Genomic DNA, 54,954 nt, shown 5'->3' with positions numbered 1-54,954 from the left:
TATAAGATAAATCTCCGTGTCTCTCCATCTGTGCGTCCCCGCGTCACCATCTGTTACTTTCTTTCGGAGAATTGGTATAATCCCTTCCCCAGTTCACGTGAAATTACAAATTAATACGAGTTTTCACTTACGTATATACAAAATAGAATAAAAGTTGAATATAAGTAATAATTATTTAAAAAATTAAAATATCTAATGATTGCCAAAATGGCAACATGTCATCCTGGGATTTCGGTATTTTTAATAATGTCAAAATCTTGAATATTTCATCAAAAAGTTCCATCAAGCGTGATTTCCCGTAAATAACTGAAGCAGAAAAAGTACGTATTTATACTGATAAATATTAAGATAATATGAAAGAAAAGCGCTATCAGGTATGACCGTATGTTAATTCTGGTAGTTGAATGAATCACTCCCAAGGGTGATGTAAAAAATGGAGTTAATACTGTAGTATTCCTTTTGTGAAGAAAAATAACAATCTTCACAATTTACTAAGTGAGATTACCGTTTTCGTAACTATTGCGGAAGCGTCTCGAAATCAGTAGCCAATTGAGAAAAAGACCAAAATTTGATCCAATTCTCAACTTGCAAACACTCTTTTAGTAGAGCTAATTAATAAACCAGTTAAGACAAATGAGCCATAAAACAAGGGGTGCTACCGAGCTTATGGTTATGAGTTTAAGAATGACAATTGCAATTATCTTTTTTATGGGCGCACATTTTCTCTTGCCCCGGATTGCAGATGCCTCAAAATCTGACCATGCAGCAACAAGTAATTCCACTACCACTAAGATAAATTACCAAATTTGGCAGCTAGCTCCACTACAGTCTCAATTTCACAACGAGTTCCAACCACCCAATTATGGTGGTCCTGATAGCGAATACGGAAGCGGCACAAGGTAGCTATGGCAATGATCCGTAATATCTTGCGGCGGAGACAAAAATTACTCTTAATTATCAGTGATTTATAATTACCCCTCCATAGAGGATTTAAACCAAATATTGTTTTCCACTAATGTGTGTGCTTCCCATTCCCTCACTGGTTCAGGAAAATCAAGTCGAAAATGTCCACCTCTACTTTCCGTTCTGAAGGCAGCACTTTTGAGAATTAGATAGGCGATATCTAGAAGGTTTTGAGTTTCTGCCCATAATCGCAAATATTTTTCCACATTAGACATCTGACTAGACTCTGGAAAAGTCGCAGAATCTCCTGGAAGCAGGGCATTTATAAACTGGGTAATTGGTAATGCCGCAAATTCATGCCGCCAAGTAACTGTCTGCGCGATCGCATCTTCCATAATTTGCTGTTCTCGACAAATACCTGCACTTTGCCACATCAGTCGGGGAATATTGATACGCAAGTCTTCAAGATATGTTTGCATTTTCAGATATTCAGTCGGGGAAATATCAAAAGTTGATATTTGAGCAGAGGATTTAAGTGCGATTACCTCTTCACGCATCGCCAATACTTCCGGCTCGATATTTGCCATTTGCGCGCCAAAGACAATACATTCCAACAAAGAATTACTCGCTAGTCGATTAGCTCCATGTACCCCCGTGCTAGCTGTTTCCCCGACTGCATAAAGTCCAGGAATATTAGTGCTGTTGTTCAAATCGGTGACAATCCCTCCCATCCAGTAATGGGCTGCGGGAGCGACAGGAATCGGCTCGGAAAACACATCTATCCCCCAACGCTGGCAAACCTTGACAATATTCGGAAAGCGGTGGCGGATTTTGTCAGCAGGGATAGGACGCATATCCAACCAAACATTCGCCGTTGCCAGGTCTGGGGCTGTTTTTTGGAGGTGATTGAAAATAGCTCGACTGACGACATCACGAGGTGCTAATTCGCCAGCTTCATGGTAGTCAAACGCGAAACGTCTCCCCGCATCGTCAACTAAATATGCGCCTTCACCCCGTACAGCTTCGCTAATTAGAAAACGGTCTGCACCAGGTTTAGTCAGGGCAGTCGGATGGAATTGGACAAACTCTAAATCGCGTAAAATTCCTCCATGTCGCCAAGCGATCGCCACTCCATCCCCCGTACTTACCGCAGGGTTAGTTGTTTGCGCGAATACCTGACCGCCGCCTCCAGTTGCCAGGACAATGGCTGCTGCTTTTACCCAAATGATGCGACCTTGGTAAAATAGGCTAATTCCCTGACAGCGTCCTGTGGTTGGGTGCAACCATAATGACAGAGCCAGTGCTTGTTGAATAACTTGAATATTGGGGCGTTTGAGAACTTGCGTGGTTAGGGTTGTTGTGACTTCACGCCCAGTTGTGTCGGCAGCATGAAGTACACGATGGCGCGAATGAGCCGCTTCCAGAGTTAGGGCTAAATTTTGACCACTACGGTCAAAAGCGACACCAAGATTGACCAAAGATTGCACGCAAGCGGGGGCATGTTCAGCGAGAAATTCGACAGCTTGGCGATCGCATAAACCAGCACCAGCCAGTAAAGTATCTTCAATATGTAATTGTGGTGAATCTTCGGGAGAAACGGCGGCAGCGATGCCACCCTGTGCCCAATCACTAGCAGACAGTGACACAGTTTCTTTGGTGATTAAGCCAACTCGCAGGCTTGGGGGTAAGCACAGTGCGGTATAGAGTCCAGCCGCACCCGCACCAACTACTAAAACATCAAATTGATCGGGAATATTTTGTTCAGACAAGGTGAGCAATCGGGGATGGGGCAATGGGTACTCATTCAATGGGCAGTGGGCAATGGAGAGGGTGGCAGTAACATTGGTAAGAAGTGATTTATATCACTACAATTTTCCAATCCTATCGCTCGATTCCCGGTTCCTAATGCCCTATGCCTTAAAATTTATCGGTAAATACCGTTGTTATAACGATCATCTCCTTCAGTGAAGACACTTTTAACTTCTGTAACGGTAAAGTTATCGAAGTTATTTTGCAAAATTTGCTTTTGTCGTTCGCTCAATCCTTTGATGTTCAAAATGTCATCTACTTTATCGTAGGGAGCATTTTGGACAATTTTGCTGGCAAGGGTTGGATAAAGTCCAGGAAAGCGCTGAAAAGAAGCAATATTGGTATTATTTAAATCGATTTTTTTACCATAAACTTCCGCCAACGCATCATCTGCCCGATTTCGCAACTCTTTGACTTCCTCAACTGCGAGAACAGGTACAGATTGCCAAGAAAAATGGTCAAATGTGCTAGCTTGAGCGGGTTGAGCGGTTCCCAACCAACCCAAAGATGCTACCAACAAACTCAGCATTGATAATAAACGCGCCAATCGTTTCACGATGTTTCCACCTCTTTCCATCGAACAAAGAACAAATAACGAGTGACAAACTTCTATAGTTCAATCAAAAACACAGCAGTTATCAGAAACTAATATACAGCGAATTAACACCCAAAACACTTACAGGTTACGGGTTTGACTATATTTGTGACAAAAAATTAACTAAATCTCACAATTTAGCCGTGTTTTATGGCATTTGTGTCCAATTATGGAGTTATGAAAATAACTATAATTTTAAGCAAAAATAGCAGCTATTAGAAATAGCGCATCAACCAAAATCGTACTTAAAACAGCACCACCAAAAGCATACCAATGATTTTCCTGTCGAGCCAAAGGTAAAATTCCGACTGATAACAGCAAAACTCCCAAAATTAGTGCCCATAATTGTCCTAAAGGTGTCTGCACCTGTACCAGAGCCGCTTGTAAAATTGATGGTACAACTTCTACCTCGACGTTCATGATTTGCCGCCAATAGGGCATTAAGTTTGTTAAATAAAAGTAAATATCAGTTAAGACTGTACCAAATAGCGAACCTAAATAGAACCAATTACCAACTTTGCCCCAGTTTCGCCACAAACACCACAGGGCAAATGGCAATCCCATCGATTCTACAGGCAAATGCCATAGGGGTTCCCAACGCAACCAACCCCAATAAATCGAACCCGTTAACCAACTCCAGCTAAAACCAAAGAGTAAATCCCCCCAAACATATGTTTTGTTACGGGACATTAAGAATAAACTCAGCCAAAGCCAAAATCCAGTCAAGCCAACACTTACCCAAGGCATAGCTCTGACTAAAGGTGCTTCGATAAAAACTGGCACCGTCACTAAAAACACGGAAACACTGAAAATGAAAAGAGATAAAGGGGGTGTTAAAGAAGTAGGAGGGAAGAGGGGAGCAAGGGAAGGAGACAAAGGGATGAATGCAAGTTCTGTCTCACATTCTTGTATATCTTCCTTAGCTGTTTCGATGATTGGGGTAGAAGTTGTGTATGGAGACAAGGATGTATTCACCAAAGTGGTATCTAGTAAAATTTTTAATTTTAATATTTGTTACTTAACTTTATCTTATTTAAGATACCACTATCACAGAATCCCCTCCTGGGGCATTTTTATTGTACGTGATATTCAGGTTGGCTGGAATATTTGGGAGACGAAGTTAGGAATTTACTTCCTAGGCAAAGACATAGCGATTTTTACCCATGTGCTTGGCACGATACATGGCAGAATCAGCTTGTTTAATTAATGTTTCCGAGTCTTGGCTATTAAAAGGGTAAATACTGATACCAATACTTGCCGAGACTCTAGCGATATTATTTTCTAAAACAATGGGTTCTGTGACAGTTAACAGGATTTTTTCCGCAACTTTAGCAGCCACTTCTTCCTTGGGTATTGCACGGAGAATGATGGTAAATTCGTCACCACCAAGGCGAGCAACGGTGTCGCTAACACGGAGGATATTATTTAGTCGGGCGGCAATTGTGACTAATAAGCGATCGCCCATTTCATGTCCCAAGGTATCATTGACTTGTTTAAACCCATCTAAGTCAATAAATAAGAGGGCTACCATCAAATCATTGCTTTTTGCCCAAACTAGGGATTCACCAAGTTGTTCGGCGAATAATTTGCGGTTGGGTAAACCGGTGAGGGGGTCATGATAAGCTAAATAACGCAGGCGGTCTTCTTGTTGTTTAAGTTCGTTATTGGAACGGAATAATTCCGCCGCCGCACGTTTTAGTTCTTCTTCTATTTGCTTACGTTTGGTAATATCGCGAATTATCCCCACCAAAAAATAATTGCCCGCAGCATCTTTGTGAAGTGACCTTTTTGTGGCAATTGAGTAAGTATTACCTCTAGCATCGGTAAACTCTTCTTCAACTTCATGGGGTTGTTTGGTTTGCAAAACTCGCTCATCGGAAGCCCGAAAAGTATCCGCTTGATGTTTTGGGAAAAAATTATAATCTGATTTTTCTAATAAAACTTCTTTGGGATAACCAATAAAATCACAATAAGCTTCGTTTAAGACAATCCACTCATGTTTATTATTCTTGACAAAAACAGGGTCAGGAATTGTGTTAATAACTTGATGTAAAAATTCCTTTGAGCGTTTAAATTCATCTTGGATGTAAGCTATTTGACAAGTTGCTGTAATTGTCGAACCCAAAATCGCCATTAGTCCCGGTATGATTGGTATCCACCAACCATCGAGAAAAACAATAAAGGCACAAACAGTAAACAAGCCACATAAAATTATAATTGTGGTAAAACTGGTAGTAATGCTTTTGATTCGCCATCTTGCAATTGCACCCAAATAGGCACACACAATAATCCACAAATATTCTAGGGAATTTGACCAAACTTTGATTAACGGTCTACCATCGATCGCAGCAGTAATTAACTCATTCGTAAAATGTGCCTGTAACTCTACGCCCGCCATTACCCTGGCTGTACCTATCAAGGGACTGGAAAAGGGAGTCTGGACATAGTCCCGTAGGGAAGGCGCAGTCGAACCAATCAAAATAATGCGATCGCGAATCCAATTTTCCGGTATCCTGTCTGCTAAGACATCACGTAATGAAACTTTACGGAAACCCCAAGGTTCAGGTTTACAAGTTTCGCAAGCAGCTTTGGAAAAATTCGAGACAATTTGATAGCCTTTATTATCAGCATCGATATAGGAACCGTCAGATGGCTGAAAGCGTTGAAATACTGCTTTTCCTAATTGTAAAGATTTTAAATTTTGAGCAGCAGCCTGGGGAGTAATATTATAGAACCGGAGATATTCCTTGGCTACTTTTAATGAAAAACTTTCGTAAAGTTGATTATCTATGTGCCAATAAAGCAAATTTCGCCTGATTTTACCATCTGCATCCAGGACTACATTATTAAAACCAACCCGATTTTTATCTAAATCTTCAGGTGGTGACACTCGCTTTTCTTCATTCTGCGATAAGCTCTCAATGCCGATGACATTAGTTTTTTGGAAAGCAGCAGCTAAATCTTCTTTGCCATTGCCAACTTTTAAGTCCCGATAAATATCTAAGCCAATGACGCGAGGTTGGTACTGATCTAATTTTGTTAATAAATTAGCCAGTTTCTCATCCGGTAGAGGCCAAGTACCAACTGACCTCAGAGAGGGTTCGTCAATCTCTACAATTGTAATCCTTTCAGATGCTGGTTCCACAGGACGCATTTGAAAAAACCGATCTAAAGCAGCCCACTCAAAAGATTGTAATAAACCCAGCCACCTCAATCCCAGAATGCAGCCGGCAACGCCAACAGATGCAAGCAACTCCCTTTTTCCTTTTATCAGAGGTGGCTTTATACCTGAAAGTATGTTCCTCAGTTGCTTATCCAGGTGTTTACTCATTTTCATCGCCTATTTCTATCACCTAGTCGGGAGATTGCGTATCATCCCTCGATTATTTATTACCGCGAAATCGGCGCAGCAATAACTACAGGTGTATTGGCATCTTTGGGGTTTTGTCAACATCACGATTCAAGCAGACCGCCGCATCTCATCTTCTCACATTGGTGCAAACCCAAATGAAAATAATTTTAATTATTAGTAACCACGTAATAATATTTAATATCTTAAGCTTCTTAAGCTAAAAGTTGCAAATCATGAATTGAAAATAATTGATCAAGTCCAGCTAATTAGTTATCAGATGCACAGCAGGATGGTTTCCACGGGAACCAAAAAAAGCTACATATTTTCAGAGAATAACTTAATAGCAGCAAGTAGAAAAAAATCACTTGACCTTTATGAACTAATCGAATAACGTAGGCGATTAGGTTTAGTTTCTTCAGAAAAAATATGAATAAGAAATTCATTCTCTCTCTGCTTTCGAGTTCGACTATTTTCACCTCATTTATGTCAACTTTAGCTATTATTAATCCTGCCTATGCAATGGAACAGAAATTAATCCACACGCAAGATAATAGCACCTGTATTACTAATCCCCATGGTGGTCATAATTTTATCTGTATTCGCGATACGGACAGAAGTTCAAATGCCAAACCGATAACTTCTACAATCGTTGCTGAAGGTAAATCGGATATCAATGTAGCATTGCTAGATTTTACAGAAGAAGAAAGCGATGCCGCAATTCAATTATTTGGTTGTGATTGTCCTTTTTGTCTCAATTCCTTACGTCAATTGCGCGGTACTGGGAATTTAGTTTACTAGTGAATTTTATATCTCCAACTAACTAAATATAAAAAATAGAGACGTTAGATACAACGTCTCTACATTAATGAAGTAAATGAACAAAAATATCTAAAAATTATAACTTTGTCCCGCACTCAGGACAAAAATTATTACTTGGTTGATTCTTGGCGCTGCAATTACTGCAATAAACAACTTCCACATCAACTTTTGGTGTTTGTTTCGGCAAACCAATCATTTGGGCATTACTCTTGCCTGGTGCAACCATTGGATAACAGTTTTCATCCTTGGTGACGCGAATATCCATGACAACGGGACCATCATGCGCTAACATTTCTGCGATCGCATCTGCTAATTCTTCCCGCTTCTCGACTACCATACCCTTGATACCATATGCCTGACACAGCAATTTAATATCTGGCATTCCTACTTCCATGTTGGATGAAGAATAACGTTCACCGTAAAATGCTTGCTGCCACTGCCTTACCATCCCTTGCCAGCCGTTGTTTAAAATCATTGTCTTGACTTTTAAACCATACTGTGCAAGAGTTCCTAATTCCTGTAGGCACATTTGGAAACTAGCATCACCACTAATACAAACCACATCTTCCTCAGGGAATGCAGCCTGTGCGCCGATGGCGGCGGGGACACCAAAACCCATTGTTCCCAAGCCAGCACTGGAAATCCAGCGACGGGGACCATTTTTGAGGAATTGGGCTGCCCACATTTGATGCTGTCCAACATCAGTAGTGTAGAAAGCATTGGGTGCTTGATGAGCGACTTCAACAATTGCTTCCTGGGGAGAAATACTGTCGGGATAATGGGATGGAACGAGAGGATATTCTTCCTTCCAACGGTTAATTAAATGTAACCATTCCTCTGTTTGTTTGGCAGATTCCTTAACCCCATCTTCCTTACATCGCTTCAGCATGTCTTTTAAAACTTTGCGGACATCGCCAACGATGGGAACCTCAGGAACCCGATTTTTTCCAACTTCTGCGGGGTCAATATCTATATGTATGACCTTAGCACGGGAAGCGAATTCATCCAGTTTACCCGTAACGCGGTCATCAAATCTGGCTCCCACACAAATTAATAAATCGCAGTCGGTGACAGCAAAATTGGCGTAAGCCGTACCATGCATTCCCAACATACCCAGAGCAAGAGGATGATGTTCGTCAAAAGCACCAATACCCATCAAAGTGGTGGTGACGGGAATATTGAATAATTCAGCTAAGTGTTTAATTTCCTCATGTGCCGCAGATGCGATCGCGCCTCCACCAACATACAATAATGGGCGACGACTTTCTCTAATTAAGCTAATTGCGGCATTGATTTGCCGGGGATTTCCCTTCACTGTGGGACGATATCCAGGTAACTTCACCTTACCGGGTTCTACAGGAATATAATCAAATTCTTCCAGTGCTACGTCCTTGGGTACATCAATTAATACAGGACCCGGTCTACCTGTACTAGCAATGTAAAATGCTTCGGCAACAATCCGGGCAATATCTGCGGTATCACGGATGATGTAGGAATGCTTGACTATTGGTAAGGTAATCCCGTAGATATCGGTTTCTTGAAACGCATCAGTACCAATTGCCGGTCGAGGTACTTGTCCTGTGACAATCACCATTGGAATCGAATCCATATAGGCGGTGGCAATACCCGTTACCAAATTTGTCGCCCCTGGTCCCGAAGTACCAAAACACACACCAACTTTACCAGTTGCACGGGCATAACCATCGGCTGCATGGGCTGCACCTTGCTCGTGTCTAACAAGAATGTGCTTCATCGGACTTCCTGATGATTCGACTTTGTACAAATCATCATAAATAGGTAGAATTGCACCGCCGGGATAGCCGAAAATATATTCAACACCGTGACGTTGCAGACTATCAAGTAATGCAAAACCGCCGGATGCACGTTGCGGTTTGGTGACAGCCTTAGAAATCGAAACAATACTCGACTGAGATAACTCTTGGGTTGGGACAGGACTCATGGGGGAACGCGAGCGCACAGTTAAACCTCACGCAATAGCTAAACTAACTCTGATTTTTTGTATATTAGACTTCACTCTAATACTTTTTGTGTGCTATTTGCCAATTTTTGAAACAACAATTTAATCGCCTTAGCCGCTACTGGCGATCGCATTAGTCGAAGGTAAACCAGATGGTACAGCTGTGTGGCGTTGGTAAAGTTAGCAATTTTCTTGCTACTATATTTTAAATCATACAAAATTGATTATCATTATATTGCATGTCTGTAGCAAACATTATTGTCGTTGCTGGTTCATCTGGGGCTGGAAAAACTACCTGGGTTTGTCAACAGATACGAGATATCGCCGATGTTGACAAAATAATTTATTACAACCCTGGTACTGGGACTGTTCCCGTTGACCAAACCCGTATAGCATCTGAATTTCCTGATTTACAGGTCTTTGGCGATGCTCAACAAGTTGAATTTCTGAACCAAATACCTAAAGCAGATGCGGTTTTCATTGAATGGGGGTTTTATCTAGAGTTGGGAGCTGTAGCACAACTATTAGAAAATCTTACTTACCGTACCATAGCAGTCTTACCACTCGACCTCAAAGACTCCGAATACCATACTTGGGCGAAGGAGATTGTACGCGGCGCACCAATCCAAACCAACACTATTGAAAATTTATGGCGTGCGGCAAGCAACGGTCAAGTCATTGACGAAAACAGCTTAGAGGAATTTTGGTACGAAATCACCCACAGAGCTTATGGTATTATCACCCGTGCTAAAGGAATTTTTGACGTGAACGATGGTAGGTCACTTTATTGTGATTTTGTCGCTGGCGTTCCCCAAACGGATTTTCTGGAATTAGGCTTACCGCGCTACTTGGAAGGTAGACCTCAGCGTTTCAGTGGACTAGAAGTGGTGGGACAAAACTTGGATGAGGCAGCTTTAAAGCAAACATTATCAGATTGCTGTTTATCTGACGCGGCGATTTTGCAATACCAACAACAAGTAAAAGAGATTTTATTAGAGGGGGAACCAGTATGAAAATAGCCGTCATATCATGTATTCATGGCAATTACGAAGCCTTAGATGCTGTATTACTAGATATCGACCAGCACTCATGCGAAAAAATCTTTTGTGTTGGTGATTTGGTAGGATATGGACCGCATCCCAATGCAGTTGTTGCTCAAATTCGTTCTTTAGATATTCCCACCTGCCTCGGCTGTTGGGATGAAGATATTGTGGAAGGTTTGAATGCTTGCGATTGCAGTTATCCCTCCTTATTGGCAGAAAAAAGAGGAATACAGGCTCATGAGTGGACTAATAAGGAAATTTACCCAGAAAACCGTGAATTTTTAGCCAATTTACCCCATAGTCTCAAAGAGGAAAATTTGGCTTTTGTTCATGGTAGTCCTCATAGCAACCATGAATATTTGTTACCTGAACTCGACGCTTTTGTAGCATTAGAGCGAGTAATTTCCACAGATTCAGATGTGCTTTTTTGTGGTCATACTCATGTGCCTTACGCCCGGACTCTGGATGCTGGTCAGTTACATGTTAGTGTTGGCAGGGGAGAAAAAGCACAGGAAATCACTTTTGCATCTCCTCTCAAACGGATTGTGAATGTGGGTTCAGTGGGAGAACCCCGACATGGGCGACCGAATGCTACCTATGTGATTTACGACACAGATATCCAAGAAGTCAAACTGCGGGAAGTGGCTTATGACTATCAGAAAACCTGTGCGGCGATTATTGAAAAAGGTTTACCTGCAATTTTTGCTTGGCGTTTAGCGCATGGGTTGGAATATGCAGAACGGGCGGATGACCCAACTCATGTTTGTACAAGGTAATCTCTCTCCCCTCTGCGTTAAAAAAAAGATATGAATAAATGGGCAATTTTGAGTGGAATTGAAGCTAACTTAGCAGCTTACGAAGCTGTAATAGCTGACATTAAGCGTCAGGGTAATCAGGTAGAAGCTTTGTATATCTTAGGCGACTTAGTAGGGCCAAGACCAGAAGCCGAGAAATTAGTAGAACGAGTCTTAAACCCACGTCAGGGAGAATTAGAACCCCTGATTTGTAGGGGATGGTGGGAAGAGCAGTGTTTGATTTTGCATGGTCTGGGTCCGACTGGGGATACTCCTGAACTTATAGCAAAATATGGGGGTGATACAGTAAAATTACTATGGGATAGTGTATCGTGTAAGACTATTCAATGGTTGAGAAACCTTGACTTTGGTTTTTTTGAATTAGATTGTTTGTTAATCCACGGCTCAACGGTAAGTGTGGATGACGAACTGACTCCAGAAACTCCCCCAATTCAAATGCTTGATAGACTCTCAAGGATGCAAGCAAATAATCTGTTTTGTGGACGTTCTGGTTTAACTTTTCAGTATCAATTGCAAACTGGTTCTATTACTAGTGGACTCACAACTCTTGATAGCCAACGATCTCCCCAAACGCTTTTTGTGAATCCGCGTCAAGTAATTGGAGTGGGGAATGTGGGACGGACACCAGGTCAAGCAACTTATACTCTCTATAACCCCGGAACGAATCAGGTGGAATTCAAGACTCTGAACTACGGAAGTAGTAAGGGATTCCAAAGCCAGCACAAGGTTACAAAATCGAAATCTGGGGTTTAATTTACTTCTGCTAAACTTTTAAATAAAGGCACGAGGAAAGGTTCCATGAATACTGTTGTGCTTAATCTAGAACCGATCGCTCATTTAAGCGATGAGCAATTTTATCAGTTGTGTATTGCCAATAGGGATTTAAGCCTGGAAATGAGTGCAGCCGGAGAATTAATTATTATGCCACCAGTAGGAGGAGAAAGTGGAAATCAGGAAGCTGGACTAATCACCGACTTAGAAATCTGGAATCGTCAAGCTAAGTTAGGAAAAGTTTTTAGTTCTTCAACTATCTTTATCCTGCCAAATGGTGCAAAACGCTCCCCTGATGCTGCTTGGGTAAAGTTGGAGAGGTGGGAAGCTTTAACGCCAGAACAGCGAAAAAAGTTTCCCCCACTTGTACCTGATTTTGTAATTGAACTGCGTTCCGAAACAGACAGGCTTGCACCTATTCAAAGGAAAATGCAGGAATATATAGAAAATGGTTTGCGTTTGGGTTGGCTAATTAATCCTCAAGATCAGCAAGTGGAAATTTACCGACTCGAACAAGCTGTAGAAGTTATGCAAATACCAGCGATTCTTTCTGGAGAAGATATATTACCTGGATTTGAATTACAAATATAGGTAGACTTGCTTTGTTTTTTGAGATTTTAACTGGCTCAATAATCTCGCTCTTTGATGTGACAAAGATAGAAAATCCATCACCCCATCTCCCTATCTCCCCATCACCGCACTAAAGCCACTCACCTTGGAGTGTAAAAGCAGCCCAATAAAAGGGACTGCGAAATTCTGGATTTAACCACAGTTTGCGTTGTGCCTCCCGCAAGGCGGCAGTTGGTGTTTTATTTTGCTGCAACATCTCTTGATAAAATTCCTGCATCAATACCGACGTGCCTTCATCATTCACATTCCACAGGGAAACTACCACTCGCGCCGCCCCAGCATACATTAAGCCGCGTGTCAACCCCACTAAGCCTTCGCCATTGACATCTTTACCAAGTCCGGTTTCGCAGGCACTTAAAACGACTAAGTCGGCGGGATAGTTAATATTCCATATATCTTCTAAGCGTAAAAAACCTGGGATTGAGTCGCCCTGGCGATCGAATAAAGAAAGCACAATTCCCGATAACTCTGGTTTTTCGTAATTTACAAAGCCGTGGGTGGCAAAATGGAGAATGCGGAATTGATCGAGGCTATTGCTGGTTGCCGAGTTGAAATTAGCATCAAAACCGATCGCTTGCTTACGACTTGCTGTCGGCACTAGTTTTAAAATGGCTTCTGCTTCTGTGATTGTACCGGGGAGGCGAGTGAAAGCTCCCTGAGCTTGATTTCTGATTACAGTTTCGATTTGCGATCGCTCGGCTTGTTCAAATGCTGACATGTCAGTTGTTAATTTGGCAACTGTGGGATTGAGTTGTTTATTTTGCTTTTGAACTGCAACCCTTTCGTCGTTGGGACTGTAAACTGGATCGGCAAACACGGCTAATTTTTTGGGTGCAGGTTTACGGTTTGCGAGTTTTTGGCGTTGGATAGCGGTGGCTGATGCGGAGGGCAAATTGGCTATTTCATGGTTGAGCATTAATGGTTGGTAATTGAGTTGCCCTTGTGTTTGGGGAGTTTGGTTTACATCAGGTAATGCCGCAAAGGGAATATCTTGTAATGCACCATCGGCAACAATTACTAATCTTTTTCCTGGTAATTTCTTGGCAACAGGTGCCAGGATTATTTGGCTTAATTCATTTGCAGATTGAATGACTTCGGGGGGTAATTCATGGGGAGTTTGTATTCCACCTCGAAATTTTTGTGCAGTCTCTTCTATTTGTTTACGTCCCGGAAGTTGATAACTGGAGATAGAATTGGCTGTAATTGCCCAGAGATAGCTATGTTTTTGATCCAAAGAATAATGTAGTAGTAGAGTATTTTTGTCCAGTAGTTTTTGGATTTGCGGTAATTTGAGAATATCTCTGTTGGGTTTGGGATTGATGACTTTTTCCCGATCAGGATTTTGGGCGTGAATTTTGGCAGCAATGCGATTTTGTTGCTTAATAATGTTTTTAATTTCTTTTTGGGTTGCTGCAATTAGTTGAGTGGGTTGTTGGGGTTGGTTTAAGTAATGAGATAATATCTTTTCTTGCTCGTTATATTTTTCTTGCCAACGTTCTTCTTCCTTGAGTAAATTGGGGTCAATTCCCTTACACAAATTTGCCTTAGCGTCCCGTAAAAGTTCAATTAAACCCCTGGCGCGGGAACGTTCGGCGATGTGAACTGCTTGTGCGTCATAACCTTGCTTGGGGTTTTGCTTATGGAGTTGCATCAACAAGTCGATATAAAATTTGTAGTAACCTTGAACTGAGGCAAAGTAGGCACTACGTTGGTCTAGGTTAGTATAATTTTTACGTAAATCTTCAATAATTGCGATCGCGGCTTTAATCCGTTTCTGGGATTTATCTAAATTTCCTTGAATGCGTTCTAATGAGGCAATATTACCCAGGGTGGCGACTTGTCCATTTCTATCCCTAATTGCCCGACGCAAAGTGAGTGCTTGGTTGTAAGCTTCTAGAGCTTTGCTAGTTTCTCCCAAGTCTGAGTAAGCTTGTCCAATTGCACTCAGCGCAATACTTTGGGATGATTTATCTCCGACTTTTTGCCACAATTGCCAAGCTGTTCTGTACTTTGTAATTGCTTGTCGTAGCAATCTTGGGGACTGTTGTCTACTTTGCTGATATAGAGCTAATCCTGCTTCTAGTGCTTGTTTTGCTTCTGGACTCGTGACATTGTCTTGTGGGATTTCTAGCTGTTCTGGTGCAATTCTTAATTCCGAAAATGTAGTTTTGATGCGTACAGAATGAAATGAAAATGCGATGCCCAATAAGATAATTAGGGCGTAAAGACTGTATTTAGGTCGTAAATATTGCCAAAATTTGAGTTTATTTTTAAATTTCATAACTTTCTACCCCATAGATTATGAAGTAATCTTATATACTTTTCTATTTCCGCTAATACTTGTCAAGCTTGTTCTCTTCTGTACTTTAAATGTTGACAACTGAGTTATTTAAATTCGCTTCCACTAATTTTCTCCTGATATAGATTCAAATAAATATAGTATCTTTCCGCAAAATTACTTGTTTTTTTCTAATTGAATTTACAACTGGCTTGCTGGAGAAGGAAATGTGGGATACCGAAATAAATAGCAAGCAAATAAATTTTCCTCGAATCTATATTTAAGCACATTCCACATCTATCTAAAGTAGAGTTTTATAGATATTTTCTCCTACAATTAGCTGCAATGATATCTATTTCTGACGTGTTAAAGCTGATGCAGTTTTCCCAGTATCTTGGAAATTTACTCGACATGTAAATTTTTATTTAAATTTGTTTTTTATTCTGATATTTATGCATTAAGTTTAAGCAGATAGATAATACTGAGTGCGATTATATACATTTAAATTAAGTAAATACTAGCTAGCGATCGCCAACTCCTACTTGCTGTGGAAATCACCAAAAAATCGAATAACTACTATTTAATCATCTGTAATGAAAAAATAAATACTGGGAACCTGTTTTACTTAGCTTGCATAATTTCAGGAACACATACAAATAAATCAATATCAAGTCAAAAATAGAGGTATTTAAAGCCATTGCTCCCTTTAACTCCTCATTAGGCAAATATATGCCCGATTTCACAACTTTAAAGACACAACTACAGATGAAATCTATCAACTCTCCAAAAAGTATATTTAATTCCCTATGCATCGCCCTAATTTTATCCACACCCATACTGTTTGCTATCCCCGCTCACGCAGAGAATCCCGAACATGTCAAGCAGCTTCTCGATACCAAAAAATGTAGTAGATGTGATTTGAGGGGTGCTAATTTAAGTCGGCAAAATCTTCGAGGTGCAGATTTGCGGAATGCAGAATTGCGGCGTGCGGATTTGAGTCGTGCTAATCTCAGAAATGCAAATTTCAGCAGTGCTGATTTGAGTAGTGCTGATTTGACAAGAGCAGAATTACAGAATGCAAACTTTACTTCTGCGAACTTAAGCAGAGCCGATTTCCGGAATGCCAATTTAAGTAATACTAATTTCAATAGTGCGGATTTAAGCAATGTTGATTTTAGCGGTGTCAGTTTTCATGGAGTGACTCTTACTAATGCTAAACTGCGAGGCGCACGTTTAGAACGGGTGAATTTAAGCGGAGTTGATTTAAGTGGAGTTGATTTAAGTGATGTTGATTTGCGAAATGTTAACCTCAATGGATTAACCTTAAACCGTGTCAATTTGAGTAATGCGAATTTGAACGGGTTTGATTTGCGCGGCACAAATTTGCATAATGCCAATCTGAGTTTCGCCAGTTTGCAAAATGCTGACTTGAGTAACGCCAAACTAAGTCGTGCAAATTTAAGTAACGCGAACTTGAATAATGCAAATTTACGTGGTGCAGAACTAATTGGAGTTAACTTTAGTGGTGTGAGTCTACAAGGTGCAGATTTACGCGGCGCAAACTTAGATGCAGAAACACTTCCCAATGAATCCTTCCAAGCAGATGCATCAGACTTTACTCGTTGGGGCGATCGCCGTTTTCATCAAAAAGATTTTCGCAATGCGATAATTTATTATAATCGGGCTATTGCTATAGACTCTCGTTATCCCGATGCCTATGCAAATCGCGGATTAGCAAAAAGTAAATTAGGCGATTATGCCGCAGCTTTAGCCGACTACAACAAAGCCTTGGAAATTGACTCGAATTTTGCTAAAGCCTATAACAATCGTGGTATTACTCATACCGAACAACAAAACTACACCAACGCACTTGCAGATTTTGACAAAGCCATTAGCATTAATTCTCATTACGCCGAACCCTATGCTGGCAAAGCCAATATCTACAGCTTGCAAAAAGACTACACCGCAGCAATTATCCAAGCATCTGAAGCCATCCGCCTCAACCCCAAATTAGCAGCAGCTTACCATACAAGAGGATTTGCTCACTTTTCCTTCAAGAATTATCAAGCCGCCATCAAAGACTACGACAAAGCAATTGATAACTCCCAAGGCTGGGCAGAAGCATTTTTAAACAGAGGAATGGCACGTTATGCTCTTGGTGAATTTAAAGATGCCACAAAAGACTTCGATCGCGCCATCGATATCAACAATAATTATATAGATGCCTACTACCAACGTAGCTTAAGCCGATTCGCCAGAAAAAAATTTGCGGATGCCATTAAAGACTGCGATCGTATTATCACACGTAATCCTAACCATGCTGAAGCTTACGAAAATAAAGCTAATTCCCTCCTCGCTATCAACAAAAAAGCTGAAGCGAAACTAGCTTTGGAACAAGCGCTGAAAATCTACTTACAACGCAACGACACCAATAGTAGTCAACGGGTGCAACAAATTCTGGCAAAACTGTAGTTGGTTTTGTTCGTGGGTATTTAAGCAAAGCTAATTTCTGATATCAAGTTCGGCTAATCAGTTATGATTAATTTTTCGCCGCGTCGGTTTTATCGTCATTAATTCAGGCGAACTTGATATGACTCATCCGGAAATAAATGCAGGGTCACACCCTGTAATGGTCTGACCCCGTGGAGCATATAAATTATTTTGAATAGAATGATGCTTGCTTATAACCTGATAACACTAGCGCCAGGATTGCACCGTATTCACTGGCGCTTTTATTATAACCGGGTATTTTTCAAATGTCCGGTATATTGCTGTATCATTTTTTCTCTGCGCTATAAGTATAAAAATTTCCCAAAGCCCCCACAGTTTCAAACTTGTAGGAAGGAACCCACTCATTTAGCTTTAATTCAGTACGGTAGATGCTGAAAACTATAAAATCTTGTCTATCTGTAGTGGCGGCAATAATATCGCGAATTTGCGGGTTAACACTATCAAAAGCTTCGTTGCATTTAATACCAGCAATTTTTTCAATTTCGCCGATAATCCGAGGAGTTTTCTGACAAATATTGCTTTTTAAATAACCAGTCAGTTCGCGTACAGCGTACTGCTCATACTCAGCTTGACTGGGATTGTTTTTAGTCATGACTACTCCCAGCAAAAATAGCCCCAAAACTCCCAGAGATGTAATAATTGTTGAGACTTTCATGCGTTTAAACGTATATTCGCTGTAATTTCTTGACTCTTGCCCCACTCCATCCGTTCCTTTTTTGATTTTTTTGATTTTTTTGAGAAATCACTGGATCGATTTCTTGTTGAATATGCTATTATACGAATCGTACGGCGGGTGTCGCCAAGTGGTTAAGGCAGAGGTTTGTGGTACCTCCATCCGTGGGTTCGAGTCCCATCATCCGCCCTGGTAATTATATCTATATGTTTGACGCATAGATTCGCTCTTAGAAATAAGAATCTAATAACCTACAACCTTCGATTTGATTTGACATGGTGCTTTACTTTTGTGCTTTATTTAATCCACATTCCTGAGATAAATCTAAATCCTTTAACTTAGAAGTTAAATAACTATATAGATATTTTCTGTATCTTGAGTTAAAGTTACGGTTAAGTTTTTTATATTTACGTCAACTTCATAAATCTCAACTAGATGAAAACATAGAGACGCGACATCCAAGTACGTCTCAGAATCGCGTCTCCATCAATCAAGTTTCTCAAAATCAAGACTAGAAAATTCCCAAAAGGAAAATAACTGTGACTCCACAGAGAATAAACAACGAAATAATCATGATATTAGCAACGCTGTGATCATGAATTGGCACGTTATGAGTATTATTAGCCATATGAATCTCCATCAGGATTCAAGATGATGCTGTTTATTATAGACATATGGGTCAATTGAGAAGTTATTTCAATTAAAAAGTTGACTTTAATTTACTTAAATTTAAGTTTTTTGCAGTGCTAATAATCATTGAAGTTACGTTTGGATAAGATTAAATCCTAACTAAACCCGATTAAAGACAAAATTATAATTTAACAAAAAAATAATCAAATCTGGATAATTTCTGGTTTATGCACCCTGACTTACCTCTTTAGTTAGAGTACAAGGTACTCAAAGATAAGATATTTCTAAATAAGTAGACTGACATCTTGCTCCTGCATGAAAAGTAGGTTTATTGGGGATGGGGAACCCTAAAAACCTGAATTTTAGTTCAAAAAGCTGATTTTTGACTTCAGGTAAAAAGCAAGATATCACCTGGAAAAATGTATTAGCAAAGCAATCTTTATAACCCCTAGAGATAATCTACTAGTCGTATAAACTGGTCTTATAACTATGTCAGAATTGCTACAAGCTGTCCTTGACAGTGGTGAGAAAAATGATTTACGTTCTCTAATGAGTGAAATCAGGGCTGATGAAAAACAATATTTACTGCGAAATGACATCATTAACCTATACAATGATTTTTGCAATAAATGTCAAAAAGAGTCAGGATTTAAGCAAAATTCCCACTTAAGTAAACTAATTTATTACACTCAAGAAATAATTCAGGAAGATTCCAATCTTTGCTTTATTATTCGCTCAAAAATAGCTGCTCAAGAAGTGTATAGATTAACTCCAGACTTGAGCATAGAAACCATGTCAGTACAAGAGTTATTAGATACAAGGGACAGATTAGTTAATCGCTACAATCCTAACGATGGAGACTTATTAGAAATAGATTTTGCGCCCTTTTACGACTATTCACCCATAATTCGTGACCCCAAAAACATTGGTAAAGGTGTACAGTTTCTCAACCGTTACCTATCCAGTAAACTTTTTGCCGACCCCAAACAATGGTTAGAAAGTTTATTAAATTTTTTGCGTTTACATCAATATAACGGAATTCAACTACTAATTAACGATCGCATTCAGACACAGCAGCAACTTTCCGAACAAGTTAAAAATGCGATCGCATTCATAGGTACTTTAGCTGAAACCGAACCCTACGAACAATTCCGCTTTCAGTTACAAATGATGGGGTTTGAGCCAGGTTGGGGGAATACAGCAGCCAGAGTCCTGGAAACACTCAGTATTTTAGATGAATTAATCGACTCACCCGCACCCCAAACCTTAGAAGAATTTATTTCCCGCATCCCGATGATTTTCAAAATCGTCTTGGTTTCTCCCCATGGATGGTTTGGACAAGAAGGAGTCTTGGGAAGACCAGATACGGGTGGTCAAGTTGTCTATGTCCTCGATCAAGCCAAAAACCTAGAAACGCAAATCGCAGCAGATATAGAACTAGCAGGTTTATCTCTACTCAATGTTCAGCCGAAAGTCATTATTCTCTCACGCTTAATTCCTAATAGTGATGGAACCCTATGTAACCAAAGACTTGAAAAAGTTTATGGGACTGAAAATGTTTGGATTTTACGGGTTCCGTTCCGAGAATTTAACCCGAATATGACCCAAAATTGGATTTCTCGGTTTGAGATTTGGTCATATTTAGAGACATATGCGATCGATGCAGAACGGGAGTTATTAGCTGAGTTTCAAGGTAGACCAGATTTAATCATTGGTAATTATTCTGATGGAAATTTAGTTGCATTTTTACTGTCGCGCAGAATGAAAGTGACTCAATGTAATATTGCACATGCTTTAGAAAAATCTAAATATTTGTTTAGTAATTTGTACTGGCAAGATTTAGAAAGTAAATATCATTTTTCAATGCAATTTACTGCCGATTTATTGGCAATGAATGCAGCACACTTTATTGTCAGCAGCACTTACCAAGAAATTGTTGGCACTCCTGATAGTATCGGACAGTATGAATCCTATAAATGCTTCACTATGCCCGATTTATATCATGTAGTCAACGGCATTGAGTTATTTAGTCCTAAATTTAACGTTGTTCCTCCAGGAGTAAGTGAGAGTTATTACTTTCCCTATTCTCAATATCAAGAAAGAGTCGAAAGTGATAGAAAAAGACTGGAGGAAATGCTATTTACCCTCGAAGATTCTGAACATATATATGGAAAATTAGATGACCCCAATAAGCCTCCAATATTCTCAATGGCACGCCTAGATAAAATCAAAAATATCACAGGTTTAGCGGAATGTTTTGCTCAAAGTAAAGAATTACAAGCATCCTGCAACTTGATTTTAGTCGCCGGTAAATTGCGTGTAGAAGAATCAGGTGATAATGAAGAACGTGATGAAATTAGCAAACTTTATCACATCATTGATGAATATAATCTCCACGGCAAAATTCGCTGGTTAGGAGTACGTTTATCTAAGACTGATTCCGGGGAAATTTATCGTGTAATTGCCGATCATCAAGGGATATTTGTACAACCTGCTTTATTTGAAGCTTTTGGTTTAACAATTTTAGAAGCAATGATTTCTGGTATACCAACTTTTGCAACTCAATTTGGTGGACCATTAGAAATTATTCAAGATAAAGTCAATGGTTTTCTGATTAATCCCACCAACTTAGAAGAAACAGCAAATAAAATTCTGGAGTTTCTCAGTAAATGTCAGCAAAATCCTCATTATTGGCAGCAAATTTCTCAACAGGGAGTTGAAAGAGTTTATAGTAGCTATACTTGGAAGATTCACACTACTAAGTTGCTTTCCCTAGCGAGAATTTACGGTTTTTGGAATTTTACTTCTCAAGAGAATCGCGAGGATTTATTACGTTATATCGAGGCTTTATTTTACTTAATTTATAAGCCAAGAGCGTTGCAATTATTAGCGGAACAGAGTAGTAGATAATTATTTTGTCATCTGGAGGGTTTTTCCCTCCAACCTAACTGAAAGTAGCTGAAAGTAGCTGAAGAAATTTGAGACGAATGTAATGAATATATATTGATTTTTATTGATTTTTGTTGACTTTTTCTAGATTTTCTAATTTTTTTAATACATTCATCAAATTCAAGCTTAACCTTATAACTGGCAAAAATTTATTTCGTCAACTCACCCCAAGTTTTTGTCCCAACCATACCATCTGCAACTAATTTTCGCTGACTTTGAAATGCCTTTACCGCAACTTCAGTCAGTGCGCCAAAAACACCATCGACGCGAATAGCATAGCCATTCGAGGCTAATAATTTTTGGAGAACCCGTACCGACATCCCTGAATTACCATATTGCAACATAGGCAGATTGGGATTGCGAAAAGGTGTGAATTTTCGAGAAGGCATCATTTCACTAACACCAACATCAGCGAATATTTGTGGGTTGGGAGTGAAATTAATATTCTCATTTGCAGAATTTAATTGTGATAAACTGGCTTCTGTGATTGTAGTAGCTGTACCAGAAAAGTTTTTCGTACGGACTTTAGCAGCTAACTGACTGAGTATATTTTTAAATTTTAAATCCAGTGCTATTAACGTCGTTGAAGAGTTATCATCGATATGCGTAAACTCAGGAGGCGTTGCCTGAACTGCCGATATTGATTTTAGTAACTGGACTGAATTTGCCTCTATAAAATAGCTATTTTCGTACTGGAATGACAGATGTTCTGGTAAATTAGGCAAAGATTGTTGCCTGGTTACGAACATGCTTGTCATCAGCAACCCAATATCACTCATTGTATCTCGTTTTACTAGCGCTCACATTTCCTTTGACAATTGAAAGTTGCTTAGTCCGGAAAAGATACCCACTAAGCATCAAAAAATTTATCATAAACTAATAAAAAGCCCGCAAAAGTAGTTAAAACTACTTTTAGTCTTTTGAGAAATTGGGAATGTTTGGGAATTTTTGAGAATTTTATAGCTATGCTTGCATAGTATTGATAGCGATTAAATGATTTTACTCTGCGATCGCATTCTCTATCTTCACAGTTATAATAATTGGAAATTATCGCGTTAGTTCATTCCAAGTTCGCGAACCAACTATCCCATCTACAACTAAACCACGTCTACTTTGAAATGCCCTCACAGCACTCTCAGTTACAGGACCAAACGAACCATCAATACTGATGGGATAACCATTCGATCTTAACAAACGCTGCAAAACTCTAACTGACTGTCCAAAGTCTCCAAAACGTAATGTGGGTAGACTGGAGGAAGCTTGTAACCGCATAGTTGAGATATCGTTTGCTGATGTTTCTGCGTCCATATAAAACCCTTATAAAACCTAAATTTTTTAAATGCAACCGTATTTATCATCTAGAGAGGTTGTACATTGATAAAAACTACAAGTCAAAATTTGAAAATACGGAAATTTATATGCAAACACAAATAGGGATGACATATATCATCCCCATTAATTAATTAATTCTTGATTAATCTCAATAAACAAATCTAGCAACTAATCTAGATTCATCCAACAAACTTACAACTGGGGAACGAATTGCGATTTATCCGGAACTTCCGCATACTCAGCTACAATTTGCCGGAATTCTTCACCATCGATAGTTTCCTTCTCAATCAGTAAATCTACCAAGCGATCGCAAACTTCACGATGATCCCGCATAATTTTCTTCGCATTTTCGTAACATTCATCAACAATAATGCGAATTTGCGAGTCGATACGTGAGGCAATGGAATCTGAATATTCAGAACGTGTTGTCCAGTCACGTCCTAAGAAAACTTCACCTTGCTGACTTTCTAAGGACACAGGACCCAAATCAGACATCCCAAAGCGAGTCACCATCTGGCGCGCCATCCCAGTTACTTGTTGCAAGTCATTTCCAGCACCAGTAGTCACCTCGGAACGACCGAAAATCACTTCCTCAGCAGCACGACCACCCAAAGCACCTGTAATTCTTGCCCGTAGCTGCGAACGAGTCACCAAACCCATCTCCTCATTCGGTGTAAACCAAGTTAAACCTTGAGCTTGTCCGCGAGGAATCAATGTGACTTTTTGAACTGGGTCATGGTCTTTCAACAACGTACCCACGATCGCATGTCCGATTTCATGGTAAGCAATCAACCGCTTGCTCTTACCATCAACCAACGGTGTACCTTCCATACCGGCAACAACGCGATCGACGGCATCGTCAATTTCGAGGAGGGTAATTCCCTCTTTGCGACGACGTGCTGTTAAAATAGCAGCCTCGTTGAGCAAGTTAGCCAAATCTGCACCCGTAAAACCAGGAGTGCGACGAGCAATAGTTTCTAAAGATACGCTGGGGTCAAGTTTTTTGTTCCGAGCATGAACTTGTAATACTTCCAAACGACCTTTGATGTCGGGTGCATCAACTGTCACCTGACGGTCAAAACGTCCAGGACGCAACAAGGCGGCATCAAGGACATCGGGACGGTTAGTCGCCGCAATAATAATGATGCCTGTGTTACCTTCAAAACCATCCATCTCCGTCAACAACTGGTTTAAGGTTTGTTCACGCTCATCATTACCGCCACCAATACCCGCACCGCGCTGTCTACCGACGGCATCGATTTCATCAATGAAGATAATACAAGGTGCATTATCTTTAGCTTTTTTGAACAAATCGCGGACACGGGAAGCACCCACACCCACAAACATTTCCACAAATTCCGAACCGGAAATACTGAAGAAAGGTACACCCGCCTCACCAGCGATCGCTTTTGCTAGCAAAGTTTTACCAGTTCCCGGAGGTCCAACTAACAACACACCCTTGGGAATACGTGCGCCTACCGCAGTAAATTTCTCTGGCTGCTTCAAGAAAGTTACAACCTCTTGTAACTCTTCCTTGGCTTCCTCAATACCAGCAACATCATCAAACTTGACTCCAGTTTTCGCTTCCATCGAAAAACGTGCTTTCGACTTACCAAAATTCATCGCTTGACCGGGTCCACCAGGAAGATTGCTGGAACGACGGAACAAAAAGAACAATCCAGTAATCAATAGGACAGGGAAAATCAAATTACCCAATAATCCCCAAATCGCCCCATCATTCCGCACTGGATGCGCGTCAAAATTTACGTTATTTTCCTTAAGCTTATTAATTAATTCCGGCGCACTCGCTGGCAAATCTACACGCACACGCTGAACGCGGTTATCGAGTGAAGGATCAACAGCTTCAACGATCGCAGTCCGACCACCTTCATAAAAATCAACACTTGTAACCCGGTTCGCATCTAGATATTCCAAAAAGCGACCGTAGGTCATGCGCGTACTAGCTGTATTCTTTGTCATCTCAGCCGGAGCAGTTGCAAAAGCCCCTTGCCAAAAGAAAAAGCCAATAACTAAAGCGGGTAATGTCCAGAGTAGTGCGACTCTCCAGGAGAATTTCATTTTTAATCTGCCTCTGCAAATACAACTTCTCAGCTTTGACAGCAACTGCTTTGAACTCGGTTGCTGCATTGCTACGAAACGGATATTTATAAATCCATTTTGTTTAACTTTGGTGCGCCGCATGGTCTACTTAGGGTCAAATCACCCTACGACATAACCATGACAGATGCAATAATCTTAATTAAATTTAACTTAATTCTCATCATTTATACCAGAAGAAGTAAAAAAGGGCAGAGGATCGGGGAATGGGGGTAATGGCGCAAAAGTCAATCAAATACAATTTATCTTTTACCCTTACCCTTGTGGGCAACTACTTCGACTCAGTAATTTGCAAAGTGTAGGGAAGATACCTATTCTTTTCGTAGGAGCCAATCCAAACTTGATAGATTCCGGGTAGCCATTCTCCGACTATACCGGGATTTTTGCCATAGAAATCATCATTACACCAAGTGCCACCAGGACCACTAATAATTAGAGTTGTGTCGGCTGGACTTTGTACTTGCAGTTTGAGATATTCAAAGCGATTTTTCAGTTCAATAGTGTGGTCGGGTTTCTCATCAAAAAAACCAGTACAGGGACCTGTAGGGGTTTCGGTTCTCCCCACAATTTTTTTACCTGGTATCGAACCACCGCTCATTCCTCTGACGGGGTAGGGGTCTGGAGCAAATCTAGTGCCAATTGTGACATCACCAAAAATTGCTGGTGGCGCTTCTTGAGCTTTGATAGTGGTGCTAATTGTGGAGGCGGCGACAACTGAAATTAATACTAAAGATAACTTTACTTTTTGATTTAATAAGTTGTTTAACATTTTCTTGGCTTCTTGGCGATCGCATCATTTTCTAAGTGATGTAAATGACACTATTTTTACATATTGAGTTCCTTGACTGGGGGTAATTGCCTATGTTTTTCAGGAGTTAGTGTATTAATACTTAATAGTTGAGAAAAGCCGGGTAATCTTAGTTCGAGAATGGGGACTACACACCTGAAGAATGCTATCAATCTGGAGTTGATTTACTAATTTGAAAGTCCCATTTTTTGATTCAATAGAATTACCAGAATCACGGAAATAGGATGCAATCAAACATTGTGTAGAGATGTAGAGACGTTACATGTAACATCTCTACTGATGGGATTTGCTTGTCAATCGAAATTATTTAGCTAAGGCACTCGTAAACCTAGATTTATCCAAACCAAGTTGATGCAGCAACAACCATGATTGAATCAAGTCAGGACCATGTCCTTCTCCGGTAAGTGCAGCACGTAAGCTTTTCATCACCACACCTTTTTTCAAGTTTTGCTCTTTCATAACCTGTTTAATTATGTCTTGAGCAGTGGTTTCAGTTAATTCTTGTCCACCTTCTAAAGTAGCTAAAACAGCCTTAAGTGCAGTTATTGAAGCTTCTTGCTGTAATTGCGCTTTTGCCTCGTCATTATATTCTACAACTTCGCTAAAAAATACTTTGGTCATCTCCACAGCATCTTGCAAACGTTTGAGACTAGTAGCAATTAAAGCGGTGATTTTTTCCAGCCAAGCCCTATCTCTACCAGCATCAAATTGATACCCGGCTTTTTCCCAATAAGGAATCAGCATCTCTGTCAATTTATCTACAGGCATGGTATGGATATACTGACTATTTATCCAATCTAATTTATCCCAGTCAAACTTTGCCCCAGCTTTGTTCACTCTGTCAAAGCTAAATTCCTTTGCCGCTTCAGCCAGGGTAAAAATCTCTTGAGTTGAATCTGGTGGAGACCAACCCAACAAAGTCATATAATTTACTAAACCTTCTGCTGTGAAACCCATTTCCTGAAAATCAGAAATCGAAGTTACACCATCACGTTTGGATAACTTGCGTCCTTCTTTATTCAAAATTAGGGGCGTGTGGGAAAATTCCGGTACCTTTGCGCCAAAAGCTTCATATAGTAAAATTTGCTTTGCTGTATTCGCAATGTGGTCTTCACCGCGAATCACATGGGTAATTTCCATATCCATATCATCCACCACTACTGCAAAATTATAAAGTGGTTGACCAATACCATCATCAGTAGCACGAGCAATAACCATATCACCACCCAAGTCGCTACCTTTCCAGGTGACAGTTCCCCGTACCAAGTCATGCCAAACAATTTCGCGGTTGTCGTCAATTTTAAAACGAATAACAAAGCTACGCCCTTCAGCTTGGAATGCAGCTTCCTGTTCTGGCGTAAGATGACGATGGCGATTATCGTACCGGGGTGCTTCCTTCTTCGCTGTTTGCAGTTCCCGCAATGCGTCGAGTTCTGCTGATGTAGTGTAACAGCGATATGCTAAACCTTGGTCAATTAATTTCTGTACAGCACTTTTATAGATATCCAAGCGCTGTGACTGAAAAAATGGTCCTTCATCCCAAGTTAAACCCAGCCAACGTAATCCCTCTAAAATATTATCGGTAAATTCGGGACGCGATCGCTCCTCATCTGTATCCTCAATTCGCAGAATAAACTTACCATGATGATGGCGGGCAAATAACCAATTGAATACAGCAGTCCTAGCTGTACCAATATGCAAATTCCCAGTGGGACTGGGTGCAATACGGACTCTCACAGTCATAATAATTTTCTGATGTTTGTTTTTCTCGATTTTTCAGTCTTCGCGATATTTGCGCTTTCCAAATACATCAGCATAACCTGAAATCAATGCTAGTTAAAGCATTCTGGTAGTAACTGAATATTCAGACCTGTACTTGGAAACACAACTGAAAAATAACTCTTAATCAAACTTGTTTACTCAAAATACTGAGCTTGAGAACGGGACTGACGGGGTTCGAACCCGCAACTTCCGCCGTGACAGGGCGGTGCTCTAACCAATTGAACTACAGTCCCTCAATCGATTGCTGATTGGCAACTTTCTTATTATGCGGAAGCGAACGAATTTTGTCAAGTATTTTTTGCGTTTTTTTGTATTTTTTGCAGTTGATGCCGAAGATTGGGGAGTTTACCAAAAATCAAGCATCTCTGAAAATAATCATAATCATTACTCGCCGCTAACAACTTTCTCGTTTCTAAAAAATCAAAATTAAGCAGCCAAAGTCATGAAAATAGTAGTGATTAGATTAAATGATTGGACGAGACATAAAACTTAAAACTTTGCTGAATGTCTTATCTAACAATTCTCGGAGAGTAATTCTTTGCTGTTTCTCAATTGCAACTAATCTACTAATAATCTCCGGCTTCATTTTTTCATACTGAATTCGTAAAATATTTTTACTCTCATGTAAGGGAGCAACTGGATTAATTTTTTCGCATGATTCTAGCCAATCATTCAGAGTTTGGCGCTGGCTAGCAGATAAATTTAATGTAATTACTTTTTCACATTTTTGCGAATTTTCTATCGCAAACAACAGAATATGATAGTAACCTGTATTCGCCAGAGCCTGTAATATTTTTTGCCCATTAGCATCTTTCATATCTAAAAAGTACGAAAGCCAACGGGTGAGATTTAACTTATCATCAGACAATACATTTATCCACAGTAATAGTGGATGTAAATTATTTTTTGGAACAATAAACTCACTGGTATTAATTTGTTTAGCAAAACTATCAATTTCTTTTTTAGGTAACATTGCCCACAAAGTTGGAATATTCCCGTGAGTTGAATGCATAATATTCGGGAAACAAATGAGTGCTTTAGGTTTATTTGCAGGCCATATTTTTTGTAAGCAAATTTTTTCGGAAATTGAAGTTATAGGTACTAACTGTACTGATGAAGTATTAGAAATATTCTTGGAAATATTATTGGGAATATGACTTATATTTTTTACTTTTGAACTTACAGTCTTTAAAAATTGTCCATTTTGCTGCTGTTTAATTTTTTCTAATGTCTCTAAAACTTTTTCTATATTTTGTGGGCGATTTTTTACTTCTTTTGCCAAACACTTCATCACTAATTCCTGTAGTTCTCTAGGAATATGAATATTCGGATTGACTTCTTGAAATTTCGGTGGCACTTGAAATCTATGAGCCTGATACCAATTACCAAAAGAATTATCTTTCATGTTGAATGGATGTTTGCCAGTGAGCATTTCAAACATCAACACACCTAAGCTATAGATATCGGAACGTACATCTACTAATTTTCGCCCTTCCATATGCTCAGGAGAACAGTATGGCAAACTACCGATAAATGATTCAGTAAGTGTCATGCCTGCCCTTTCTGTTAAAAACTTGGCAATTCCAAAATCGAGGATTTTTACTATTTCTCCGGAGATGCTCGCTGCGGATTTATGAGACTCACCTTGTTTAGTATCTTCTAAAATAAAAATATTTTCTGGCTTAATATCACGGTGTAAAACTGGATAAATTTCACCTTTGAACTTAATCCCTTCATGGGCGCATTGTAATCCCAGGCAGATTTGATGAATTATTTCTAATATTTTACTAAGATTTAAAGATTGAGATTTAATAACTGTTTTGAGATTAGTTCCTTGTAAATATTCCATTACATAAAATGGAATTTTATCTTCAGTTATTCCATAACTAAGAACACGAGCAATATGTTTGCTTTTTCGTCCTAATTGAGCGCCAATAAAAATTTCTCTTGCAAAACGCTGTGACATTTGCTGATTAGCAAGACTTAAAGATAGTATTTTCACTGCAACGGGAATACCACCTTTAGCAGCATCTTCTGCTAGGTAGACTTTTCCCATGCCACCTTTACCAATTAGCTCTCGAATTAAATAGCGATTGTTTAAAAATTTCCCTAGATAGTCGTCTAAGTCAGCTTTCTGCATTACTTCATTTTTTACTGTATCTTGCCAATTACAAACAGTCATAAATTTTATTTTATTAATCTCAATTTACATTTAATGAATTTGTTTTCTGATATTCAAGAGTTTAGTTTTAGTTGCTTTTAACGACTTGGAGATAATGTATAAAACTTAGTTAACAAAAATGTGAAACAGTAATAAAGCCTGAATTTGACCTATGTGAATGTATCTAAACATGGTTTAACATACTTTCCAGGCAATCCCTATGAGAAATTACACGGAAACCTCGTAGTCTAGAAGCAAGTGCTAGTAATACTTTCAGTGGATACACTGAATTCGCTGGAGAGGAATACAGGGTAAAGCCCCTCTCCCCAGCGAATATCAAGAATTGGTATTTTTATGGGTTGTTGTTAAAATTGAGACGGCGTAGTAATTTTTGTAGAGGTGATGCGGTTTTGAGCCTGAAGGCAAGAAACTGAGTGCGCTGGATAGATTGGAAGTTATTATCGCTGACAAGAATTAAAGATGGTTGTCCATCTGGTAACTTGGAACCTAGTGTCAAGCCTTCGATATTGTCCAATAAGACATCAAGTTTGCGTAAATCTAGCAGTAATTTTTTCTGTACAGGTTGAATATTGTTGGTATTAGTTGCTTGAAGACTGTCAATATTACTAATATCGGTTGCGTTTTCGAGGGAAACTTGAAACAGGGCAATTCTAAACCCCAAACCTGTAAATGCACGTTCAATGCTGAGGAAATGCCCTTGATTATCAATTGCATGTAAATCAGGTAAACCTTGAGCATATTTACCAGTTATATTAATTAAGGGTTTTACCGCTTCAGTTACATACAAATACTCTTTATCAGCTTGGTTTGTCGTTAGGTTATAGCGAAGAATACGGCAAGAAGTGGGAACCCCTGGCTTTGCTTCCGTACCATCTTGAATTAGAGCATTTTCAGTCGCTGTAAATAGATATTGTTTATTTGGGGTAATGGTAAGACTTTCCAGTGCTAAATTATTGCGAACACCTTTCTTAATATCACTGGATGGTAAAAATTTATCAGGAATTGATAAGTTGTTAATTTCCTTGCCGGAAGCAAGCAAAAATTCTTTAATAAAGGGGTTAATGATTTGTGATGCGTCACCTTCAGAAGAAATAAATACACTCCCTGGCTTCCCTAAAGCTATTCCCTCCGTATCTACTGTTCTCGGTGCAAAATTTTGATTTTTGGCATCTAACAGCAACTTCACTTCAACAGGTACAACTCCATCCTGTTTGAGAACTCCTTTACTCAAATCAATTTTGAGGGTGTAAAAGCGAGCAGGAGCTTTTTCACTGCGGTCATCAGAAATGGCATAATAAAGTTGGTTTTGTTCGTCGTAGGTAATACCAGAAAGTCCGCCAAACGCAGTCTTTTGAAAAGTCGTGCCACTGGGAAAAGTCGCTTGCCCAATAAAATCTATACCAGTAATTTCAATAGTATCTGAACTGAGATTTGTCAAAAATAAGCTAATAATGATAATTGGGATACAAAAGTAAATAACTCGTCTCCAAAAAGAAGCTTTTCTAATTAGTTTCATTGGATTTTTTGTATCATTAAAGTCACCAACACAATACCATAACCAAATTCAGAATGGAGCATTGAGAATCGAGTGCGGAAAATGGTAAATTCCCTAGTTGGAACTGCTCGAAGAACGAGTCATAAAAATTAAGCCTTGAATTGCTTTTCTAGAAAACTAACTAAAGTTTGTCGAGGTACAATACGTGATAAATTTGCGATCGCATTATTGGTAATTCCACCACTAACAACAACAGAATCACCTTTTTCTAAAGCTCGCAATGCATCCTGTACTACAACTTCGGGTGTCGTAATTTGTGTATTTTTAGCGGCAATTGTTTCTGGAAATCTAGCTTCTGCGAAAAAGTTAGTGTCCGTAGGACCTGGACAACTACATAATACACGTACTCCATACCTGCGATTTTCTGCCCACAAAGCTTGACTAAAGCTCAATACAAAAGCTTTAGTTGCTGCATACACTGAAATATAAGGTATCGGCTGAAAGGCTGCGATCGAAGCTACATTAATAATACTTCCCGCACGACATTTTTGCATGAATGGTAAATATTTGTGCGTAAGTGCAACTAATGCCAAAATATTTAACTGCACCATCTGAGTTTGGCGATTTACATCCCTCTGGGCAAACTCACCATAATCACCAAAACCTGCATTATTAATCAATAAATCGATTTTTATCCCCCGTTCTTCTGTATAATTAAATACATCATCGCTTCCAGATGTTTCTGTCAAGTCTTTCACAATAACATCTACTTTAATATTGTGTTTTGTCTGCAATTCTGAAGCCAGTTGATGTAATTTTGCTTCCGAACGTGCCACAAGAACTAAGTTCATCCCACGAGCAGCCAGTTCTTCCCCAAAGGCTTTACCAATACCACCAGAAGCACCTGTAATTAGAGCAGTTGACATTTTGAATAGTGTGCGATTAGTAAATTACTTGATAAATGGTAACAATAAGTAAGATTTCCTGACATCATCGTTATGTAGTGTATGTGCAATTCTCAGTCTTCCCTGGGAAATAGGTAAAATCACCATGAATGGGTTTTTGGCTATTCACGAGTTGGTTTTGACGGTAAGAGATAGATAGCACCAGAGATAATTGTTAAGGCGACAGAAACCCAAAAAGCCGCGAGTGAGGGTACTTGCCAATTTGCGGATAAAGGTGCAATCAAAAGCGATATGGCAATAATTTGGCTAACTGTTTTCAGCTTACCCCAAATATTCGCCCCAGAAATACTAGTTTGATTCACACGCCATCCAGCCACGGTTAATTCTCTCCCCAAAATGACAAACACTCCCCAAGCTGGTATTTGTCGGAGTTCAATGAGGGAAAGTAATGGTGCAAGTACGAGTAATTTATCCACTAATGGATCAAGAAATTTTCCTAAATCGGTAATTTGATTTAATTTTCTAGCTAAATATCCATCTAGCCAATCAGTTAAGGCACAAACGAGAAAAATTCCCAAGCATATCCATCTAGATTGCGCGGTGGGATTTTGCAATAGATAGAGAATAAAGGGGATGCCGAGAATACGAGAAAAAGTAATTGTATTGGGGATATTCATCGCTATTTTAAATTTTTTGGATGTAAGTTGGATCGAGTAATCACACAAGCTCAGATAATTAACTTTTTAGCAGTCCTAAAATATCAAGTTCCAAATTACCATGACGCAAATAGAAAATTCCCAATTCCGCAGCGAACGCGATTCGATGGGCGAAAAACAAATACCAAGTAATGTTTATTACGGAATTCAAACCCTCAGGGCAGTTGAAAATTTCGCCATTAGTGGCTTAAAGCCATTAAATACTTACGTAGATGCCTGCATTTACATTAAAAAAGCTACTGCAATTGTCAATGGTGAATTAGATTGCATCACCCTAGAAACTAGCAAAGCCATTGTGGAAGCAGCAGATGAAATATTAGCAGGTAAACTTCGCGAGCAATTTGTTGTCGATGTCTATCAAGCAGGTGCGGGAACTTCCCACCACATGAATGTCAATGAAGTTCTGGCAAATCGTGCTTTGGAAATTTTGGGGGATGAAAAGGGTAATTATAAACGGGTGAATCCCAACGACCATGTAAACTACGGTCAGTCTACCAATGATGTCATTCCCACAGCTATACGGATTGGGGGATTATTAGCTCTATCAAGAACATTACACCCAGCTTTAGAAAATGCGATCGCATCTCTGGAAGCAAAAGCTGATGAGTTTCAAAATATTATCAAATCTGGACGTACGCACCTCCAAGATGCTGTACCTGTACGTTTGGGGGAAAGTTTTCGAGCTTGGGCACAAATCCTCAGCGAACATCAAAACCGAATTTACACAGCTTCTGGTGATTTGATGGTGTTGGGATTGGGAGGAAGTGCAGCAGGAACGGGTATGAACACTCACCCCAAATATCGCGATCGCGTGGTACAAGTTCTTTCAGAGCTAATTAATTGCCCTTTACAACCGGCTCCGCACCTCATGGCAGCAATGCAAAGTATGGCACCCTTTGTCAATGTTTCTGGTTCTTTACGCAATTTGGCACAGGATTTAGTCAAAATATCCCACGATTTGCGACTGATGGATTCGGGACCAAAAACAGGATTCAAAGAAATTCAATTACCTCCAGTACAACCCGGTTCCTCGATTATGCCCGGAAAGTATAACCCGGTGATGGCGGAGATGACATCGATGGTTTGCTTCCAGGTGATGGGATATGATAACGCGATCGCACTGGCAGCCCAAGCGGGACAATTAGAATTAAATGTGATGATGCCACTTATTGCTTACAACCTGATTCACAGTATTGAAATTCTTGGTAATACAATCACCGCACTCGCCGATAAATGTATTCAAGGCATCAGCGCCAATAAGGAAAGATGCTTAGAATATGCAGAAGGTAGTTTGGCACTCGTGACCGCATTAAACACCCATATCGGCTATTTAAACGCTGCTGCTGTCGCCAAAGAATCCCTCGAAACTGGAAAATCTCTCCGACAAATTGTGTTAGAAAAAGAACTAATGACTGAAGCGCAACTTGCAGAAGTCCTTAACCTCGAACAAATGAGTGCGATTGTACCTCTGAGTTCATAAGTCAGGCAAAGCTTAAACAAACCTTAATCCAGATGGACACCTACAAAACTGTATTAGTGTCCCTCTGTAAATCTAAGTAGTTTTGGCATTATTAAATACTAGGTTAGCAGAAACTATAATTCTCAAACCTAATATCCAATCCCCAATCCAAACATCTCAAATCCAAAATCCAAAATGCCTGCTTCCGTTAGCTTAATTCGTGCAACTTCTTACCAAGATGAAGCTTTGCGAGAATCTCTGGAAACGCTTCTCGAACCTCTTGGTGGAATGACTACATTCGTCAGACCTGGATATAAGGTACTACTCAAGCCAAATTTGTTAACGGGTTCCCGTCCTGGTAAGGAATGTACCACTCGCCCCGAATTAGTTTATGCTGTTGCCAAAATGGTTATGGAAGCAGGTGGTATACCTTTTTTGGGAGATAGTCCAGCATTTGGTAGCGCTAAAGGTGTGGCGATCGCTAGCGGTTATCAACCAATTTTAGATCAACTTCAGCTACCTATTGTGGAATTCCACGGTAAACGCTACCAAACTATCAATGAAGGATTCAATCACCTGCTGCTGTGCAAAGAAGCAATGGAAGCAGATGTGGTTATTAATTTGCCTAAAGTTAAATCCCACTGTCAACTTGTGCTGACTTTGGGTGTGAAAAACCTCTTCGGTTGTGTTCCGGGGAAAATGAAGGCATGGTGGCACATGGAAGCGGGGAAAGATGTCAACCGCTTTGGAGATATGCTGGTGGAAACGGCAAAAGCAATTAATCCTGATTTAACCATACTTGATGGGATTATCGGGCACGAAGGCAATGGTCCTAGCAATGGGGAACCCCGTAAATTAAATATTCTAGCCGCTTCTACTGATGTCTTTGCTTTAGACCGGGTAATGGTCGAAATTCTCAATGTTGCACCCGAACAAGTACCAACGGTAGCCGCATCGATACGTTTGGGAATGTTGAAATATGGGGAAAATCTCGGTGAGAATATCAATTTTCCTAACTTACATCCCGATATTTTACAAATTGACGATTGGCGTTTGCCTGATAAATTTGTACCAATTGATTTTGGGATGCCGAGAGTAATTAAGTCTACGTTTAAACATCTTTACATTCGCTTCATTCAGGAGCCAATGAGGGCGTATGGTAAGCAATAAGGTAATTTGAATTTCCACAAATTCTCAGAAATTTTCACAGATTCTCTTAAGTGCAAGCTTTGTTACAACAATTTAATTCATTAGCAGAGTAAGCTGTAAATACCCTCCGATTGCTTAACCAGACCGCCCTAAACTAGTGGCGGTTTTTCTCATCTATTTGTTCTCGTCTATAAATCTCGTAATCTTGAGATTCTCCAAATTCTCAGAAAGATTGCTAATATTACAGGAATATTATAGTTTTACTAATAGTGATTTTGATATTTACCTCCTATTCTCAAAACTCTATCTAATGAGATATTGTCATAAAAAAAAGGATATGGTAAACATTATTGCTCATTATTTATTATTCAATATGTTTAAGTTTTGTTGACATTGTATTCACAAATATAATATTCGCCTATTTTCAATATATCTGTATTTATTCTGTATCTACATGTAGCAATCAATATTTTTTCAGCATAATTATGGTAAGTAAGATTGATAGTTATGTATAACTACTGATAAAAATATCTAAAAATACTAAATATAACGCCTATTTCCGCATTAACTCCGTATATATAGAAAGCAATGGTAATTACGAAATAGCTAATTTGGTGAATTAATTCTCATATATTTAAAACACTGGATATTTAAGCTAGGTGGGGAGAGAAAAGCTGGAAATCTTCTTCTAGCTGGAGTATGAGCTTTAGTTAGTTACACCCTGCTGCTGAAGATAGAGATAATTAATTACTTAAAAATCTTGCTAGTTTATAGATTCGGAATTAGAATATATGTTGTAATTGTAAAATTACTCCATGTCAACTTTGTTGCTGCAACTTTAGTTAGATAGCGGATATTTGAACAAAATAATTTAGATGGGATTGAACGAGTGAACAACTCAGTAATCATCCGTAAATTCTCAGAAAATAGCTGCTAATGCCGTAGATAGAGAGAAGAATGTATAAAAAACTGTGGTATAAAAATATCAAATCAAATTAAAAGATTTTTTTTCGCTAGAAAAATTTTGAAATTATTAATTGTTATACAATGCCCAGCCAAATGTTAGCTAAAATAAGAGTAGGACTCTCAGTATAGAGAGTTGATTAAGATATTATTGTCATGAGTTTTGCCTTTTTATGAATTCAAGTAGTCAGTCTGCGAATAGTGATACATCTGGTCATCGTTTAGCAGACATAGCAGGAACTATTATTGCAATGTTGACATTAACATTGCCTTTGTTGGCGATCGCTCAGTTTTCTTCAGTGGATGTGGAAAACAGTCATCCGCAGACAGTAACTTACAAATTGCCAGCGACGCAGAAATAGTGATAAAAGAATATCTTCAAAAAACACATGATTTTATCGATAACAAACATATCAAGGGACATCAGGACATTTGCAATGAACTTGCAGCCAGATAATCGCGAATTCCGGGAAAATTTCATATCCTGTGGGCGATCGCTTAATTCAACTCTAAATTCATACCTATTCATTTTGTAGAGATTAAAATGCTTAGTATCTCTAGAGCGGTAGCTTTTAGTCAAGCACCTCCAGAGGAGGCTCACGGCTCTAGAGAAGCAACTTCATCAGCCTTGTCCAAATCCAAGGAAGCTGAGATTAATCTTGACGAATAGAATCACCATTGTATGAATTAAGACTAGGTTTTAAACTAGTTAAATCGTCGATATTACGCTTCATTGTCTGGCAAATTGTATCCAAAGGTAAATCATTCGCATCATAGCCAAAAGGATTTTCAATTTCTAAACCAATCGCCTCAATGCCAAAAAGTGTAAAACTAATTAAAGCAGTAACCAAACCCGTCCACCAATTCAGACTCTCAACTATTTGAAATGGTAATAAGATACAATAAATCAATAGTAATTGTTTTAAGTGGATTGCATATGCCAAAGGAATTGGTGTTTTTAAAATACGCTCACAAACACCTAAATTATCGACTAAATTATTTAACAATCCCTGCATAGCAGCCAACTGATAGCTATTAATACAATTCTGATTATATTGTTGCTGCAAATAGTCGCTAATCCAAAATGCAACTTCTAAAGGCGGATTATTCATCATCGTCAGTTTCTGATATTTAGAAGACGACATTAGTGCTTCTAATTCTGCAATTGCATTCTCTCCGCGCAAATGTTGTTTAGTTGCGATCGCAAAGGCAACTAATAAATATAAAGCTGCAATTTTCCCCTTTCTATCTTCATCTGCAACTTCGTCAACCGATACCCAAATTTGTCTAGCTAAATTACGACTACTATTAACTATAGAACCCCAACTTTTTCTACCTTCCCAAAACCGATCATAGGCAGTATTCGTACGAAAAACTAGTAACAAACCCAAAACGATACTGGGAATTACACTACCTAGAATTGGTTGAGATACAGGTATTTTGAAATGAAATAGTATAGAAATCAACAGTCCAAATAAACCGCACCAAATTACACGTTGGTAAATAGCAGCTATTACAGAACCTTTGACTTGGAATGTAAGTTTAAACCAATCTGGCTTTTTGGCTGTCATCGCTTTTATTGTTACACTTGGCTGATTCAATCCCTTAAGTATCTCATTTTTCATAATCGACCACGGAGGGATCACAAACAGCAAAACAACAAAACCCTTTTGTGGACAAGAGTTGTAGGGAAATGGATAGTTTCTAGAAGCGGTCTTAAATCTATTGCCCAACTGTGGCACAATTAAATACGGTAATAAGAAAATATTGTTAAAGGTAATTTTAGTGAGTTCAACAGCACAATCTACAGCAAGTGCGCGTCGCGTTGTTTTCCCCTTTACAGCAATTGTCGGTCAGGAAGAAATGAAGCTGGCATTGCTGTTGAACGTGATTGACCCCAAAATCGGTGGTGTCATGATTATGGGCGATCGCGGTACGGGCAAATCTACAACTATCCGGGCTTTGGCTGACTTGCTTCCAGAAATCCCTGTGGTAGAAAATGACCCGTTTAATAGCCATCCCAGCGATCCAGAATTAATGGGTGATGAAGTTCGCACTACTGTACAGCAAGGGGGAACTCCTAATGTTGTTCAGCGTAAGGTGCAAATGGTTGATTTACCTTTGGGTGCAACTGAAGACCGGGTTTGCGGCACCATTGATATTGAAAAGGCTTTATCGGAAGGTGTCAAAGCCTTTGAACCGGGGTTGCTTGCCAAGGCTAACCGAGGTATTCTCTACGTCGATGAAGTCAACTTGCTGGATGACCATTTAGTTGATGTACTCCTGGATTCGGCTGCTAGCGGTTGGAATACTGTAGAACGGGAAGGTATTTCGATTCGTCACCCCGCCAGGTTTGTGTTAGTTGGTTCCGGCAACCCAGAGGAAGGAGAATTGCGTCCGCAATTACTCGATCGCTTTGGAATGCACGCGGAAATTCATACTGTCAAGGAACCTGCATTACGGGTACAAATTGTCGAACAGCGTTCTGAGTTTGATCAAAACCCCAAACCTTTTTTGGAAAAGTATCAACCAGAACAAGATGCCCTGCAACAAAGTATCGTCAATGCTCAGACTTTGCTTCCTTCTGTGAATCTTGATTACGATTTGCGGGTCAAAATCTCCGAAGTTTGTTCCGAACTTGATGTTGATGGATTGCGAGGTGATATTGTTACTAACCGTGCAGCCAAAGCGATCGCCGCTTATGAAGGGCGGACAGAAGTAACAATTGATGATATTCATCGCGTAATTACACTGTGTCTACGTCACCGTTTGCGGAAAGACCCACTGGAATCAATTGATTCTGGTTACAAAGTGGAAAAAGTTTTCGGTCGTATCTTTGGAGTGGAAGTTGCAGAAGATACATCTGCGAAGAATGGTATGGGAGTGAAGACAGGGGTAAGATAGTTTTTTGTCGGGGAAGGGTAATACTCGTGAAGGCGAAAGCTAGGTAATTCCCTACTCCCAATTGAAAACTTTTGACTTTTCAATTAATACAGTCTACTGCATCTACTGCACTCAAAACTCAGCACTAAAAATAATGCGAAGTCTACGTTTTTGGTTCGACACATTTCTTTTAGCGAGTCAGTACAATCCACCTCGATTTGTCGAGTTACTCATGTTGATGTTGGCAATTGCTAGCATTGCAGTGTCGATATTATTTCCTACAGAGAAGCCTTATATGGTGCTGGGGTTGAGTTTGGTATTTGGTTCGGCAATTTCGATTTTAGTACGTGAGTCCATGATTCCCTCACACCAAAACCGCGTCACTCAAATCACTGCATTACTATTATTGATTACCAGTTTGTGTGGGTTTGCGGATATATTAAACAATGGTTAATGCCTGAATTGGTAATTTCAGATGAGTTAATGTTTTGCAATTATTTTTGTCCAGATTAATCCCAGCCTTGCATCTCCACTAATTCAATACATAAATTATTAATTTGCTCTAAATTTGGTCGATTGGGTAAAGTTGATTCTTCATAGACTTTATCCATTTCCATCACCAAATCCTCTGCTATTTTCATTACCTGTTCGTAAGAATATTCGCCGCGAATAATTGCTCTCAAATCTTCGGCATCGCCAGCTTCTCTGCGATCGACAATTATACTTCCTGATTTTAAAATTTCTAAACCACTGCGTAACAATCTGATGCAGTGCATCCCATGCTTCAAGTCAAATCCTGATTTGCGCTCCATCTCCGCCCTGACTGGATTACGATTTTTCTGCCAAGTTTGATAGGCGTTCCATTCCCGCAAGGCAACTTGATAACTTTGGCTTTTTTGGAGTAAACGAATGAAATCTTTACGCCCAAAAGTCATTTTTTGGGAATATGCTAAAGTCTCATCAGGCAAAGTATATTGTTTCAGTAAACCTTTAAAATCAATATCTGCTGTTAATAATTTGTATAATTGTTCCGATTCTTCTAAAAACTCGATTTTGCCGCGAATTAATAAATATAAATACTCTAAAAATGCATTCAGTTCTTCCTTGGCAAGAGGCTCTTCATTTTCGATCCCAAAATCAGCAGGAATTGGTTTAGATTCAGGAGGATTTAATAACCACTTGCGATGACTTTCCATTTTTTTGATTTGAGCAAATGCATAACCCGAATATGTGTGCTTAACCTTCTTGCTCAAAAATAATTGGCGATGCTTGATTAAGTGTTTACCGACTTCAGTTAAATGGGGATAGTTATTTAACCAAAGCAACTCTAAGACATTGGGGTTAGCACCAGATAATAAATTAATTATTTTTCGCAATTCATAGATAACAGTATCTTGATTTCCATCTAAAAACGGAAACATCCCCGATTCCCTATCCCAACCGCTATCTTTTTGTTCGACATTACTAAAACCAAGATAATACTCCTTGGGGGCAATAAATACCCCTCGGTAGTCATAATCAGACTCAGGGCGATTTAAACCGTAACCGTGGCTACCTGCTAAACCGATAAAAATTGAGCGTTGTTCAACTTCTATACGTTTCATAATTTATTCAGGTGTAGGTAATGAATAAGTGAATCAATTTTAGATAAACTTAACCTAAACCGATACATCACTATATAACTCAAATTACATACTTCCCGATTCTTGGAAAGAAAAAAAACTGAGCAATCTCTAAGACTGCTCAGAATGTTTGGTGCTGTTCTGTGTCATTTATAAATACACCCCTATTCACAAGAATTACGCCAGTTGAGTCAAAAAATATGCCAAAAAATATAAAAAAAATTATACCTCTACATTTGCTGAGATTTTTTCGCCAACTGATTGACATTGATTCCTTAGCAAAATAATATAAGAGATTGTCTGTCTAATTTCCGCTCGGAACAGGTAGACATCCTGCAAAAGCTGGAAACAGGTTTATCGAGATCCGGTAAACAAATGTGAAACCAGCTACCTGTACGGCAACCTTCAAGGACAATTTATGAGTTACGCAATTATTGAGACTGGCGGTAAGCAACTGCGCGTTGAACCCGGTCGTTTTTACGATATTGAACTGCTTCACGTAGAACCTGATGAACAAGTTACTATAGATGCTGTTTTACTAGTACAGCACGATGGTGAAGTTACAATTGGACAGCCGATTGTAGCTGGCGCAACTGTTCAAGGAACTGTAATGCGACATTTTCGCGATCGCAAAGTTCTAGTTTACAAAATGAAGCCGAAGAAGAAAACCCGCAAAAAACGCGGGCACCGTCAAGAAGTTACCCGACTAATGATAAATTCGATTAGTATGAATGGGTCGGTGATTGCTGACGCGCCGATAGTAGATAGCACAACTGAAACTGCTACTGAAGAATAATTTTGAGCATTTAGAAGTCAGTTATCATTAGGAATCATGTAAAAATAAGTAGTGCAAGCGTCTCGCTTGCTATTTTCTAAAGGTGGGCAAGACTTCGGTATGAGCGCTCACTTGAACGCTGCCTACACTGCTTGTTAAATTTATTTTTACACGAATACTTAGTCAGGAAAAATATGAATAATTCTGGCTTGGTGATGCTGATTTCCAGTTCTCAATATAGTTAACAAGAAAAGATAGATAAACAACTAGAAGCGGGAGGCAATCATGGCAAGTAAGAAAGGTACTGGTAGTACGAGGAACGGGCGCGACTCAAACGCCCAGCGACTTGGCGTAAAACGCTTTGGCGGTCAAGTAGTTCGTGCTGGTAATATTTTAGTGCGTCAACGTGGAACTAAATTCCACCCTGGTAACAATGTTGGCATTGGTAAGGATGATACTTTGTTTTCTTTGGTTGACGGGGTTGTCACCTTTGAAAGAAAGGGTAAAAGCCGCAAGAAAGTAAGTGTTTATCCAGTTGCTGCTGCTTGTTAATTGAGATTTTCTCGCAAATTGACTGATGCAGAAGTCGGGCTTATTCAAAAAGTCCGGCTTTTAAGTTTCTGGCTGAATTTTAGGTTGACATTAAGCGGTGAAGCAAAGAACCAATACCTAAGCCTGAAAGAGCTATCAAAGACAGGATGCCAAAAGCATGTATTTGTTGCCAACCAGCAGTTTGAAAGTCAATTCGGACTAATATATTTGCTGCCACAATCACTAAGGTATCGAGAAATAGCCGGAACCAGCCCAGCATCAGAAATAGCAGCAGAGCGCCGAAAATGGCGGCTACAAAGGTGCGAATATTAGATTTAAATAGATAATTAGTGTATTTGTTAAACTCAAGCAAAGGCATTGTCATGATTGCAACTACTAATAATAGTGCGATCGCAACTCCAATCCAAGCGATTGGGTCTAAATTTATTACCGATATGAACCAGCCTAAACTGGAATAGGTGAGTAAAGCCAGTGTCAAGGAAAGCCAAGGGATTTTTTTAATTATAGACATGCTATGGCAATACTTTTTTCAGTTCAAAATTTGATCATCCAATCTTTCTACAAGGTGAAATACCAATCGGCTTTTCTACTCCGATTTGTCTTGGTAGAATAACCATTATACTATTTTGGCAGAGTTGAGATTGAAATTAATCACATTGTCTTAGCATTAAACATCACTTTTGTCTAGAAAATTTTGTCTAAAAATGTTGTCAAGTTAAAATTTGGTGATGAGAATTTGCAACTGTCAACTACTAGTTGACCAAAGTAACTTTGCAGAGACAAAAATCTCCGCGTCTCCGTGTCTCAGCATCTCCGAGTCAATCTCAACCCGTCAATAATTCTGGGTTGGCGAACCACTAGCTATTAGTGAAAACTTGACGACTTAACCTCAGCGACTGTATCTTGGCAAAATTACCAATAATTTCCCAAAAATTAGTTAAATATTTTCATAAACATTTGTAAACTGTTAGCAGCACTGTTTAAAAATGTACAAGTAGGCGCAAATTATATTGATAAGGAATATCATGAGACAGCTTGTAATTGCCGAGCGTGTATGTCTAACTGGTCACATATTGGCAAAGGCTTTTGGACTAGCTGGAATTCTGCTAGTTATTCCCCATGCTGAGAAGTTATTAAGCTTTGGGGAAGTAGGAGAAACTGCAATCCAAGTGAGTATGGCGGATGGCGGAGTCATTGACATTATTTTAGGAACTATAGCTGTTTCGATTTTTGCCTTCAGAACCTTGGGATGGCGAACTTGGCTAGGTTTTATGATCCCAGCAGTATTAATATCAGTAAGCAGTGAATTATTGGGGACTAGTACGGGATTTCCGTTTGGATACTATAGTTATTTAAACGGTTTGGGATATAAAATTGCTGGATTAGTACCGTTTACGATTCCTTTATCTTGGTTTTACGTCGGCTTATCGGCTTATTTAGTCGCACATGCAGGACTAGGAGTGGCAAAAAACCCGACTTTCCTGCGTCAAGTTGCAGCCGTAGCCCTGGGAGCAATGTTGTTTACCTGTTGGGACTTTGCCTTGGAACCAGCTATGAGTCAAACCTCCTTACCTTTCTGGTATTGGGAACAACCTGGTGCATTCTTTGGCACACCTTATCAAAATTATGTAGGTTGGTTTGGTACGAGTGCTTTATTTATGACAGTTGCAGCATTTATGTGGCGCAATAACCCCGTAAAATTAGAGCGATCGCAACTTAATATACCGATGATTGTTTACCTGAGTAACTTCGCCTTTGCCGCAGGATTAAGTCTAGGCTCTGGTTATTTAATTCCTGTATCCTTGGGCTTTTTTGGTGGAGTCATTCCGGCAATATTGTTATGGTGGAAAGCTGTGAATGCAGAAGAAACACCAGCGATTACAACAACACCCATTCAAGTTGCAGCCAAGTAAAAATTGGCAACTGGGCATTGTCAAAGAGACGGAAAGAAGGAGAAGACAGCCATTTGCTTGTGGAAAGGAGTTGGCGGGGAGATTTTTCAGCCAAACTCCAGTAATTTCTTTTCATCTCCCCATCTCCCCATCTCCCCATCTCCCCATCTCCCCATCTCCCCATCCCCGCGTCTCCATTCCCCAATGTCCCTGATTCTTCTTTTAATTCAAATACCAGCAGTTGCCATCTTACTTTCGCGTCTTTTCAAAGGAGCAAGAAGACTTCCCCCCATTCAACCGCAACCACCCACACTTGATATACTCGGCAGCGTCAGCGTCGTTGTGCCCACACTCAACGAAGCAGAAAGAATTGCACCATTGTTAGCTGGCTTGAGTCAGCAAAGTTATGAATTGCGAGAAGTCATTGTAGTTGATAGTAACTCTGACGATGGGACTCCCGAATTAGTTAAAGCTTTACAAACAAAAGACCCTCGTTTTCGCGTGATGACAGATGATCCTTTACCAGGAGGTTGGGTAGGTCGTCCTTGGGCACTACATAATGGATTTTTACACATATCTGCATCCAGTGAGTGGTTTTTGGGGATGGATGCGGATACTGTACCCCACCCCAGTTTAATTGCAGGTTTAGTTAAAACTGCGATCGCTCAAGGATACGATTTAGTCTCCCTATCGCCACAGTTTATCCTCAAGTATCCTGGTGAGTGTTGGTTGCAACCAGCATTGTTAATGACTTTGCTTTATCGCTTTAACCCGGCGGGTGTAAATGCCAACAATTCCGAACGGGTAATGGCTAATGGGCAATGCTTTTTGTGCCGCCGCTCAGCCTTAGAGGCAGTCAGTGGATATACGAGTGCCAAAGGTTCTTTTTGTGATGATGTCACCTTAGCCAGAAATATTGCCGCTTCCGGATTTAAAGTCGGCTTTCTTGATGGGGCAAAAGTTTTTAAAGTGCGGATGTACGAAGGTGCAGCAGAAACCTGGAAAGAATGGGGACGTAGTTTAGATTTAAAAGACGCTTCATCACGCGCTCAAACCTGGGGTGATATTTGGCTATTGGTATCAGTACAAGCATTACCCTTACCAATAATTGGATTTTTTCTACCTCTCTATCTCTCCAGTTCTGCCTCTCTCCCTCTCAACTGGCTATTGGGAACCAACATATTTTTATTCTTAATTCGCTGGGGGATGTTGTTAGCGATCGCACCTTCCTATGACTTGACACAAGCACGCGGTAGCTTATTATTTTGGCTTTCACCCTTTGCAGATACTTTAGCAGTGTTGCGAATTATACTATCGGCATTGCAAAAGCCGAAGCAATGGCGAGGCAGGAATTATTCAAATTGAATTATGATTGGGGCGATCGCAATTTTATCAAAATATTAACTTGCGATTTAGAACCTAGTGGTTCGCCAACCCAGAATTGATAGGTTGAGATTGACTAGGAGAGACAGAGACGCGGAGTGGCTTCCCGCAGGGTAACGGGTATTACGAATTACGAATTGGTATCATTCAGCTTCTTCTTTAACTTTGTCCCCACGTTCGAGTTCCCAGAGGATTTGATTTCCTTCCCGACGTACACGGGAAACAATCCAATTCCGCCAGCGCCATTCATCACCGCGACTGGTGACTGCACTAGCATGGACATCCATTAAATCTGCAAGCTCGGAGCTAGTAATTAAATAACCTTTTTCAGCAATTTCATCAGCAATACGGAGGGTATCCATTAGATTACGGAGTTGGGTAACTCTGACTTCGCAGGGTACATTTTCATGGTGATTGTTAGAGTTAATAGAGGCATCTACCATAGTGATTTCAGTAACAAGGGTATCTACTGCGAAAGTGTCATCGTTAATTATTGTCGAGTGTCCTTTATTTTCAGATACTTTTGCTACATTTAACTCTTTTTTTATGCCTAAAGCTATAGTTGAGTCAATATCTCCCTGTTGCTTAAGTGATAAGCCCTTACCAGTGGCAAAGGCACGAGCAATAGTATCACACCTTTCGTTCCCAACGTTACCAGCATGTCCGCGTACATGTTCCCATCTGACTTTGCGGCTGTTGAGTTCATCGAGAATTTCTAATAAATCTTGATTTTGTACAGGCTTGCCGTCGGCTTTTTTCCAACCTTTCTTTTTCCAACTTTTTACCCATTTGGTGACGCAATTGATTAGATATTCGCTATCTGTGTAGAGGGTAATTGGGTAACTTTGCCCGGAAGCCTCAAAAAATTGTAAAGCTGCGATCGCGGCTTGCATTTCCATGCGATTATTGGTGGTTTGAGGGCAAGAATCGCCCATTTCGTGAACCGAACCATCATCATAATAAACGACAGCACCCCAACCACCAGGTCCAGGGTTGCCTGTGCAAGCACCATCTGTATATATACTTTCTATTGTCAGTGAAGTCATAACGGCGATCGAAAATTTCGTATTACAGATTAATTGATTATTGATTAGATATCAATTAGAGGTGATGCATAAAGTAAACCTTATTTTCTAATTTTTTCGCAACTTGTGAGTAGTCTCAACTAAACTTTCAGCAAATTGATCAAGTCGTTGGAACAGTTTTTCATCTAATAGTTTACCTTCAGCACTAAAGGCTTTCCAAGCTTGTCCAATTGCGACTTGTTCTAGAATAGACCAAGTGTGAGTCCATCTTAAAATCACTCGTAAATCATTCAGCGCATTACTGTTGGATTGTCCACCCAAAACGCTAATGAGTCCGGCAACTTTACCAGATAATTGATCGAAACTCATTAAATCGAGGGCATTTTTCAAGACTCCACTAATACTACCGTGATACTCAGGTGTCACCAAAATTAATCCATCAGCATTACTGACAGCATCCTGCAATCTCTTGACATCTGGGTAATCTGGATACTCATCACCCCCATCGCAAAATGGTAACTGCATCTTTCTTAAATCCAGAATTTCGACTTCTGCACCTAATGCTTGGACTCTTTGGGCTGCCAGTTCTAAAGCCATTTGACTGTAAGAATTGGCTCGTAAACTACCTGCAATACCGACTATTCTCACCATATTTACTCCACTGATTAGAAAAATTGTTGATAATTCTGATTTTTAAATTAGTGACAACCTGACGAAATATAGCAGCTTAAGCATACTCGTAACGACTATGAGTTTATCATAACGAAAGCGATCGCATCTGTCAAATGCTTGTGGAGGCAGACAGCTAGATATGTAGAAGGAGGAGAAAGTCATTTCCCCATCTCCACGTCGGTTTTATCGTCATTATTCAGGCGAACCTGATATTACTTATTGGTTTCTAAAGCAGCAAATAAATTTTCCCAGTTCGTATTATTCACTGAATTTTCAGTGGCTTTAACTTCAAAAGTGACATTACAAGCTTGAGTATTTTGCAGGGCTTGCACACATAACTCAGCGACATCATCACGACTAATTTTTCCGCGAATATTATCACCTTGCTCTAAAATTAATTCTTTCCCTCCTGCTTCTTCTGTCAACGCACAAGGACGGATAATAGTGTAGCTAATACCGCTTTCTCTAAGACTATCTTCTCCCTTTAATTTCCAAGTTAAAATGCCACCTAATTGGTCATTTAATCGCACTGCTGGCGGTTCTTCTTCTAAGTTGATACCTGCTCTACCGGGTCTTGTGACACCTGCGGAACTAACAAGAACAAATCTAGGTAATTTATTACCTCCATAGGCTGCGATCGACTCAATTTTTAAAGAAAAACTACCAGGAGAAAAATAAGGATTTAATTGACCATCATACTCAAATTTACTTAACATTAATTGCAGAGAACAAACTCGACTTTGATCAATTGCCGGACAATTTTTGACGACTTTGGCACGAAATACGGGAATTAAATCAGCAAAAGGAATCTGAACATTAATCCAAGCACCATCTACTGTATCAAAAGAATAACTATAACCAACGCCATCCCAAGCGGAATCAGTACGCACAAATAATTTATAGCGTTTACCATCACCCTGAATGCGTAATTCAATTCCTTCGTATCCAGATAAATTAATTGATGGTTGAAAATTTTTAGTTCTAACTGATGCGAATCCACCCGAATTATCAGTGGAAACATTACCTGTAAATATCGCTACATTATCAGTGAGAATCATGTTGCTGCTGCTGATACCACCCATGACAACATCATCTAAGGCACCCCAAATATTTTTTAAGTTATTTAAACTTAAATCATTGAATTTATTTGGATTGCCTGAAGATTGAGTGAAATCAAATATAGTTTTTACATCTGCCTGAGGTAGATATTTTGCTGCAACCTCAACTAAATTTTTCACACCTTGATATTCGACATTTTCGGGTGTATCTCCCACGATTTCCGGCTGATAAAATTGCACACCTTGGTTATATTTTGCCCGATCTGGAGTATCTCCTTCTACAGGTTGGACTCGCACCGCAGTACAGCAAATCACAGCTTGAATATTTGCCATCACCAGAGGAGTTAAGGTTTCGATTTTAGTTATATCTGCTACTACTAATTCTGTTTCATTACCTAAAATTTCACGCGCTTTTTCGATGTCACGGACGAGAGAACGAACTCTGTAGCCTTTTTTCAGCAAGCTTTTGACAACTCGCTGACCCACACCACCGGTTGCACCTGCTACTAGTATTACACCCACTTTTTTATCTCCGTCGGGTTTGTTTTGACTATCCTGTGGACGACCTTGAAATAATTCCTGTATCCAATTAAGTAAGGGAATTACCTCAAAATAGCTGAGAGTTTCCACAAATTTCCCGAAATCCCAGGGCTGACGATTTTTTTGACTCATAGTTTTACCTATGTGCTACCACTATAGATATATTTAGTGTAATGATTTTAGAGATTATTTAATTCTATATTTTGACTGAAATGTCGCTGAAATTTAGCTGAAATGTAAATATTACATTTTTCGATAACAGTATTATAATCAACTGAGCCATGATATCTTACTAACTTTCTAATTCCTAAGGTCCGATTTCTAACTTCTATTCCTAAATTGTAATTCTAAATTATTGATATATTATGCGTGCCAGAATCGAAGATGATTTATTATTTTTGCACCACGAAGATTTACCCGAATATAAAAAAGGTGGTTCTGTAGTCAGAAATAGCTATTTTTGGGCACTCAAATCGATCGCAGGTAGAGCATCTCGTCACCGTGATTGGGAATATGAATCGGAAATTTGGGTAGCACTGGGAAGAATGTTGATGTCTTTTACAGAGTCGGGTTATTTGGGTTATCGGGAGACTGTGTTGGAATTTCCTCTATCGCAGGGCGAAATACCCGATGTTTTGCGTCCAGTTGCAACTTGGGAGTAATATTTTTCGGCAGATTCGATGAATTCTCGAAAATACTGCTACAGATTAATCTCCACGTCAGCTTTATTGCCTACATGCGATCGCAGAGATGGATGAGTGATTTTTTACTCAGTACACTGTGTAAATGCTAGAATCCTCAGTGGGGAAATTAGGATATTTAAATGCCTGCTTTAGCTAAATCAATCAAGTTTGGTACAGATGGTTGGCGCGGTATCATTGCCGATGAGTTCACTTTTGAACGTGTTGCTTTAGTTGCACCTGTCGCCGCCAAGGTTTTGTTTGATACCTACGGAGAAAAAGCCGGAAATCGCAAAATTATAGTGGGTTACGATCGCCGTTTTATGTCGGAGGATTTTGCCCAAAAGGTTGCAGAAGTAGTTTCTGCGGCTGGTTTTGATATTTTATTAAGTGAAACTTTTGCTCCGACTCCAGCCTTTAGTTGGGCTGCAAAACAGGAAAATGCTTTGGGTGCTTTGGTAATTACTGCTAGCCACAATCCTGGTAAATATTCGGGTTTGAAGGTAAAAAGTGCGTTTGGTGGTTCAGTACCGCCAGAAGTGACACAAAAAATTGAAGCATTATTAGCTGATGAAGCTGTACCCGTTGCGGCAACTCCAGGAAAAATCGAAAAATTTAACCCTTGGGGTAGTTATTGTGACGGCATTAGCAGCAAAGTGGATATTACCAAAATTCGTCATGCGATCGCATCTGGAAAGCTGACTGTATTTGGTGATGTCATGCATGGTGCGGCTGCTGGTGGTTTAGCGATGCTACTGGGTGATAAGTTTAAGGAAATAAATAGCGATCGCGATCCGTTATTTGCAGGTGGCGCGCCGGAACCTTTACCCAAGTATCTCTCGAAGTTGTTTGAGGTAATGAAAAACCATCGCCAAGAAAATCCTGGTGATTTAAATGTTGCCTTAGTATTTGATGGAGATTGCGATCGGATTGCAGCTGTTGATGGTGCAGGTAATTTCCTCAGTTCGCAGATATTAATCCCAATTCTCATCGATCATTTAACCAAACGTCGTGGTTTCACTGGCGAAATCGTCAAAACCGTTAGTGGTTCCGATTTAATGCCCTTAGTCGCCAAGTTACACAATCTTTCGGTTTTTGAAACACCCGTGGGTTACAAGTACATAGCCGACAGAATGTTAGAAGCGAATGTATTACTAGGTGGTGAAGAATCAGGTGGGATTGGTTACGGTACACATATTCCCGAACGCGACGCTTTACTTTCAGCTTTGTATGTATTAGAGGCAATTGTGGAGTCGGGGTTAGATTTAGGCGATTATTATCGCCAATTGCAGGAAAAAACCGGCTTTTTCTCAGCATACGATCGCATTGATTTACCATTAGCAAGTATGGAAGTTCGCGCCAAACTACTCGCACAATTGCAAAAAGAACCATTAAAAGAAATCGCCGGATTGGCGGTAACAGACTGTCAAGCGATCGATGGTTATAAATATCGTCTTGCCGATAATCGCTGGTTAATGATTCGTTTTAGCGGCACTGAACCCGTCTTGCGACTATATTGTGAAGCTGCCACCTTAGAACAAGTGCATCAAACTTTGGCTTGGGCAAAAGATTGGGCAGAATCATAATTGCTGACCGAAGAAAGGCAGAGGGCAGGAGGGAGAAGGGAGAAGGGAGAAGGGAGAAATTATATTTTACCCTCTGCTTAAAGGGTCACAAGCCCCTAATTTATTTATGAAAAAAGAAAGAAATAGGGAGCATCCCAAATGTGTAAATTGTTTTTTTGTAGTGCGGGCTTCTAGCCCGCTTCCTGGAGATTAGGGAGCAAGATGCTCCCACTACAAATTATATTTTTGCAAAATTGGGATGCTCCCCATCCACTTCCCGCTTTAATAATTCTTCCAAATCCTGTTTTAAACCAATCCTGTCTAATAAATTTCTTCCTGCCTCCATTTCTACCAAAAAATCAACATCACTATCAGGTTTTGCTTCTCCTCTTGCTACCGAACCAAAAACACGCACATTGTAAGCACAATATTTAGAGGCAATTTTTAATATTTCTTCTCGAAATGGTAGTAATAATTCCTGAATTCCCATAACTCATACCATTTCACGAAAAATCTGATACAGATGTAAATCCTGAAAGCTTTGCTGCATCTAAGTTTTTTAATTGCGAATTGCGAATTGCGAATTGTGAATTGGTATCAAGCCACGTAAATCCTCTTTTATTATCACTTCTAGCTTCCTACTTTTTCAAAAACTCAGTACATACTCATACTCTGTATAAAAAAGATGCGACAACCGTAGCTGTTCGCATCTCAGTTACTAACAAAAAGTAGTATAATTGAAACACACAATGAACTCTAATAACGATTAATCGAATATTCACATTCATTGCCTAAGTGTTTATACGCTATTCAACTGTAACGCTTTTAGCTAAATTTCTTGGCTGATCCACATCCAAACCACGTCGAGCAGCAATGTGATAGGAAAGTAGCTGCAAAGGAATTACGGTGAGAATTGGTGATAATAATTCATCAACATTGGCAACAGTCAGTAAATCTTGGAAAATTTCCCCAGCTTCACCATCACTAATTGGTGTCACACCAATCAAACGGGAATCCCTAGCTTTAGCTTCTTGGGAATTAGAAATTACCTTTTCATACACACTACCAGGAACTGCGATCGCAACTACTGGTACTTTCGCATCTAATAGGGCGATGGGACCATGTTTCATTTCCCCTGCTGGGTATCCTTCGGCATGGATATAGCTGATTTCCTTGAGTTTTAATGCACCTTCGAGGGCGATGGGGAAATTAATTCCTCGTCCCAGGAAAATCACATCTTGAGTTTCCGCGAAGTTGTGTGCCAGTTGTTCAGTGAGTTTATCTTGTATATCTATGGTTGCTTCGATTTCTTTGGGAATTAATCGCAAGCCATTAATTATTTCTGCGATTCTTTCTTGGGGAAGTGTTTGCCGACGAGATGCTAAATCGAGGGCGAGGGCGTAAAATGCCATTAACTGGGCAATAAATGTTTTGGTTGCTGCAACTCCAATTTCGATTCCCGCCAGGGTATTAATAATATGGGGAACCATATGCCCCAAGCTGCTCTCCGGACGGTTAGTAATACCTAAAAGTCGCGCTTGATACTTGGCATCTCGAAATTGACGACGTTCTTTCTCCATTGCCAAGGCGGCGAGGGTATCGGCTGTTTCCCCCGATTGAGTCACGCCAATCGTAATTGTGTTGGCGGTTAGAGGCGCAGGTGCATAGCGAAACTCGGAGGCGTATTGTACTTGCGTGGGGATTTGAGCCAATTGTTCGAGTAAGTATTTACCAACAAGTGCGGCGTGCCAGCTAGTACCACAAGCCACAATTTGAATTTGTTCTAAATCAGCATAAAAATCGGCGGGAATACCCAAGTTGATTGGGGATTCTTCGGAAGCGTTAAAGTAAGCATCTAAACTCGCCCGTACTACTCCTGGCTGCTCGTAGATTTCCTTGAGCATGAAGTGTTTGAATCCCTGTTTTTCCACCATTGTGGGACTCAAATTCAGCAAGCGAGGTTGTTTTTTCAACCTTTTACCAGTGAAATCATAAATTTCCACTCCTAACGGAGTCAGACGGGCAATTTCACCATTTTCCAATGGTAAAACAGCACGGGTATGAGAAACGATCGCTGGCGTATCGGAAGCACAGAAAAATTCCCCTTGTCCAAAACCAATTACTAATGGTGCTTGCTGGCGAACCACAATCAACTCATCGGGGAAGTCAGCCGAAATTACAGCAACGGCAAATGCCCCCTCAAGTTCCTGGACAGCTTTACGTACGGCATCAAAAAAGGGCGAATCCGATTCACCCATTGCAATTTCTTCGCGAAGGTATTGAGAAATCAAATGGGGAATAACTTCAGTATCAGTTTCCGAGCGAAAATCGATACCAAAAGATTTGAGGCGATCGCGTAATTCCCGATAGTTTTCAATAATCCCATTTTGCACCACCGCCACACGATTGACAGTATCCATGTGGGGGTGAGCATTATGTTCTTCAGGCTTGCCGTGGGTAGCCCAGCGAGTATGTCCAATCCCAATCTGTGATGGAGCTTCTAGCTGTTCTAATTTTGAGCGTAAGTTGTGTAATTTGCCCTTCGCCCGAATGCAATTAACCTCACCTTCCCAAATCGTCGCGATTCCGGCGGAATCGTAGCCCCGATACTCCAGTTTTTCCAATCCTGCTAGCAAAATTTCTGTCGCCGCTTGAGTTCCGATATAACCAACGATTCCGCACATTTTTCACACCGTTTTTGTTATTGAGGACAATTTAGCTAATTAGTCAATGTATCTAAAATATAACCAATGCAATATTTGTGATCATAGCTTCTGAAATTTAGCAAAGAAAAAGGGACGTGATGTCCCTTTTGTCAAGTCTTTAATATTATTTATTTTTGAGTGCGAATGTCAAAAATAAGGTTGGGCTAGGGTGGACACTACTCACAGAAATAATTAAAAGCGAGCAATGTCCATCCCGCTTTCTGCTAAAAGCGCTTTTTATGAGAACTTTTAGTTGTGCCGACAGGGGAAATTGCTAAAGAAATAGCAAAATTCCTAGTAAGCTAGACCCATACTGCGAGTAGTTTCAGCACCCAAGTAGACTCGGATGCTGAGGAAGTCGGTAGGACAAGCGGTTTCGCAGCGCTTACAACCGACGCAATCTTCAGTACGGGGGGAAGAAGCAACTTGAGCGGCTTTGCAGCCATCCCAAGGCACCATTTCCAGTACGTCTGTGGGGCAAGCCCGAACGCACTGAGTGCAACCAATGCAGGTATCGTAGATTTTTACGGTATGAGACATTAAAAAGGCTCCTTTCGAGTAATCTTCTCTGCGAAAGAATCATTAATCAAGGGCTAGTTTACCTTAGTGCCTTAGCCATCGTAATCAAAAGGCTACATAACTTTAAAATCTGTAATGGTTATTGGTTAACAAGAACAGGGAAAGCCCGAAATTGGGGGTTGATGGGTGTAGGTTTTTGACAAGGAGGTGAGCGATTACATCGATAAGGAAAGAAAATGGAGGTAGCAAAGACACATGGAGTACAAATTATGGCGAGATGCAGCAGGAGTTAGAGAACTGACAAGAATCTTAGCCAGAGACGATTTTCTGTGGTTTAGTCCCACATAAAGCTTAGTCAGCAAGCATGATCACCAAGATTTTTGAAATTTCCATCTGAAAATTATTTGAAAAAGTATTT

Annotated in this window: 46 protein-coding genes and 2 tRNA genes; 21 read left to right on the top strand and 27 right to left on the bottom strand. The window is 39.8% G+C overall.

The genetic code is table 11. The features are described from left to right. Window positions 1-684: 684 nt before the first annotated feature. Window positions 685-903, top strand: a complete 219-nt coding sequence (locus VB733_RS19000) for a hypothetical protein (protein WP_323341627.1) — start codon at window positions 685-687, stop codon at window positions 901-903. Between the two features lie 68 nt (window positions 904-971). Here VB733_RS19000 and nadB read toward each other — a convergent pair whose 3' ends face one another. The 4 genes from nadB to VB733_RS18980 all read right to left on the bottom strand — a co-directional run bounded on the left by nadB (window position 972) and on the right by VB733_RS18980 (window position 6,638). Then, window positions 972-2,672, bottom strand: coding sequence for an L-aspartate oxidase (gene nadB / locus VB733_RS18995; RefSeq protein WP_323341626.1), 1,701 nt, complete (start codon window positions 2,670-2,672; stop codon window positions 972-974). 155 nt (window positions 2,673-2,827) lie between these two features. After that, window positions 2,828-3,289 (bottom strand): photosystem II complex extrinsic protein PsbU, encoded by a 462-nt coding sequence (psbU, locus tag VB733_RS18990; RefSeq protein ID WP_323341625.1) that lies wholly within the window; start codon window positions 3,287-3,289, stop codon window positions 2,828-2,830. 213 nt (window positions 3,290-3,502) lie between these two features. Further along, window positions 3,503-4,285: a DUF3120 domain-containing protein gene (locus VB733_RS18985; RefSeq protein ID WP_416336334.1), complete on the bottom strand. Its 783-nt coding sequence runs from the start codon at window positions 4,283-4,285 to the stop codon at window positions 3,503-3,505. A 157-nt stretch (window positions 4,286-4,442) separates the two neighbouring features. After that, window positions 4,443-6,638 carry a CHASE2 domain-containing protein gene (locus VB733_RS18980; RefSeq protein WP_323341623.1) on the bottom strand — a complete coding sequence of 732 codons (2,196 nt, stop codon included), beginning with the start codon at window positions 6,636-6,638 and terminating at the stop codon, window positions 4,443-4,445. Window positions 6,639-7,085: 447 nt separating this feature from the next. On the opposite strand from VB733_RS18980, the gene VB733_RS18975 reads away from it, so the two are divergent. After that, window positions 7,086-7,457: a hypothetical protein gene (locus tag VB733_RS18975; RefSeq protein ID WP_323341622.1), complete on the top strand. Its 372-nt coding sequence runs from the start codon at window positions 7,086-7,088 to the stop codon at window positions 7,455-7,457. Between the two features lie 97 nt (window positions 7,458-7,554). On the opposite strand, the gene ilvB is transcribed toward VB733_RS18975, so the two are convergent. Beyond that, window positions 7,555-9,456, bottom strand: a complete 1,902-nt coding sequence (gene ilvB / locus VB733_RS18970) for a biosynthetic-type acetolactate synthase large subunit (RefSeq protein WP_416336333.1) — start codon at window positions 9,454-9,456, stop codon at window positions 7,555-7,557. A gap of 239 nt (window positions 9,457-9,695) precedes the next feature. On the opposite strand from ilvB, the gene VB733_RS18965 reads away from it, so the two are divergent. From VB733_RS18965 to VB733_RS18950, 4 genes are read left to right on the top strand one after another with little or no spacing between them, the layout of a single operon-like run. Next, window positions 9,696-10,469 (top strand): GTP-binding protein, encoded by a 774-nt coding sequence (locus VB733_RS18965; protein WP_323341621.1) that lies wholly within the window; start codon window positions 9,696-9,698, stop codon window positions 10,467-10,469. Then, window positions 10,466-11,275 (top strand): metallophosphoesterase family protein, encoded by an 810-nt coding sequence (locus VB733_RS18960; protein WP_323341620.1) that lies wholly within the window; start codon window positions 10,466-10,468, stop codon window positions 11,273-11,275. The genes VB733_RS18965 and VB733_RS18960 overlap by 4 nt, the downstream gene beginning before the upstream one ends. A gap of 30 nt (window positions 11,276-11,305) precedes the next feature. Beyond that, window positions 11,306-12,067 (top strand): metallophosphatase, encoded by a 762-nt coding sequence (locus VB733_RS18955; protein ID WP_323341619.1) that lies wholly within the window; start codon window positions 11,306-11,308, stop codon window positions 12,065-12,067. Between the two features lie 45 nt (window positions 12,068-12,112). After that, a complete protein-coding gene (locus VB733_RS18950; RefSeq protein WP_323341618.1) occupies window positions 12,113-12,676 on the top strand; it encodes a Uma2 family endonuclease in 564 nt (187 codons plus the stop codon). Between the two features lie 109 nt (window positions 12,677-12,785). Here the strand turns inward: VB733_RS18950 and VB733_RS18945 are convergent, their stop codons facing one another. Then, window positions 12,786-14,996, bottom strand: coding sequence for a CHAT domain-containing tetratricopeptide repeat protein (locus tag VB733_RS18945; RefSeq protein WP_323341617.1), 2,211 nt, complete (start codon window positions 14,994-14,996; stop codon window positions 12,786-12,788). A 726-nt stretch (window positions 14,997-15,722) separates the two neighbouring features. On the opposite strand from VB733_RS18945, the gene VB733_RS18940 reads away from it, so the two are divergent. Beyond that, the gene (locus tag VB733_RS18940; protein ID WP_323341616.1) at window positions 15,723-17,465 is read left to right on the top strand and encodes a pentapeptide repeat-containing protein; all 1,743 of its coding nucleotides are present in this window, start codon (window positions 15,723-15,725) and stop codon (window positions 17,463-17,465) included. Window positions 17,466-17,769: 304 nt separating this feature from the next. Here VB733_RS18940 and VB733_RS18935 read toward each other — a convergent pair whose 3' ends face one another. After that, window positions 17,770-18,159, bottom strand: coding sequence for a DUF4359 domain-containing protein (locus tag VB733_RS18935; RefSeq protein ID WP_323341615.1), 390 nt, complete (start codon window positions 18,157-18,159; stop codon window positions 17,770-17,772). Between the two features lie 134 nt (window positions 18,160-18,293). On the opposite strand from VB733_RS18935, the gene VB733_RS18930 reads away from it, so the two are divergent. Beyond that, window positions 18,294-18,366 (top strand) — tRNA-His (locus VB733_RS18930). Window positions 18,367-19,296: 930 nt separating this feature from the next. Continuing rightward, complete coding sequence (locus tag VB733_RS18925) at window positions 19,297-21,717, top strand: sucrose synthase (protein WP_323341614.1); 2,421 nt, start codon at window positions 19,297-19,299, stop codon at window positions 21,715-21,717. Between the two features lie 188 nt (window positions 21,718-21,905). On the opposite strand, the gene VB733_RS18920 is transcribed toward VB733_RS18925, so the two are convergent. The 10 genes from VB733_RS18920 to pgsA form a co-directional block, all read right to left on the bottom strand. After that, window positions 21,906-22,535 (bottom strand): peptidoglycan-binding domain-containing protein, encoded by a 630-nt coding sequence (locus VB733_RS18920; protein WP_323341613.1) that lies wholly within the window; start codon window positions 22,533-22,535, stop codon window positions 21,906-21,908. Between the two features lie 268 nt (window positions 22,536-22,803). Continuing rightward, entirely contained in the window at window positions 22,804-23,064 is a 261-nt protein-coding gene (locus VB733_RS18915; protein WP_323341612.1) for a peptidoglycan-binding domain-containing protein, read from the bottom strand. Window positions 23,065-23,280: 216 nt separating this feature from the next. Continuing rightward, the gene (ftsH2, locus tag VB733_RS18910) at window positions 23,281-25,167 is read right to left on the bottom strand and encodes an ATP-dependent zinc metalloprotease FtsH2 (protein ID WP_323341611.1); all 1,887 of its coding nucleotides are present in this window, start codon (window positions 25,165-25,167) and stop codon (window positions 23,281-23,283) included. Between the two features lie 310 nt (window positions 25,168-25,477). Continuing rightward, window positions 25,478-25,975 carry a hypothetical protein gene (locus tag VB733_RS18905; RefSeq protein WP_323341610.1) on the bottom strand — a complete coding sequence of 166 codons (498 nt, stop codon included), beginning with the start codon at window positions 25,973-25,975 and terminating at the stop codon, window positions 25,478-25,480. A gap of 342 nt (window positions 25,976-26,317) precedes the next feature. Further along, complete coding sequence (gene gltX / locus VB733_RS18900; RefSeq protein WP_323341609.1) at window positions 26,318-27,757, bottom strand: glutamate--tRNA ligase; 1,440 nt, start codon at window positions 27,755-27,757, stop codon at window positions 26,318-26,320. 198 nt (window positions 27,758-27,955) lie between these two features. Continuing rightward, window positions 27,956-28,029: transfer RNA gene (locus VB733_RS18895), tRNA-Asp, on the bottom strand. Between the two features lie 230 nt (window positions 28,030-28,259). Beyond that, window positions 28,260-29,978 (bottom strand): serine/threonine-protein kinase, encoded by a 1,719-nt coding sequence (locus VB733_RS18890; protein WP_323341608.1) that lies wholly within the window; start codon window positions 29,976-29,978, stop codon window positions 28,260-28,262. Between the two features lie 331 nt (window positions 29,979-30,309). Continuing rightward, window positions 30,310-31,494, bottom strand: coding sequence for an esterase-like activity of phytase family protein (locus VB733_RS18885; protein WP_323341607.1), 1,185 nt, complete (start codon window positions 31,492-31,494; stop codon window positions 30,310-30,312). Window positions 31,495-31,622: 128 nt separating this feature from the next. Further along, window positions 31,623-32,399, bottom strand: coding sequence for an SDR family oxidoreductase (locus VB733_RS18880; RefSeq protein ID WP_323341606.1), 777 nt, complete (start codon window positions 32,397-32,399; stop codon window positions 31,623-31,625). Between the two features lie 140 nt (window positions 32,400-32,539). After that, window positions 32,540-33,055 (bottom strand): CDP-diacylglycerol--glycerol-3-phosphate 3-phosphatidyltransferase, encoded by a 516-nt coding sequence (pgsA, locus tag VB733_RS18875; protein WP_323341605.1) that lies wholly within the window; start codon window positions 33,053-33,055, stop codon window positions 32,540-32,542. 100 nt (window positions 33,056-33,155) lie between these two features. On the opposite strand from pgsA, the gene VB733_RS18870 reads away from it, so the two are divergent. From VB733_RS18870 to VB733_RS18855, 4 genes are all read left to right on the top strand, one after another. Then, on the top strand, window positions 33,156-34,574 hold the full coding sequence (locus VB733_RS18870; protein ID WP_323341604.1) for an aspartate ammonia-lyase: 1,419 nt from the start codon (window positions 33,156-33,158) through the stop codon (window positions 34,572-34,574). Window positions 34,575-34,748: 174 nt separating this feature from the next. After that, the gene (locus tag VB733_RS18865; protein ID WP_323341603.1) at window positions 34,749-35,723 is read left to right on the top strand and encodes a DUF362 domain-containing protein; all 975 of its coding nucleotides are present in this window, start codon (window positions 34,749-34,751) and stop codon (window positions 35,721-35,723) included. A 1,115-nt stretch (window positions 35,724-36,838) separates the two neighbouring features. Beyond that, window positions 36,839-37,027 (top strand): hypothetical protein, encoded by a 189-nt coding sequence (locus VB733_RS18860; RefSeq protein ID WP_323341602.1) that lies wholly within the window; start codon window positions 36,839-36,841, stop codon window positions 37,025-37,027. A 182-nt stretch (window positions 37,028-37,209) separates the two neighbouring features. Next, window positions 37,210-37,335, top strand: coding sequence for a hypothetical protein (locus tag VB733_RS18855; RefSeq protein ID WP_323341601.1), 126 nt, complete (start codon window positions 37,210-37,212; stop codon window positions 37,333-37,335). On the opposite strand, the gene VB733_RS18850 is transcribed toward VB733_RS18855, so the two are convergent. Beyond that, window positions 37,319-38,236 (bottom strand): bestrophin family protein, encoded by a 918-nt coding sequence (locus VB733_RS18850; protein ID WP_323341600.1) that lies wholly within the window; start codon window positions 38,234-38,236, stop codon window positions 37,319-37,321. The genes VB733_RS18855 and VB733_RS18850 overlap by 17 nt on opposite strands. Before the next feature lie 214 nt (window positions 38,237-38,450). On the opposite strand from VB733_RS18850, the gene bchI reads away from it, so the two are divergent. Together bchI and VB733_RS18840 are read left to right on the top strand one after the other, a co-directional pair. Further along, entirely contained in the window at window positions 38,451-39,569 is a 1,119-nt protein-coding gene (bchI, locus tag VB733_RS18845; protein WP_323341599.1) for a magnesium chelatase ATPase subunit I, read from the top strand. Between the two features lie 133 nt (window positions 39,570-39,702). Next, a complete protein-coding gene (locus VB733_RS18840) occupies window positions 39,703-40,002 on the top strand; it encodes a hypothetical protein (RefSeq protein ID WP_323341598.1) in 300 nt (99 codons plus the stop codon). A 55-nt stretch (window positions 40,003-40,057) separates the two neighbouring features. Here VB733_RS18840 and VB733_RS18835 read toward each other — a convergent pair whose 3' ends face one another. After that, window positions 40,058-41,152 carry a DNA polymerase beta superfamily protein gene (locus tag VB733_RS18835; protein ID WP_323341597.1) on the bottom strand — a complete coding sequence of 365 codons (1,095 nt, stop codon included), beginning with the start codon at window positions 41,150-41,152 and terminating at the stop codon, window positions 40,058-40,060. A gap of 436 nt (window positions 41,153-41,588) precedes the next feature. Here VB733_RS18835 and rplU point away from each other — a divergent pair, with 436 nt between their 5' ends. Continuing rightward, window positions 41,589-41,966 (top strand): 50S ribosomal protein L21, encoded by a 378-nt coding sequence (gene rplU / locus VB733_RS18830; RefSeq protein WP_323341596.1) that lies wholly within the window; start codon window positions 41,589-41,591, stop codon window positions 41,964-41,966. A gap of 264 nt (window positions 41,967-42,230) precedes the next feature. Beyond that, entirely contained in the window at window positions 42,231-42,497 is a 267-nt protein-coding gene (gene rpmA / locus VB733_RS18825) for a 50S ribosomal protein L27 (RefSeq protein WP_323341595.1), read from the top strand. Between the two features lie 79 nt (window positions 42,498-42,576). Here rpmA and VB733_RS18820 read toward each other — a convergent pair whose 3' ends face one another. Continuing rightward, window positions 42,577-43,008, bottom strand: coding sequence for a hypothetical protein (locus VB733_RS18820; RefSeq protein WP_323341594.1), 432 nt, complete (start codon window positions 43,006-43,008; stop codon window positions 42,577-42,579). A 514-nt stretch (window positions 43,009-43,522) separates the two neighbouring features. Here VB733_RS18820 and cruF point away from each other — a divergent pair. Next, entirely contained in the window at window positions 43,523-44,410 is an 888-nt protein-coding gene (cruF, locus tag VB733_RS18815; protein ID WP_323341593.1) for a gamma-carotene 1'-hydroxylase CruF, read from the top strand. Here the strand turns inward: cruF and VB733_RS18810 are convergent. Then, the gene (locus VB733_RS18810) at window positions 44,376-44,594 is read right to left on the bottom strand and encodes a hypothetical protein (protein WP_323341592.1); all 219 of its coding nucleotides are present in this window, start codon (window positions 44,592-44,594) and stop codon (window positions 44,376-44,378) included. The genes cruF and VB733_RS18810 overlap by 35 nt on opposite strands. Between VB733_RS18810 and cruG the strand changes: the two genes are divergently transcribed. Next, window positions 44,594-45,754, top strand: a complete 1,161-nt coding sequence (gene cruG, locus VB733_RS18805; protein ID WP_323341591.1) for a 2'-O-glycosyltransferase CruG — start codon at window positions 44,594-44,596, stop codon at window positions 45,752-45,754. The two genes, VB733_RS18810 and cruG, sit on opposite strands and share 1 nt — an antisense overlap. Window positions 45,755-45,915: 161 nt before the next feature. Here cruG and rnhA read toward each other — a convergent pair whose 3' ends face one another. From rnhA to VB733_RS18790, 3 genes are all read right to left on the bottom strand, one after another. After that, entirely contained in the window at window positions 45,916-46,818 is a 903-nt protein-coding gene (rnhA, locus tag VB733_RS18800; RefSeq protein ID WP_323341590.1) for a ribonuclease HI, read from the bottom strand. An 87-nt stretch (window positions 46,819-46,905) separates the two neighbouring features. Continuing rightward, window positions 46,906-47,448 carry an NADPH-dependent FMN reductase gene (locus tag VB733_RS18795; RefSeq protein WP_323341589.1) on the bottom strand — a complete coding sequence of 181 codons (543 nt, stop codon included), beginning with the start codon at window positions 47,446-47,448 and terminating at the stop codon, window positions 46,906-46,908. Window positions 47,449-47,681: 233 nt separating this feature from the next. Next, window positions 47,682-49,199 carry a CIA30 family protein gene (locus VB733_RS18790; RefSeq protein ID WP_323341588.1) on the bottom strand — a complete coding sequence of 506 codons (1,518 nt, stop codon included), beginning with the start codon at window positions 49,197-49,199 and terminating at the stop codon, window positions 47,682-47,684. A 233-nt stretch (window positions 49,200-49,432) separates the two neighbouring features. On the opposite strand from VB733_RS18790, the gene VB733_RS18785 reads away from it, so the two are divergent. Both VB733_RS18785 and VB733_RS18780 read left to right on the top strand, forming a co-directional pair. Further along, window positions 49,433-49,729, top strand: coding sequence for a hypothetical protein (locus VB733_RS18785; protein WP_323341587.1), 297 nt, complete (start codon window positions 49,433-49,435; stop codon window positions 49,727-49,729). A gap of 161 nt (window positions 49,730-49,890) precedes the next feature. Further along, window positions 49,891-51,333: a phosphoglucomutase/phosphomannomutase family protein gene (locus VB733_RS18780; RefSeq protein WP_323341586.1), complete on the top strand. Its 1,443-nt coding sequence runs from the start codon at window positions 49,891-49,893 to the stop codon at window positions 51,331-51,333. 217 nt (window positions 51,334-51,550) lie between these two features. Here VB733_RS18780 and VB733_RS18775 read toward each other — a convergent pair whose 3' ends face one another. The 3 genes from VB733_RS18775 to psaC form a co-directional block, all read right to left on the bottom strand. After that, window positions 51,551-51,802 carry a nucleotidyltransferase family protein gene (locus VB733_RS18775; RefSeq protein WP_323341585.1) on the bottom strand — a complete coding sequence of 84 codons (252 nt, stop codon included), beginning with the start codon at window positions 51,800-51,802 and terminating at the stop codon, window positions 51,551-51,553. A gap of 316 nt (window positions 51,803-52,118) precedes the next feature. Then, entirely contained in the window at window positions 52,119-53,996 is a 1,878-nt protein-coding gene (gene glmS, locus VB733_RS18770; RefSeq protein ID WP_323341584.1) for a glutamine--fructose-6-phosphate transaminase (isomerizing), read from the bottom strand. Window positions 53,997-54,311: 315 nt separating this feature from the next. Continuing rightward, complete coding sequence (gene psaC, locus VB733_RS18765; protein WP_010997613.1) at window positions 54,312-54,557, bottom strand: photosystem I iron-sulfur center protein PsaC; 246 nt, start codon at window positions 54,555-54,557, stop codon at window positions 54,312-54,314. Window positions 54,558-54,954 lie beyond the last annotated feature (397 nt).

Origin of the sequence: Calothrix sp. UHCC 0171, from assembly GCF_034931845.1 — a bacterium.
Taxonomy (GTDB): domain Bacteria; phylum Cyanobacteriota; class Cyanobacteriia; order Cyanobacteriales; family Nostocaceae; genus Brunnivagina.
This window is presented reverse-complemented; position numbering and strand designations above follow the sequence as displayed.

What these genes read in the sequence shown, in the direction of transcription:
- VB733_RS18920 (WP_323341613.1), bottom strand. Translation starts at nt 22,535, where the DNA reads ATGAGTGATATTGGGTTGCTGATGACAAGCATGTTCGTAACCAGGCAA.
- glmS (WP_323341584.1), bottom strand. Translation starts at nt 53,996, where the DNA reads ATGTGCGGAATCGTTGGTTATATCGGAACTCAAGCGGCGACAGAAATT.
- rpmA (WP_323341595.1), top strand. Translation starts at nt 42,231, where the DNA reads ATGGCAAGTAAGAAAGGTACTGGTAGTACGAGGAACGGGCGCGACTCA.
- VB733_RS18905 (WP_323341610.1), bottom strand. Translation starts at nt 25,975, where the DNA reads ATGTTAAACAACTTATTAAATCAAAAAGTAAAGTTATCTTTAGTATTA.
- VB733_RS18935 (WP_323341615.1), bottom strand. Translation starts at nt 18,159, where the DNA reads ATGAAAGTCTCAACAATTATTACATCTCTGGGAGTTTTGGGGCTATTT.
- cruF (WP_323341593.1), top strand. Translation starts at nt 43,523, where the DNA reads ATGAGACAGCTTGTAATTGCCGAGCGTGTATGTCTAACTGGTCACATA.
- gltX (WP_323341609.1), bottom strand. Translation starts at nt 27,757, where the DNA reads ATGACTGTGAGAGTCCGTATTGCACCCAGTCCCACTGGGAATTTGCAT.
- VB733_RS18780 (WP_323341586.1), top strand. Translation starts at nt 49,891, where the DNA reads ATGCCTGCTTTAGCTAAATCAATCAAGTTTGGTACAGATGGTTGGCGC.
- VB733_RS18820 (WP_323341594.1), bottom strand. Translation starts at nt 43,008, where the DNA reads ATGTCTATAATTAAAAAAATCCCTTGGCTTTCCTTGACACTGGCTTTA.
- ftsH2 (WP_323341611.1), bottom strand. Translation starts at nt 25,167, where the DNA reads ATGAAATTCTCCTGGAGAGTCGCACTACTCTGGACATTACCCGCTTTA.
- VB733_RS18870 (WP_323341604.1), top strand. Translation starts at nt 33,156, where the DNA reads ATGACGCAAATAGAAAATTCCCAATTCCGCAGCGAACGCGATTCGATG.
- VB733_RS18955 (WP_323341619.1), top strand. Translation starts at nt 11,306, where the DNA reads ATGAATAAATGGGCAATTTTGAGTGGAATTGAAGCTAACTTAGCAGCT.
- VB733_RS18775 (WP_323341585.1), bottom strand. Translation starts at nt 51,802, where the DNA reads ATGGGAATTCAGGAATTATTACTACCATTTCGAGAAGAAATATTAAAA.
- VB733_RS18890 (WP_323341608.1), bottom strand. Translation starts at nt 29,978, where the DNA reads ATGACTGTTTGTAATTGGCAAGATACAGTAAAAAATGAAGTAATGCAG.
- psbU (WP_323341625.1), bottom strand. Translation starts at nt 3,289, where the DNA reads ATGGAAAGAGGTGGAAACATCGTGAAACGATTGGCGCGTTTATTATCA.
- VB733_RS18925 (WP_323341614.1), top strand. Translation starts at nt 19,297, where the DNA reads ATGTCAGAATTGCTACAAGCTGTCCTTGACAGTGGTGAGAAAAATGAT.
- VB733_RS18965 (WP_323341621.1), top strand. Translation starts at nt 9,696, where the DNA reads ATGTCTGTAGCAAACATTATTGTCGTTGCTGGTTCATCTGGGGCTGGA.
- VB733_RS18880 (WP_323341606.1), bottom strand. Translation starts at nt 32,399, where the DNA reads ATGTCAACTGCTCTAATTACAGGTGCTTCTGGTGGTATTGGTAAAGCC.
- VB733_RS18865 (WP_323341603.1), top strand. Translation starts at nt 34,749, where the DNA reads ATGCCTGCTTCCGTTAGCTTAATTCGTGCAACTTCTTACCAAGATGAA.
- VB733_RS18835 (WP_323341597.1), bottom strand. Translation starts at nt 41,152, where the DNA reads ATGAAACGTATAGAAGTTGAACAACGCTCAATTTTTATCGGTTTAGCA.
- VB733_RS18840 (WP_323341598.1), top strand. Translation starts at nt 39,703, where the DNA reads ATGCGAAGTCTACGTTTTTGGTTCGACACATTTCTTTTAGCGAGTCAG.
- VB733_RS18960 (WP_323341620.1), top strand. Translation starts at nt 10,466, where the DNA reads ATGAAAATAGCCGTCATATCATGTATTCATGGCAATTACGAAGCCTTA.
- VB733_RS18785 (WP_323341587.1), top strand. Translation starts at nt 49,433, where the DNA reads ATGCGTGCCAGAATCGAAGATGATTTATTATTTTTGCACCACGAAGAT.
- rnhA (WP_323341590.1), bottom strand. Translation starts at nt 46,818, where the DNA reads ATGACTTCACTGACAATAGAAAGTATATATACAGATGGTGCTTGCACA.
- VB733_RS18885 (WP_323341607.1), bottom strand. Translation starts at nt 31,494, where the DNA reads ATGAAACTAATTAGAAAAGCTTCTTTTTGGAGACGAGTTATTTACTTT.
- cruG (WP_323341591.1), top strand. Translation starts at nt 44,594, where the DNA reads ATGTCCCTGATTCTTCTTTTAATTCAAATACCAGCAGTTGCCATCTTA.
- VB733_RS18975 (WP_323341622.1), top strand. Translation starts at nt 7,086, where the DNA reads ATGAATAAGAAATTCATTCTCTCTCTGCTTTCGAGTTCGACTATTTTC.
- VB733_RS18945 (WP_323341617.1), bottom strand. Translation starts at nt 14,996, where the DNA reads ATGAAATTTAAAAATAAACTCAAATTTTGGCAATATTTACGACCTAAA.
- VB733_RS18915 (WP_323341612.1), bottom strand. Translation starts at nt 23,064, where the DNA reads ATGGACGCAGAAACATCAGCAAACGATATCTCAACTATGCGGTTACAA.
- VB733_RS18860 (WP_323341602.1), top strand. Translation starts at nt 36,839, where the DNA reads ATGAATTCAAGTAGTCAGTCTGCGAATAGTGATACATCTGGTCATCGT.
- VB733_RS18855 (WP_323341601.1), top strand. Translation starts at nt 37,210, where the DNA reads ATGCTTAGTATCTCTAGAGCGGTAGCTTTTAGTCAAGCACCTCCAGAG.
- VB733_RS18940 (WP_323341616.1), top strand. Translation starts at nt 15,723, where the DNA reads ATGCCCGATTTCACAACTTTAAAGACACAACTACAGATGAAATCTATC.
- pgsA (WP_323341605.1), bottom strand. Translation starts at nt 33,055, where the DNA reads ATGAATATCCCCAATACAATTACTTTTTCTCGTATTCTCGGCATCCCC.
- VB733_RS19000 (WP_323341627.1), top strand. Translation starts at nt 685, where the DNA reads ATGACAATTGCAATTATCTTTTTTATGGGCGCACATTTTCTCTTGCCC.
- VB733_RS18790 (WP_323341588.1), bottom strand. Translation starts at nt 49,199, where the DNA reads ATGAGTCAAAAAAATCGTCAGCCCTGGGATTTCGGGAAATTTGTGGAA.
- VB733_RS18795 (WP_323341589.1), bottom strand. Translation starts at nt 47,448, where the DNA reads ATGGTGAGAATAGTCGGTATTGCAGGTAGTTTACGAGCCAATTCTTAC.
- psaC (WP_010997613.1), bottom strand. Translation starts at nt 54,557, where the DNA reads ATGTCTCATACCGTAAAAATCTACGATACCTGCATTGGTTGCACTCAG.
- VB733_RS18980 (WP_323341623.1), bottom strand. Translation starts at nt 6,638, where the DNA reads ATGAGTAAACACCTGGATAAGCAACTGAGGAACATACTTTCAGGTATA.
- VB733_RS18850 (WP_323341600.1), bottom strand. Translation starts at nt 38,236, where the DNA reads ATGACAGCCAAAAAGCCAGATTGGTTTAAACTTACATTCCAAGTCAAA.
- rplU (WP_323341596.1), top strand. Translation starts at nt 41,589, where the DNA reads ATGAGTTACGCAATTATTGAGACTGGCGGTAAGCAACTGCGCGTTGAA.
- VB733_RS18950 (WP_323341618.1), top strand. Translation starts at nt 12,113, where the DNA reads ATGAATACTGTTGTGCTTAATCTAGAACCGATCGCTCATTTAAGCGAT.